Source organism: Bacillus rhizoplanae, from assembly GCF_917563915.1.
GTDB lineage: Bacteria > Bacillota > Bacilli > Bacillales > Bacillaceae_G > Bacillus_A > Bacillus_A rhizoplanae.
Map to the genome: position 1 here is coordinate 1 of NZ_CAKJTI010000009.1, position 57,671 is coordinate 57,671.

The window sequence follows — 57,671 nt, forward strand, 5'->3', positions numbered from 1 at the left end:
ATATACCTTCATAAGTCTGGTAATGATGGCAGAGAGGTCACACCCGTTCCCATACCGAACACGGAAGTTAAGCTCTCTAGCGCCGATGGTAGTTGGGACCTTGTCCCTGTGAGAGTAGGACGTTGCCAGGCTTGTATTATTCCGCAGTAGCTCAGTGGTAGAGCTATCGGCTGTTAACCGATCGGTCGTAGGTTCGAGTCCTACCTGCGGAGCCAATTGGAGAGCTGTCCGAGATGGCCGAAGGAGCACGATTGGAAATCGTGTATACGTCATAAGCGTATCAAGGGTTCGAATCCCTTGCTCTCCGCCATAACATTTTGGCCCGTTGGTCAAGTGGTTAAGACACCGCCCTTTCACGGCGGTAACACGGGTTCGAATCCCGTACGGGTCACCACTTTGGAGGATTAGCTCAGCTGGGAGAGCACCTGCCTTACAAGCAGGGGGTCGGCGGTTCGATCCCGTCATCCTCCACCATATAAATTTATAAATATCGTCGCGGGGTGGAGCAGTCTGGTAGCTCGTCGGGCTCATAACCCGAAGGTCGCAGGTTCAAATCCTGTCCCCGCAACCAATGGTCCCGTGGTGTAGTGGTTAACATGCCTGCCTGTCACGCAGGAGATCGCCGGTTCGACCCCGGTCGGGACCGCCATTTATGAAGGCTCGGTAGCTCAGTCGGTAGAGCAGAGGACTGAAAATCCTCGTGTCGGCGGTTCGATTCCGTCCCGAGCCACCATTTTAGATATATTGCCGGCTTAGCTCAATTGGTAGAGCAACTGACTTGTAATCAGTAGGTTGGGGGTTCAAGTCCTCTAGCCGGCACCATGTAAGTCGGAGGGGTAGCGAAGTGGCTAAACGCGGCGGACTGTAAATCCGCTCCTTCGGGTTCGGCAGTTCGAATCTGCCCCCCTCCACCATTTACATTTTATATAGGGGCATAGTTTAACGGTAGAACAGAGGTCTCCAAAACCTCCGGCGTGGGTTCGATTCCTACTGCCCCTGCCAAAACAGCATGGCGGCTGTGGCGAAGTGGTTAACGCATCGGATTGTGGCTCCGACACTCGTGGGTTCGATTCCCATCAGTCGCCCCATTTTTAAATATTACTTTACAAATTAAATTAGTTATGATAATATACTAAATGTCGAGTTTGGATATTTAAAGTAATAAAAATGATAATAAATCATATAATGTATTAATAATTCGATGGGCTATAGCCAAGCGGTAAGGCAACGGACTTTGACTCCGTCATGCGCTGGTTCGAATCCAGCTAGCCCAGCCATTTTTGCGGAAGTAGTTCAGTGGTAGAATACAACCTTGCCAAGGTTGGGGTCGCGGGTTCGAATCCCGTCTTCCGCTCCAAATTTAATATGGCGGCATAGCCAAGTGGTAAGGCAGAGGTCTGCAAAACCTTTACCACCGGTTCGAATCCGGTTGCCGCCTCCATATTATGCCGATGTGGCGGAATTGGCAGACGCGCACGACTCAAAATCGTGTTCCGTAAGGAGTGTCGGTTCGACCCCGACCATCGGTACTGTTTAGACGAGGATAACTCGTTTTTTTTGTGTTTCTAGACGTATAATAGGCGTGAATAATTTGATTATATCAAGCGTTTTCTACAGCAGTAGAAAACGTTTTTTTCTTTCATTTAAATTACAACTTTGTAAGGAAGTTGTAAGAGAAATCGATTGGATATTTTTAAAAAGCAAGGTATTCTTAAATTAAGAACAATGAATGTTAGAAGAAATGGGGGTGTCTGTTGTGAAAGAACGAACAGTACATCGTACTGCCTTTGATCATCATATTACTTTAACTCCGATAACAAAAATTTTTTATAGAGCTCTTATATTATTATTATTACTAGGCTGTGCATTATTATTTGCTGGAAATAAAATGATTGAAAACAAAGATATAAGTAAATTGAAAGTACCTGTTCATTTTGAGGTGCCAGAGCAGTTAGGTAATGCATTTATTGCAACTGAAGATAAGCGCTTCTATCATCATAATGGATTAGACTATATTGCAATTGTCAGAGCGACAGTAGAAAATATAAAGGCTGGTCATGTTGTACAAGGTGGTAGTACAATAACTCAGCAACTTGCAAAAAATGTTTTTTTAACAAATGAACGAACATTTTCTCGTAAATGGGATGAAGTTTTCTATACAAAAAAAATAGAACGAACATTTACGAAAGATGATATTTTAAAATTGTACTTAAGTAATATTTATTATGGAGAAGGAGCATGGGGAGTTGAGGAAGCAGCCAAACTTTATTTCGGTAAAGAGGTAGATCAATTAACATTGAGTGAAAGTGCTATGCTTGCAGCTGTTGTGAAAGCTCCAACTTATTATTCACCAATACAACATTATGATAAAGCTGTAGAAAGACGTGATATTGTGTTAAAGCTTATGGAGCAAGAAGGGTATATTACTCATGCAGAATATGTACAAGCTACAAATGAAAAGCTTGTCATTCGTCAGGATATTCCTAAAAATCAGCCAGTACAGCATGTAAAGGCGGTTAGTTAAGAGTAAGTTCAAAATGAACTTACTCTTTTTTATCCCGCTACTTTAGGGCAATAAGGCCCCCATCTCAAGATTTAGAGAGAGCGAAGAAGATAGGTGGGGGATAACTGCCCGTAAGAGCCTGATTGGTTCAACTAACCATCAGTGGGGGATGAAGAAAATCCCCACTGATGGAAGTTTCACTTTACGTGAATGAATTTAAGCGAAGTGAGACACAATATTGTCACATTTGTTTAATTTTGCTTATTTTGTGAGCAACTTCAATGGACTGTTTATATGAGAATTGATATCATGAATAATGTATATAAGCATCATACAAAGAATAAAAACATTAAAGAGGAATGTGTATGAAATCAAAAAATATTATAATTCTCGGTGTTATTTTTTCTATCGCGGTACTTATTGTAATTGGGACAATTGCATATAGCATTGTGAATGATAAGAAGGAAAAAGGAAAAGATACGTTTTTATATGGTACACAACAATCGTTAGGAGAGAAAGATGCTCCAATTCATGTTGTTGAGTTTGGAGACTTTAAATGTCCAGCTTGTCGTACATGGGATGCAACAGTATTACCACGTTTAAAAGAAGATTATATTAACAAAGGGAAAGTTCAGCTGCATTTTATTAACTTTCCATTCATTGGGAAAGATTCTGATTTAGGAGCAGCTGCCGGGGAAGCAATTTATAAGCAAGATCCAAAAGCTTTTTGGACATTTTATGATGAAATATATCAAAAGCAACAGAATGAACAAGAAGAGTGGATTACAGAGGATTTATTAGTAGATATAGTAAAGCAAAAGCTTCCTAGTATTGATATAACGGAGTTTAAAAAGGATTTAAATAGTAAGGAAGTAAAAGATAAAGTACAGAAGGATCTTGACCTTGCTCAGAAATTAAAAGTACAAGGTGCACCATCCATATACGTAAATGGTAAGCTTGTTAATCCAGACTACGATAGTATTAAAGCTGCAATTGATAAAGAGTCGAAAAAGTGATGAGTAATTCATCACTTTTTCGACTTTTTTCGATAAAATTCTTGCAACACCTCATATTCCATGCTATACTTCTTAACATAAGTTAACAAAAAATTAATATTTTCTTTATATTTGCGGGTGTAGTTTAGTGGTAAAACAAGAGCCTTCCAAGCTCTGGTCGAGAGTTCGATTCTCTTCACCCGCTCCAGATATCATTCCAAATTTCTATAATAATTGTGATCAACGCAGTGTTTCGTTTCTCAGATAAACGAGGTATTGCGTTTTTTTATGTTTGGAATGCATGAATATACGTGAAAATAGTAATGTGGAATTTCCTATGATATATATTGTTATAACAAAATGAAATGTTTATCAATTAATATATTGAGAAATAGCGAATTATTTGTAAATGTAAATGAAGTATAATTAATGAGGACATTGAAGTGTGAACAGCAACCTCTATATGGATTTTCCCATATTAACGGGCAGTAAGACCCCCACCTCAAGATTTAGAGAGCAGCGAGGAAGATAGGTGGGGGATAACTACCCGTAAAAGCCCGATTGGTTCAACTAACCATCAGTGGGGGATGAAAAAAAACCCCACTGATGGAAGTTTCACTTTATAAAAAGAAAGGTGGTAAAACTGTTACTGAAAAGAGGCGGAACCTCAATAAGCAGCATATGTTGTATGAATTTAATCAACCAACATATATATACCGATGGCTAGGCAAAAAATTAAGCCTATGGGGAACGACACAAACCAAAGTGACGAGATTGGGTTTGTAGAAGCAAGAAAAGTCTAAGTGGGTATGTTTGTACACATTTTCAGTAGCAGAGTAAGTGTGAACTTCGAACAATTAAAGCAAGATGTGATAGCTTATAGTAAAACAATTGGAATTGATAAAATAGGCTTTACAAGCGCTTCACCATTTGAAGAGTTAAAGCAACGACTTATGCAGCAGCAACAATTAGGATATCAATCTGGATTTGAAGAATCGGATATAGAGAAAAGAACGAATCCGCAATTATTATTGCCGGGTGCAAAATCAATTATTGCTATTGCATTGGCTTATCCCTCAAAGCTGAAAAATGCACCACTAAGCAAACCAGGGGAGCGACGAGGCATTTTTTGCCGTGCTTCTTGGGGGAAAGATTATCATCTTATTTTGCGTGATCGTTTAGAGAAGCTGGAAGCATATTTAATTGAACGTTTACCGGAGATAGAAGTAAAATCGATGGTAGATACGGGAGAATTAAGTGATCGAGCTGTTTCAGAGCGAGCGGGCATTGGATGGAGTGCAAAGAATTGCTCCATTATTACACCAGAGTTTGGTTCATATGTCTATTTAGGTGAGATGATTACAAATATTCCTTTTCCTCCAGATACTCCAATTGAAGATCAATGCGGGAGTTGTACAAAGTGCATTGATGTGTGTCCAACAGGAGCGCTTGTACAAGGGGGACAATTAAATTCCCAAAAATGTATTGCATTTTTAACGCAAACGAAAGGTTTTCTTCCGGAAGAATATCGAGATAAGATTGGAAACCGCATTTACGGGTGTGATACGTGTCAAACTGTTTGTCCAAAAAACAAAGGAAAAGATTTTCATAATCATCCGGAAATGGAGCCAGATCCAGAGCTCGTAAAGCCATTATTAAAACCTCTTCTTACGATTAGCAATCGTGATTTTAAAGAAAAGTATGGCATTATGTCTGGGTCATGGCGGGGGAAAAAGCCGTTACAGAGAAATGCGATTTTGGCGCTTGCACATTTTAAAGATACGACTGCTATTCCTGATTTAGTTGCCTTAATGAAAGAAGATCCTCGTCCTGTTATTCGTGGAACGGCAGCGTGGGCACTAGGGAAAATTGGCGGAGAAGGGGTGCAAGAGGCTATTGAAAAAGCAAAAGAACGAGAGAAAGATGAAGAGGTACTTTATGAAATGAATCGTGGTCTTGAACTATTAGCTGAGAAAAAATAGCAGATTATCTTTCCTTCCCTCATATTGTAATAAGGGGGAGGGAAACATTATGTTTGTAAAACAGCACCTTCAAGAATGTCTTCAAAGGCAATTGGATTATATAGCAAATAAACGTATTGATGAACAAGAAATTTCAGATGATATTGTTGATATGTTACAACGTAAACGGGAGCTCTTTAAGCAGCGAAATGCTGAAATTGTAAAGAGTAATGCTAATGTATCTTTTATTAGACAGTTAAAAGGCGTTAACTATGATGAGGTAGATTATCAAATTCATTTTCAGTATTTCATTCGTCATCATCATTTATTTTATGTAGAAGAGGAACAAATGGAGAGGCGTTTACGATTAGAAGCTGGATGTATCACGCAAGATATAATGCTTGGAACATCAATGGATGAACAGAAAATTGGAACGCTAGAACGTGAAATAACAAAGGGAAAAGGACAATATGTCCCATACAGTTATAATCGATTAGAGGCAGTGAAATATGCAGAGCGTTGGTGGGATGACCGCAATCCAGCTTATCAAAACTTCCCTGATAATTGCACAAATTTTATTTCACAATGTCTTCATGCTGGGGAAACACCGATGACTGGATATCCGAATATTCGCAGTGGATGGTGGCAGCAAAACAGCCAATGGAGCTGGAGCTGGGCGGTAGCTCATTCTTTTCATTGGTACCTGTCAAGTGCTTCTATAGGACTTCGAGCAAAGCAAATGGAGAAACCAGAAGATCTTATGCTTGGAGATGTGATTGTGTATGATTTTGAAAATGATGGAAGATGGAATCATACGACGATTGTCGTAGCAAAAGATGCGAATGGTATGCCTCTTGTAAATGCGCATTCTGCCAATAGCCGCAGGCGTTATTGGAATTATGAAGATTCAAGTAAGTATACACCGCAAATGAAATATAAGTTTTTTCATATTCTCGATAACGACTAGAGATTTTTTGTCCAAGTGGTATAATACGTAGTAGAAAAAGATTGAGGTGAACATTGTGGGAATACATGTTGTTTTATATCAACCAGAAATTCCAGCGAATACAGGTAATATTGCGCGTACTTGTGCAGCAACGGGTACGGAATTACATTTAATTAGACCGCTTGGATTTTCTACTGACGATAAAGCGTTAAAGCGTGCTGGATTAGATTATTGGGAGCACGTAAAAATTACGTATTATGATTCTATTGAGGAATTTTATGAAAAAAATGCAAATGGTGAGTTTTTCTACTTAACAAAGTATGGTGAGAAAGCACACACAACATTTGATTATGGCAATGTAGAACAAGATTACTATTTCGTATTTGGAAGAGAAACAAACGGTCTTCCAGCAAATGTGATTGAACATAATTTTGATCATTGCTTACGCATCCCAATGACTGATAAAGTCCGTTCTTTAAACCTATCTAACACTGCAGCAATTTTAATTTATGAGGCATTGCGCCAGCAAAATTATCCGGGGTTAGATGTAGAAATTGTTTATTAAAAACCGTCATATGACGGTTTTTTTTTGAAAAAAACTAATATTTTTTAATAAAGGTTTGCATGTGTTTGAAAAAACGACAAATTTTATTAGGGTTGAATATCATTGCCGAAGGAGTAGAGGAGGCAGAACAAATTCAATTTTTGAAAGAAAAAAATGCGATCTTAGCCCAAGGTTATTATTTTAATAAGCCTCTTTCTATAAGCGATATTGAGAGATTTTATTTTATGACAGATAAAAAGTGATGAGCGTCAAGCTCATCACTTTTTTTATTTTGTTCCTGGCTTATCATTGTATCCTGATGTGAAAATAGCAGTGAGAAATGTGAGCATAACACCTAAAATTAATAAAAGTTTCATGAGAATTTAGCCCCCCATTCATATTTATCTCCTATTACTTGTATTATATCGAATTTTCTTTCAATTTTGGTAATAAAATTTATAAAGTTTGTGTGCGATTTCATTTTGATTCGTACGAATGTTTAAGGACATCCTCGCATACTTTTATAATAATCCGCTTGAACAAGGAGATGGGGGAGGAGCTATAATGGATATTTTAAAGAAAATCGAACAGCACCGGGAAACAGAAGAACGTTTAAAGTGGGAAGGGACATTTGCTGATTATTTAGAACTTCTTAAAGAAAGACCATGGGTGGCACAAACAGCACATTCTCGTATTTATAATATGATTAAGGATGCTGGAATTGAGGAAGTAGACGGCCTGAGAAAATATAATTTCTTCAGTAATCAATTATTTGGATTAGAAGAAGCATTAGAGCGTCTTGTAGAAGAGTATTTTCATCCATCTGCAAAACGTTTAGATGTAAGAAAACGGATTTTATTATTAATGGGACCAGTTAGTGGTGGGAAATCTACATTGGTTACGATGTTAAAGCGTGGATTAGAGGCATATTCACATACAGATCGCGGTTCGGTTTTTGCAATAAAAGGATGCCCAATGCATGAAGATCCGCTTCATCTTATTCCTCATCATTTACGTGATGATTTTTATGTAGAGTATGGCGTACGAATTGAAGGGAACTTGTCACCATTAAACTTAATGCGCCTGGAAAAAGAGTATGGAGGCAGAATTGAAGATGTAATTGTGGAGCGTATTTTCTTCTCAGAAGATCGCAGAACAGGGATTGGAACATTTAGTCCATCTGATCCAAAATCACAAGATATTGCTGATTTAACAGGTAGTATTGATTTTTCTACTATTGCTGAATATGGTTCAGAATCAGATCCACGCGCTTACCGCTTTGACGGAGAATTAAATAAAGCGAACCGTGGGATGATGGAATTTCAAGAGATGTTAAAATGTGACGAAAAGTTTTTATGGCATTTATTATCGTTAACGCAAGAAGGGAATTTTAAAGCAGGCCGATTTGCACTGATCTCAGCAGATGAATTAATTGTTGCACATACGAACGAAACAGAATATCGTTCTTTTATTTCTAATAAGAAAAATGAAGCACTTCATTCGCGGATTATTGTAATGCCAGTTCCATATAACTTACGGGTAAGTGAGGAAGAGCATATTTATGAGAAAATGATTCATGAAAGTGATGTTTCTGATGTTCATATTGCACCGCATACACTTCGCGTTGCAGCAATGTTTACAATCTTAACACGCTTAAAAGATCCGAAGCGGCCAGACATCGATTTAATTAAGAAAATGCGTTTATATGATGGTGAAATGGTAGAAGGATACAATTCTATTGATGTAGAGGAACTGCAGCGCGAATATCAAGATGAAGGTATGAGTGGAATTGATCCGCGTTATGTTATCAATCGTATTTCTTCTACAATTATTCGTAAAGAAATAGCATCAATTAATGCTTTAGATGTATTACGTTCTTTAAAGGATGGATTAGATCAACATCCATCTATTAGCAATGAAGATCGTGAGCGCTATATGAATTTCATTTCATTAGCACGTAAAGAGTATGATGAAATTGCGAAGAAAGAAGTACAAAAAGCATTTGTATATTCATATGAAGAATCTGCGAAGACACTTATGGATAATTATTTAGATAACGTAGAAGCATACTGCAATAAATCAAAACTACGCGATCCATTAACTGGAGAAGAAATGAGTGCGGATGAAAAACTTATGCGCTCTATTGAAGAACAAATTGGCATTTCTGAAAATGCGAAGAAAGCGTTCCGTGAAGAGATTTTAATTCGTATCTCTGCATATGCTCGCAAAGGGAAGCGATTTGATTATAATTCACATGAGCGTCTTCGTGAAGCAATCCAGAAGAAATTATTTGCCGATTTGAAGGATGTTGTGAAGATTACGACTTCAACGAAAACGCCGGATGAAAATCAGCTGAAGAAAATTAATAATGTTGTAGCACGATTAATTGATGAACATGGCTACAATTCCACATCTGCCAATGAATTATTGCGTTATGTAGGTAGTTTGTTAAATCGATAATAATCATAGTTGTAGAAAAAGAAAAGCTGTCTCTTGGAAAGGGGCAGTTTTTTTTTTATATTTTATTTTCGACTATAAGAGGTGCTTGTCTACTATGAGTAAATTTAAATGCAATCTTATGAATTTATTTGTCAATTATTTTCACCACGAGCATATGATAGAGTAACCAACCATTCATACAGAAAAAAGTCAACACAATACAATATGTTGTGCAGCTGTAAAGTGTGCAACAATGCATTGTGTTTCTTTCTTAATTGTGAAAGTGTATCAGTTTTTTTATTAATGTAAAAGTAAATTTCTCTTAGTAGGATTTTCGTGTTTTAATCTGTGTTTAAGTGAAAGTATAAAAAATTATGTAAGGAGGGAAAGGAATGGCAGAAGAAAATCAATATAATTATACGGTTTCACAGGAAAATTGGTCCCTCCATCGTAAAGGGCATGATGATCAACAACGTCATCAAGAAAAAGTGCAAGAGGCAATAAAAAATAATTTACCAGACCTTGTTACAGAAGAAAGTATTATCATGTCCAATGGTAGGGATGTTGTAAAAATACCAATTCGTTCACTAGATGAATATAAAATTCGTTATAACTATGATAAAAATAAACATGTTGGTCAAGGAACAGGGGATAGTAAAGTCGGTGATGTCGTAGCGAGAGATGGATCGAGCGGCCAAAAGCAAAAAGGACCAGGAAAAGGGCAAGGAGCAGGAGACTCTGCAGGAGAAGATTATTACGAGGCGGAAGTATCGATTTTAGAGCTTGAGCAAGCATTTTTTAAAGAATTAGAGCTTCCTAATTTACAGCGTAAAGAACTGGATGAAAATCGTATTGAACACATTGAATTTAACGACATTCGTAAAACAGGACTTTGGGGAAACATTGATAAAAAACGGACAATGATATCTGCTTATAAACGAAATGCAATGAATGGCAATCCAGCTTTTCATCCAATAAAACGAGAAGATTTAAAATTCCGTACGTGGAACGAAGTCTTGAAGCCAGAATCAAAAGCTGTTGTGTTAGCAATGATGGATACGAGCGGTTCGATGGGACTTTGGGAAAAATATATGGCTCGTAGCTTTTTCTTCTGGATGGCCCGTTTTTTACGTACGAAATATGAAACAGTAGATATTGAATTTATCGCACACCATACAGAAGCAAAAGTTGTTACAGAAGAAGAATTTTTCTCAAAAGGTGAAAGCGGCGGAACAATTTGTTCATCGGCATACAGAAAAGCATTAGAACTGATTGAAACAAAATATTCTCCGGAACGCTATAACATATACCCGTTCCACTTCTCGGATGGAGATAATTTAACATCTGATAATGCCCGCTGTGTGAAACTTGTGCAAGAATTAATGAAAGTATCTAATATGTTTGGGTATGGAGAAGTGAATCAGTATAATCGTCATAGTACACTCATGTCAGCCTATAAAAATGTGAAAGATGAGAAGTTTCGCTATTATATTTTAAAACAAAAAGCTGACGTGTTTCATGCGATGAAGAGCTTTTTCCGAGAAGAATCGAAGGAAAAGATGGCTTAAACCCCTAAGTGAAGGGGTTTTTTTGTTGATTAAATTATTTGTATATAGGTTTATGTATGGGAGTGTTAAAGTTATTTAATATGGGGTTGGATGGAGTATTTATTTCAACTTCCAAAAGTTGAGGAGTAGTTTTCAATAGATCATTACACTAGTTTAAAATATTATGTAGTAGAAAAGATTGAGTAGGAAAAACTACTCAATCTTTTTTATACGATCAAATAATAAACCATCTGTCGTACTATTTTCTCCTATTACAAAATCTTTCATATAATAAGAAAGATAATCACCATACTTCGAATTTGTATTTAAAAGAAGTTCATCTACAAAATAACAACCAAGCGGTAAATTATCGAGTAAGAGGCTAGTGAGGGCACCGTAAACACCGCAAGCCACTTGAAAATAAGTTGCATTTGTTCCGTATTGTGTGTACACATCCTGGGTAGCAGTGGTGTTGTACATATATACCTCTTTGTCTTTATACACAAGTAAGACACCAATTAAATCTTCACCGATGAGTTGTCCGTTTTCTGGATTTAATACGTGATGATTCCAGCTCCATAGTTCATCAATATTATGTTGATTGTCATGAATTAATTGTGTCATATAATCATTGATACGATATAAAAAACCGACCTCCATGTCGTATAATTTTCCGAGATTAATTACTTCTTCATGCCCCATTAAACAACCGAAAAACTGTTTCTCTCCTAACGTTACTTTAAATTCTTGTTCATAAGCAGTGTTACATAAGAGGATGGGAGTTTGATGTTTCATAAAAAGAGGATAGTTTAAAATGCCTTCTTCTAAAAAACCTGCTGGAGACCATGTCGAGTATACTGTTTTTTCTTTAATAAGAGTTGGATCATGATAGAAAGTTGTATCGTGTTCGACGATGAAACAAGCAAGGGGGATTTCCGTAGGACTTTGCTTCATTAATTTAATTGCCATCCATTGGACGACGCCGGGATTCATACCGGAACAAATAATACCTGTCATTTGTGTGAAGGTAGGTTTATGCTCTTCAAAGAAATTTTGTCTTTCTAGTAAACTGAAGCGTTTTATATGCTCATTCGCATCGATTTTTGGTGATTGCAGTGCTGTATTAATATAATGCACACCAAATTCATTGCAGCATGTTAACATTTCTACTGCATCTGCTAAGGAAGCATCAATGACTAGGTTTGTCCCCGTTTTTTGTAGATGATTTCGAAATAATGCGTTATCGCTTAGATCGAACACATGGAATGTAAAACTCTCGTATAATGCAGGATACATATCTTTAAAATAGGATTGTGGTTTTTGTTTTATGTCAATTAAATGAATCGAACAGTTTTGCAATTGAGAGTATAAAGGATTATCAATATCTTTCACGGCATGATTTAATAAAGATAAAAATGCGCGAGCAGCGCCGCCGCTGCTTCCAAGTATAGTAAGAATGAGTTGTTCTTCTTTCATGCTTTCCCTCCTATGTGATTAAGATATTCTCTTCACATAAGAAAGGATTATTTGTTTGTCCATAAATGCATAAAAATCCGCTGTTTATCCCGTAAAAGCCTGATTGGTTCAACTAACTATCAGTGGGGGATGAAGGAAAACCCACTGATAGAAGTTTCACTTAATCTATGAATATGGAAAAAAACCGCAGTCTACTTGTAAGACTGCGGATGGAATAGTGAAAAGGATGATTATCCAGTTTTTTGCACACTTTGCGATTTTGGTGTTCGTTGTATTGTAAAAGCTTCTTTTCGTAATTCTTTAAATAGCGATGTCACCATTAATATAATAACAATTGAAAATGGAAATGCTGCGAGGATTGCTGCAATTTGCAGCGCATTTAAACCACCTGTTTGTAATAAGATTGCTGCAATTGCCGAAATGGTAAGTCCCCAAATGAGTTTTAAGCGATTGCTAGGAGATAAATTTCCATTACTTGTTTGCATGGCTACAACAAACGTCGCGGAGTCCGCAGATGTAACAAAGAATGTGGCGATTAAAATTAACGCAACAATTGTTAGAAATGATGAAAATGGTAAATGAGAAATGACAGCAAAAAGACCGGTTTCTATACCGTTTTTTGTAATTTCGTCTGCGATTCCTAACGATTGGAACATCTCCATGTGAATGGCTGTTCCGCCGAATACTGAAAACCAAAATGTGCAGATTAATGTTGGGACTAATACAACGCCGAAAATAAATTCACGAATTGTGCGTCCGCGTGAAATTCGTGCAATAAATGTACCGACGAATGGCGACCAAGAAATCCACCATCCCCAATAGAAGAGCGTCCATTTTTCAATCCATGCAGAATCGTGCTCACTAAAAGCACCTAAGTTTAAGCTCATACTTGGCAAGGACCCTATATAAGATCCTAATGTCGATATGAAATATTTTATAATAAAAACAGTTGGCCCGAAAATTAAAAAGGAAACGAGTAAAATTCCTGCAAGGGAAATGTTCAAGTTACTCAAATATTTAATCCCACGATCTAATCCTGTTTGTGCACTCGTTAAATAGAGGACTGTAAAGATTAAAATGAGTACGAGCTGTGTGCTAACTGTATTGTTAATAGAAGGGAATAAGTAATGTAATCCACTAGCAATTTGCTGTGCACCAATTCCTACGGATGGAACGATTCCGAATACTGTGGCTAAAACGGCTAAAATATCAACCGTTTTTCCGATAGGTGATGTTTTCGATCGATTAAATAAAGGAGTAACTGCAGCGCTAATTGTACTACCTTTTTGTTTGCGAAAGGTAAAGTATGCAAGAACTAAAGCGACGATTGCATATAATGACCAAGGGAATAATCCCCAATGGAAGAATGAATATTGCATTGCGAGTTCAGCACTTTGTTGGCTGCCAGGTTCACCTGTAAGAGGAGCATTTAAATGTGATAGCGGTTCGGAAATGCCATAAAAGACGAGGCCGATTCCCATACCAGCTCCAAATAACATTGCAATCCATGAAAGGTAACTATATTTTGGTTTTTCATCATCTTTACCAAGACGAATGGAACCGTATTTTGAAAATGCTAAGTACGCGGCTAAAAGAATCATTGCGGTCATTAATAGAGAGTAAAACCATCCAAAATTACTGAGGATAAAAGAGTTCAAAGACGAGGTAACACTTTGTAAATCATAGCCTTGTATCCATTTTGCTGGAAGTACACCCCATATAATAAACAAGGTTGTTAGCAAAATAGAGATATAAAATACACTGTTTTCTTTTTTGATCATCCAATCCCACCTTTAGTTAATAATATTAATAATTATATTAACCATAACAATTTTTAAGAGAGGTGTCAAAATACGATCTTAGAAGTCGATGATAGATAGTAGAAAATGTAATAGAGGTAATATAAAGTGAAACTTCCGTCAGTGGGGGGCTTACTGCCCGTTAATGCGGGATAAACTGAAACGTTTACGAATAGAGTTTTGTATATCGTTTTTTCACCATTTTCTGCCATTTAAGTGCGTTATATTTCCAACAAGTATTGTCAATCATTTTATATAAATAAAGCATTTTTTCTTGAGACGGTCTTTAATTTTTGTTTTAAACATTGCTGTTAGCTTTGAGCGATTTTCATCAAATTGTAAATGACAACAAGCTATGCAGGAGGTGTGTATATTTTGTATTTGTTTGTTAAATAATTCGCATCAATTATTAATGTGTCAACTACGATCAATAGCGATAAACTATAATTTTACATCATTTACCTTTTATTATACCATAATTTTTAGATGAATAAAAATGGATCAAAAGCTATTATCTCTGATTTTGTAGGAGTTATAAGTCTTTGTATTGCAACAGCAATTATTAATATTATTTGGTTTTTCATAGTTTTTCGTTCGCCGTCAGTATCAAGTGGAATTAATTTTCAGAAAATTCTAACGCGCGTACATCTTTACTTTTTATGTAAAATAATATATTATATGGATATATAACATACCGGTTATTTTTGAGGAGGAGCCTGTCACTACAGGCTCCTCTTGTGCCTTTTTAAGGGGTCTGTGATGCAGGCCCCTTTTTCTACAGATAAAATGACCGAAAATTTTAAAAAAGATAAAATTTGAAAGGGGAGCATACATATAAGAAGATGGACGCATTGATGAAAGGAGGGGGAAGCGCTGTTATTTAGCCATGGACTTGAAATAATTTACTTATACGGGTTTATTATAACGACATTCATTACTGTTATATATTTATTTTTTAGTGATGTGTTTGAATCATTATTTCACATAGTAGGCGGACCGACTTCACCTGTAACAATACTATTTAGCTTTCTTGCTATGTTTTGTGGTTTTGGATATATCTTTGAATATATGCTTTCTTGGGGAAGTATTGTTATTTTTTTCGTTGCCTTTTTTCTTGCGCTTATTGGGGTAATTATGATGAAAATGCTTGTGTTATCTCCGATTGCGAAAGCGGAACAAAATACAGTGCAGCGCATGGATGAATTTATTGGCTGCAAGGGTGAAGTGCTGATTACGATTCCGAAAGAAGGTTTTGGTGAGGTGCTGGTGTCTTCTCAATTTGGCAGTAATGCGATGCCAGCTAAAACGATAGGAAAGAAAGATATTTTACAAGGATCTTATGTCATTGTTGAAGCTGTGCAAGATGGTGTTTTACTTGTGCAAAATTTAGCTGTTTCTTTAAAGAAACCAAAATGATAAGGAGGATTTAATATGGTTCCATTAATTATCGGCGGTGTTTTATTAGCGATATTAGCTATCCTTATTTTAGTCTTTATTACAAAATATCGTACTGTTGGTCCAGATGAAGCGTTGATTGTAACGGGAAGCGGACTAGGCAGTGGAAAAAATGTTGTTACAACAGATGATGGTAAGAAGATTAAGATTATTCGCGGGGGCGGTACATTTGTTGTGCCAATTATGCAACAAGCAGAACCTCTTAGCTTATTAAACTATAAGTTAGAAGTAGGAACGCGTGATACATATACAAAACAAGGTGTTCCTGTAACAGTAAATGGTGTTTCTATTATTAAAGTGGGTTCTACAATTGAAGAAGTATCAACAGCGGCAGAGCAATATTTAGGGAAAGAAACAGAAGAGCTAAAGGTAGAGGCAAAAGAAGTGTTAGAAGGACATTTGCGAGCAATTCTTTCTTCGATGACAGTAGAAGATGCGTATAGTAACAGAGAACAGTTTGCACAGAAAGTACACGAGGTTGCTTCTACTGATTTGAAGAAGATGGGGTTGCGCATTGTATCATTTACTATTAAAGAAATTAGTGATAAAAACGGATATTTAGATGCACTTGGCCAACCGCAAATTGCGACAGTAAAACGTGATGCACAAATTGCAAACGCAGAACGAGAAAAAGAAGCACGGATTGAAAAAGCACGTGCCGAAAAAGAAGCAAAAGCAGCAGAGTATCAACGCGATGCACAAATCGCTGAAGCAGAGAAATATAAAGAATTAAAGGTGCAAGCATATAAAAGAGAGCAAGAACAAGCACGTGCTGATGCAGACCTTTCATATGAATTACAGCAGGCGAAAGCACAACAAGGTGTAACAGAAGAGCAAATGCGTGTAAAAATTATTGAGCGTGAAAAACAAATTGAATTAGAAGAAAAAGAAATTGCTCGCCGTGAAAAGCAATATGACGCAGAAGTAAAGAAAAAAGCAGATGCAGATCGTTATGCAGTTGAGCAAGCTGCTGAAGCAGAAAAAGTGAAACAAATTAAAAAAGCAGATGCAGACCAGTATAAAATTGAAGCGGAGGCAAGAGCACGTGCAGAAGAAGTACGTTTTGAAGGTTTAGCAAAAGCAGAAGTACAGAAAGCCCAAGGTACAGCAGAAGCGGATGTTATTAAACTGAAAGGTCTTGCTGAAGCAGAAGCAAAACAAAAAATTGCTGAAGCATTTGAACTATACGGTCAAGCAGCGATTATGGATATGGTACTGAAAATGTTACCAAGTTATGCGAAAGAAATTGCAAGCCCGCTTAGTAATATCGACAAAATTACAGTTGTGGATACAGGCGGCGGTGGAAAAAACAGCGGTGCTGGTAAAGTAGCAGGCTATGCAACAGATTTAATGGCAACGATGCAAGAAACATTAAAAGCTTCTTCTGGCATTGATCTAAAAGAATTGCTGGAAAGTTTTGCAGGGAAAGGTGCAGTGCAGCAACCTGTTAGTGAGAAGCCTGTTGTAGAAGTAGTGGAAGAAAGTAAGAAGGAAAATAGTGGGCAGTAAAAATAATAACCCCTCTAGCGTGTGTCTAGAGGGGTTGTTATTTTAGTATAGCTAACTAGAAAATGTAATACAATTCAAATCTTTTAAAATATAAAAGATCTGGAATAACAGTGATAGAATGGGTGAGGAAAATGAGATTTTGAATAGGAAAGTAAGGAGTAGAGCTTGTATGAAAGCAGTTATTGAAAGTGTCTATAGTCCATGTAATGGAGTAGTAGAAGAAGTGTTAGTCAATGAAACGTCTCATGTATATGAATGGGAAAAGCTACTTATTATTAGAAATAATAAAGGGGTATTAGAAGAAGCAGCGGTTGGGATTAGTGGAAATGTATTATCTGTAGATGTAGTAGTTGGACAGGAAGTAGATACGAATACGCTATTGTGTAAAGTAGAAGATGATTTTTTAATAACGGGATGCGAATAAATTTCATTTTATTAAAATATAAAAAAACAAAAACGAGTATGTGTGTAAGTAATACATGTACTCGTTTTTGTTGTAATGAAAAATGATATGCCGAAGGGTTCTATTCATTGGTATCCATCAATATTTTTAATATGAATAAAGATTATCCCGCTATTCGTGGGCATTAATCCCCCCACCTGAAGATTGAGAGAAACGAAGAAGATAGGTGGGGAATAACTGCCCGTAAAAGCCCGATTGGTGAGAGCTTTCCATCAGTGGGGATGAAGAAAACCCCCACTGATGGAAGTTTCACTTTATTTTGTATTTATTTTTGTTATCACTTTTGATAATATAATCATAAGATATAGTAAAGGAAGTAGGTTTTTATATATGAAAGAAAAAAAGATGGATATATTATTTCATCCAATTCGCTTTCAACTTATTCAAGAGTTTATTGGAGGAGAAAAATTAACAGCAAAGCAGCTTGCTAAAAAATTACCTCATATTCCACAAGCGACGTTATATCGTCATTTAGAAAAATTAACAACAGCACATATTTTACAAGTTGCTCAGGAAACACAAATACGAGGAACTGTTGAAAAATTATATGTGTTAAATATCAGTATGGCCAGCATTTCACAAAAGGATTTGCAAGATGTAACGAAAGAAGAACATATGCAATATTTCATGATGTTTGTCACACAACTTACAGCAAATTTTAAAGATTACTTGCAGCAAGATCAGATTGATTTTGAGAAAGATGGAGTGGGGTATCGTCAAGCGAGTTTTTACATGAGTGATGAGGAGTTTCAAGAATTTATACAAGAAATGAGTGGCGTATTTTTAAAAGCAATGAAGCGTAAGCCATCTCCAGAGCGAAAGCGAAGAACGCTTTCAACAATTATAATTCCTGAAAGAAATGGGAAGGGAGAATAAAAAAGATGGGAAAAGAATTGTTCGTTACAATTGAAAGTACGGTTTCACTTCAAGGAACGTTAACAATTCCAGCATATGACGCACCAACATACCCAGCTATTTTACTTATTGGTGGAACTGGAAAAGGAGATCGGGATGGAAATGTTCGCGGTTTAAAACTACATTTATATAAAGATTTAGCGGATTATTTCACTTCATTAGGATTTGCAACGCTACGTTACGATAAGCGTGGTACGCACAAAAGTGAAGGCGATTATTATAAAACAGGTGTTACAGATTTAATTGATGATGGAGTTGCTTGCGTACGTTTTTTAAAGGAGCATCCGCAAATTGATCCAAAGCGAATAGTAATTGTAGGTCATAGTGAAGGGGCTTTACTTGCGCCAGCTATTTATGTTAGAGAATCAGTTGCTAACTTAATTTTACTTAGCGGCGGAGCTGAGCCTTCGAAAACATTACTTCCAAGACAAATTGAAACGGTAGTGAAAGAATTGGAAGCAGCATCTGGATTTCGAGGGTGGCTATACCGCTTTTTAAAACTTCCACAACGTATTAAGAAACAGAATGAAGCGGTGATGGAAAAAATACAACAATCATCAAATCCTGTTATGCGAATAAAAGGGGCAAAGGTAAATGCAAAGTGGATACGTGAACAATTTCAATACAATGTCGTAGAGTATTTAGAGAGAGTGACATGTCCTGTTTTAGCGATTACTGGAGATCGAGATATACAAGTGCCGCCAGAACAGGCAAAGGATATTGCGGAATATGTAGCAGGTGAGGCAGAGTGGCATATCATCCCGAATATGAATCATATTTTACGAGAAATTGAGAAAAATCATACAATGCTAGGTATAATGAAGGAATATAAAGGGCTTGCGGCTAAAAATATTCAAGAGGAGTTATTGTATGTTATGAAGGAATGGTTAGCAAAATACAATCTTCCATAGGGGATGAGATTGTGCAAAGAAGAAACATTTCATTTCTTGTATTACTTGGAGTATTGGTGGTAATGACGGCTTGTGAAAAACAGAATCAAACTGAGTTTATGATAGTGAAACAGGAAGACGTAGATACAAAGGAAGAGAACTGGATGGATAAGCAGTTATTACTTTCAGCACAGCTCGGAGATACAGAAACAGTTGTAAAATTGATAAAAAGCGGTGCAGATCTGAATGTAAGAGGTACACAAGGGGAAACACCGGTTATGGCAGCAACATATCATAACCATATTGATACTGTGAAAACATTACTGGCAGCAAGAGCAGATGTAAATATCCAAGATAATCACAAAGATAATCCATTTTTATATGCTGCAGCAGAGGGGACTTTAGAAATTTTAAAGCTAACAATTGAAGCGGGCGCGGATCCAAAGATAATGAATCAATTTGGCGGTACGGCATTAATTCCAGCAGCAGAACGCGGCCATGTTGAAGTTGTAAAGGAACTTCTCACTCATACAGATATCGATGTCAATCATATTAACACTCTTGGCTGGACTGCATTAATGGAAGCTGTTCTTTTAGGAAATGGAGGTAAAGAATATCAGCAAATTGTACAGATGTTAATAGAGCACAATGCTGATGTAAACATTCCCGATAAAGAAGGTATTACCCCTCTCCAACATGCCAAAGAAAGAGGATTTACAAGAATCCAGTCCATACTAGAAAAAGCAGGTGCTTATTGATGAAAACACCTCACACGTTTCATTGTGTGAGGTGTTTCTTTTAATTATTAAAAGCATTATTTTTGGGTTTGTATCCAAATACCATCTTGGTTTAGAAAATACCACTTACTATTATCTTGAATCCATCCTGTTATGTGTAGTTATTTTGGTTTTGTGATTCACAAGATAGTTGTGCAGCTTGTAAGATTTTTTTATCCCACATTAATGGGCAGTAAGTGTGGATTTAAAATAAAGTCGCGATGTTTATAAAAAAGATGCGATGTTTAAAATAAAGTCGCGGCGTTTATAAAAATGTTGCGATGCTCTACCCCTTTAGATGGTTATCTAAAGGGGTGTTTTTATAGTGAAAAGGAAAAGAACATCTGAATTGAAAGATAGATTAAGGAACTGTTGAGTGACAATAAGTTATTCCGTTAAAGGGCCATTTAATGGAATAAGGCTCATAAATATTTGTACTAAGTATTAATAGGTTATGATTGTGAAGAAATTTAGTTAGGGTATCAGTCCAGTTTATTAAAAAACAGGAAATAAAAATCCCGTATTCAATAAAAAATACGGGATTTTTATAAATCAGTTTATCTTGTTTCAAGTAACACCTAGTCGAAAGAAGTTCATTAGTTAAATATTACTTATCTAATTAAGAAAAATTCAGATTCCAGCCCAAACATCTTTTCCGTATCGTCCTTCACGTTGTAAATGATCCAACCAATTTCTTGCCTCTTGTTCACTGACTCCATGAATTTCTTGATATGCGTGACAAAGATTATCTTCTACATCCGGAGCCATTCGACTTCCATCACCACATATATAAAGGTGGGCACCGTTATCTAATAACGAAATTAAATTAGCTCCATCTTGTTTCATTAAATGCTGTACATATGTTTTTGGATGTCCTTCCAAGCGAGAAAAAGCTGTGTGTAAAGATATTAAGCCATCTTTTTCATCTTTTTCTAGTTCTGTACAATAGAGATAATCTTTTTCAGGATGACGACAACCGAAATACAGATGCGCTTCCCCTAAGTTAACACCTTTGTTCTTTTGGACACGACGCGTTTGTAAGAACCCACGGAATGGTGCAACTCCAGTGCCTGGTCCAACCATGATAATTGGTGTTTTTGGATCTTCAGGTAACTGAAACCTTGATTCTGGAGTTCGAATAAAACAAGTAATCTCATCTTCATTGTGACACTGAGCTAAATAATTAGAAGCGACACCTTTATATTCTCCTTGTCCACTCCATGCAGGTCCACTAACAACACCGACCGTAATACTTAGACGATCCTGTGCAACAAGTGGAGAGCTTGAAATAGAATAGTAACGCGGTTTGAGCGCAGGGAGAAGTTCTAAAAAGCGTTCAAACGGGATTTCACACGCTTCATACTTTTCAAGAAGATCTAACATTGAAATGCGTTTCTTTAGTATTTGGTCTTGATAAACTCCATCTTCCAATAATGCTTCCAATTCGTATTTATGAGGAGGACAAACTGTAAATGTTGCCAATTCCCGTATTTGTGCTCGAGTTGCCGATTCCTGAACCTCAACACTATAGCTAAGAAGGTCAAATAAACTAACAGGACGGTCCAAAGGAAGATGAACTGTACTACGTCCACTTGTACTCAGTATGACTTGATCCTTCCCGTTTAATCCAAATCGTTTTAAAATTCGGTTGACATTTTTTCGGCTGTTACTTGGCAGCACTCCAAGATGGTCGCCTTCCTGATAAGTAACTCCTTCCGGCAAGGCTATCTCAATATGTCGAGTGCCCCGTTCACTTTCAGCTGACTGAAGCTCCTGGCTAGCAATCACCGTTGCATAAACAGCTTTGTTATTTTGAGCGATCGGATTAGCAGGAGGACCTGAAATCAACTGAACGGAAAGCGATGATTGATGAGACAATGTTTCGGTTCCCTCTTTCACCTTTAGGCCAAAAGCATTCGAGACATCCTTCCACATGTTCTCTTGCCATTGAGCAAAATCATTCTCGAAATCTCCTCCAGCGTCAGCCTCTCCTCTTACGGTAAACCTTATGGCACCTTTCTGTTCAAGCTCTTTGTCAATAAATTTCGGAACACTCTGGTAAGTATTCGCCCAATTTCGATCTCCGCAACCAAAAACTGCATACCTGATCCCTGTACATCCCTCTGTGTCTGATTGCTCCAGCCATTTTACGAACTGAGCGGCATTCTCAGGAGGTTGACCATTATATGAAGAAGTTACAATGAGTACCGCACCTTCTTTAGGTAACTTTCCGATATAATCGTTCAATGTTCCCACATCGCTCTGGAAACCCAGTAACCTTGCATGGTCTGCGAGCTTCCTAGCAAACTCTTCCGCTCTGCCTAAGTTTGAACCATACAATATAAGCAGAGGTAAGTTTTCAGCACCTTCAATTACTTCTTGTTTTAAATATTGCGAAGCCAGTTTCTTCTTTTCTTCATTTTCCTTCTCCTTCTCATCTGCCAACGGAGGATTCAGTAAAGATGCGACTTGCTTCCCTTCCCTTAATTTAATTCTAATTCTTAAATTTTCTGGTTTTATGGTCAACGTTTGCTTAATCTTCAACTGATAGTTTTCATAATCAATTAATTCAAACTTTTGAAGAATCATTCCAAGTACCAGCGTAGCTTCATAAAGTGCGAACTGCATACCAATACAAGCACGTTGACCATTCCCAAATGGCTTATATGCATGATTTGGTACTTTGGAAGGGTCTGCGAAACGTTCCGGACGGAATTCTTCTGCATCTTCTCCCCACACTTCTTTATCCCGATGAAGGGCGGGAAGAAGCACGGTCAAACCTTCACCTTTTTTCACATGATACTGTCCGCCGATTATAGTATCCTCCTTTGGATACACATCAAAAGATGGAGCGGTCGGCCATAACCGTATGGCCTCGTTTAGAATCATGCGAATGTATTTGAGGTTTAGCACTTGTTTATAAGATGGAGTGGAATCACCGAGGACCTGATCCACTTCTTCGTATGCTTTCTTCAGAACTTCCGGATGTTTCAGTAAAAAATAAGTCGTAAAGGATAATAAACCACTTGTTGTTTCATGCCCAGCAATTAAGAAGGTAATAATTTGGTATCGGATATTTTCATCATCCAACACTTCCCCGGTCTCGGGGTCTTTACTGTTTAACATGCGGGCCAGCAGATCTATCTCTCCATTATTTCCATTAACCTTCCGCGCTTTAATAATTTTATCTACCAACGAAAACATGCTTTGTATATCATCTTGGAATTGTCTGTTTTTTCTAATCATCAGAGTATCCATGCCCTTCGAGCGGGCAATTTTATGCATAGCTTCGTCAAGTGCACGTACCATGCTGTCGATAAATGGATCATGTTTTTCTTTATAAAAACTATTAAATCGGTAGTTAAAACCACAAAGACCGATCGTATCCAAAGTAAGGCGGGTCATGTCTCCCGGTACATCGATATGATCACTATCGTGATTCAACCGAGCCCATTTCTGAATCAGCTGCGAAGCGATGTCTAACATCATGGTATGATATCCCTTCATGGCTTGTTGGCTGAATGTTGGCAGCAATATATTATGGGCTTTTCGCCAGTTTGGCTCCGATGTTTTACTCGTAAACAGACCGTCCCCCGTAAATTCGCGTACATGCACCATATCATTTGCAACATGTTTATCAAAACGATTGATATCACAGACTTCAGTTACCAGTTTGTGTTCAGAGATACATATTGTTTTAAAACCTGGAGCAGTCAACCGAAATATTGGTCCATATTCTTTCGCTATCTCACAAAAAGAAATAGTAGGTTGACTCATGTCGAATAAAGGGTAGTTGCCGAGTGGTCCATATGTTTTGGGTTGTGGAATCCCGCCTGTCTGTTCTTCTCTCATTTTTATCCTCCTTCGAAGTTTGAGATATAAAGGAAATTATTTAATATTCAACTTTAATTTTTCACTCATATTCTTTAGTCCAACTTATTAATTGTTTAATTACTTTTTGTTTTAAGCCTTCATCAATCTTCCCTATCTTAAAAATTTCCGAATAGCATAATCCATCGATGGCTAATCTAATAATTGCAGCCTTTATTGGCTCGATCTCATCCTTTTCCATTTCTTCATATAATTCTTGACAATCATTTTGGAACTTGGAAAGAAGAAGTGGGTTAGTAAACAAAGTTGCGACATATGCAGAAACAAGCCCGTTTGATAAACCAGTATCGTTTATTGCTGATTCCAAGTAAGCACGATGCCATTTTCCTATGGATTCCGAAGAATTGCTTACTTTATCCCGAACATCCATTAAAAATGCTGACGAATATTCATCAATCATACCTTTTATAATTGCGTCCTTATTAGGAAAATGATAGAGTAATCCTCCTTTACTGATACCAGCCTGTTTCGCGACAGCCTCTAATGTCAATTTTTCCATACCATAATTCTCAATAATAAAAGAAGCAGCAGCTAATATTTCTTTACGTCTTGAATTGCTCATCAAAATGACCTCCTTTCTCAGTCAGAAATGAATTATTCACTCACTTTAAATTAACTATACCGTCTGGACGGTAACTATGCAAAGTGATAATTGTTATATATATATATAACATCGATTATTTTCATCCTAAATTATTCCTCCTAGCATTTATCTAACAAAAAGATAGATAACGAACAATGTGTAGTTTATAATGAAAACATGTTGTTTATATTAAAATTATATCGTTTTTGCTACATAATTCAATTTACATTTAAGACATAAATGTACGATAAGGAACAAAAGGATAAAATCTGTTGTTTAAAATGACAATAACGAACAAGGAGATATAAGATGTTGAAAAAAACGGATCTGCGGATTATTCGGACAAAGAAATTTATATATGATGCTTTTATCAAACTGATAGCGGAAAAGGGATACGATGCTATTACCATTCAAGATATCACAGATGAGGCACTCATTAATCGGGCAACATTTTACTCGCATTACAAGGATAAACAAGATTTGTTAACAAAGCTTAGTGAGGATGCACTAGGAGAGTTGACAAGTAAGATGGTCCTATATGCCCATGTGCAGGGACATCAAATAGATCTTTCGAAATTCGAGGAAATTTTACAATCCATATTTGAGTGTATGGTAAAACATGCAGACTTTTATAAAACCATGCTTGGGCCTAATGGCATTCATGATTTTAACCTACAAATGCAGCAGACTATTATGGATAACCTTGAACAAAATTTCATTGAGCTTAAAATTGAAGACCATGACTTAGATATTCCAAAGGATATGGTATTGCATTTCATCACTTCCTGTGTTGTTGGGATAGCAATTTGGTGGCTTCAAAATGACATGAAATATTCACCGAAATATACTGCACAACAATTAGTGAAGCTTATTACGAAAGGACCCTTGTGTGCAGTGGGTTTTACTTTATTTAATGAGGGCTAGAGTTTCGTTTCATCATTTTTCTCCTTATTTTATTTGTCTGTTTATATTTAGTGTAAGGAAAAAATAATCAAACTTTTTTATAAAAACCAATCTTAAATCTACTAGAAAAGCATCTATTTTGATCAATCTTTTTTCAAAATGGATGCTTTTTATTTATTGTAAAATGCTGGCTTGTGGGGTATTTTTGATCAAACTTTATTTCAAAGCTACAGTAAGACCCCTTACCTCAAGATTTAGAGTGAATCGAGGAAGATATAGGTGGGGGATGAAAAAACCCCCACTAATGGAAGTTTCACTTTATTACAATCATAGCGGAAAATGCAGAAGAACTGTTCTGATTTTTGTTGTTTTATCTTAAAAAACATAGTGTTAGCAAGGACTTTCAACTTTAGCTATCCTTTGTAAAAAATACGTGCAAGAAGTAGAAAAGTTAATTATACTAGTGCTACATTTCATTTTTATTAAAAGAGGGATTCAGATGAATATGAGTAAGAAAATTTTCACACTAATGTTAGCTTTCACTTTGTTTGCCTTACCAACATTTGCACAAGCAAAAACCTATAGTGGCAGTAAATCATCAGTTTCATCTCATTCTAGTACCGGAGGGATTAGTACTAAAGGCTCGACTTCTGGCAGCAATCGTTCTTCTGATGGGACATATCATTCAGGTTATAAATCTTCGTCATCAAATGTGCAATCGAAGAAACCAGCTTCTGTAGATCGTACACCACAGTCACAGCCAGCTCCTAAGAAATCTAGCTTTTGGGGTCATGCAGCATCATTTGGGGCAGGAGCTTTACTAGGTAGTATGCTACATCCATTTGGAAATCATGGAGTTGGTGGAGTAGGCGGAAGCTTTTTTTCTAGTGGTTTATTAATAGATATTCTCATCATTTTAGGAATTGTTTGGATTATACGCCGTATTTTCGCAAGACGTTAAGAAGGAGAGACAACGATGAAGATTTATTTTACTGAACAGGATATAGTTGATGCGGTTTGTGTACACGCGGCCTCTATACATGCGTATCGTCCGGAGCAAATTGATGTTGATTTACAGTTTCATCCGAATAGAGGGTTTGGCGCCAGTGCTCGTTTACCGTACCGAACTGTAGAGCTTGGTGAGCAGGAGTTAATCGATGCAATTGCATTTTATCTAAGGGAATATCACAACTTTATTCCGGAGAGTTTGCGTATTGATTTACAATTTCATGAGCAAACAGGATTTGCAGCGGATATCGAGGTGGCGTAAATAAGAAAACCTTCCGTAAGTTAAGTTACTTTAGAAATATTGTATGAAAAATGCTATTTTACGGAATGAATAGATAGAAATGAAAAAGTAAATTGATTATAGTACATGAAACATGTTTAAAAGACTAGCGTCTAAATAGACGCTAGTCTTTTATTTTAGTAACATCTTTTTAGTTTGAAAATTGAGATATTAATAGAGTCTCTCTATAATATGAATTAACTTTTATAATTAGAAAGAAGGAAATACATATGAGAAGGACGCTTGTGATAAGTGATGTTCATGGCGAATTAGAGAGATTTGAAAAGTTATTAGAAAAAGTAGAATACAATCCAAAAGAGGATCGACTCATTTTGCTGGGAGATTATGTAGATCGTGGTCTTAATGCTAAAAAGGTAATTGAAAAAGTAATGCGATTAAAAGAAGCTGGTGCACTAGTCTTAAAAGGTAATCATGAAGATATGATGATAAAAGCTTTAACGACAGAGGAAGAAAAATTTTGGAATCATTGGGTAAAGAGAAATGGAGGGGATCAAACGTTACATAGCTACGGTTTTTCTGAAAGTGATATTGCTGTAAATGAAGAGAAGTTCATAAGACCACAGTTACATTCTGAAGTGTTAGAACAACATTTAGAATTTATAAAAAGGTTAGACCACTATATTGAAACAGATGAGTATATTTTTGTTCATGCGGGTGTGCAACCAATGACACCTGTTTCTGAAACAGATGCGCATACATTGATGTGGATTAGAAATGAGTTTCATAATGGATATAATGGTGAAAAAACTGTTGTCTTTGGGCATACAGAAACGAAAATTCTTCACGGGGATAACGAGAATTTTGGCGTGTATTTTGGTGAAAATCGTATCATTGGTATTGATGGAGGGGCTGTATACGGCGGCCAGCTGAACTGTTTAGAATTGCCAAGTCAAAAAGTATATTCTGTGAAATAAGAAAGATTTCCTATACAAACGAGCTAATGTAGGGGAAAAGAGGAGATAAGGGATCAAAACAATGATGAAATCTTATCTCTTTTTTAGTTGATTGTATTATTCATAATGAATACTCCTCGCTTCATTATTTGTTTAATTCCATTACTCCATTTTTTCCGTTTATAAGAACCCGGATTATTGCAGCCACAATTTCTACCATTTTTTCATCTCTTATCTTTCCTTGTTTTTCGTTTCATTTCTTACTTTTAGTATAGTGAAAAGCTCATTTCGTAACTATTGAATTAAGTAGCGTAAGGATTACGTTGTTGTAAAGAATGAGGTTTAAAGGAATGAAACTAGCAAATTAAAAAATTTATTTTTATTAAGGGAATTTTAAGGAATGGATTCGATAATAAGTCTTACTTAATGAAGCATAGGAAAGGAGAAACAATTTTGAAAAAGTGGATTAGTATTTTAGGGATTCTTACCATTGTACTTGGTGCAGGGGCTTGGTATGTATTTAAGGATAAATCGCAACCAGTGATGAATCAAGCAGTAAGTGTGGCAGTTCAAAAAGGGAAACTAGATGTGAAAGTAAAGGGTTCTGGTTCTACTCAATCTATGACAAATGAAGATATTACAGCAGACTCAAATAAAGTAGTTGAGTCAGTATTAGTCTCAGCAAATGATGTAGTGAAAAAAGGACAGGAGTTAATTACATTTACAGATGGGAGTGATTCAATTGTAGCACCAGCTGATGGAACGATTACATCTATACCAGTGCAAGCTGGAGATCGTGTAACGAGTGGGAAGGCTGTTGCTCATATTACAAACTACGGTGATTTAGAAACAGTTATTCAAGTTGATGAATTAGATATTCCAAAAGTACAGGTTGGACAAAGTGTAACATTAAAAGTGAATTCATTTCCAGATACAACCTATACAGGAAAGGTAACAGATGTAGCGAAGGAAGGAACAGTTTCTAATGGTGTATCCTCCTTTAATGTAACGATTCATATTGATAATCCAAAAGATGTGAAAATTGGAATGACAACAGAAGCTAGCATTTTGACTGATAGTAAAGACAATGTTCTATATGTTCCAGTAGAAGCAGTTCATACAAGAGGAGATCAAAAATTTGTTTTTGTTCAATCCTCAGCATCTTCTTCTAATGGAAAGACAAATATGCAGCAAAAAGTTGTTAAAGCAGGTATTCATAATGAAGATTCCGTAGAAATTACGGAAGGGTTGCAAGAGGGAGAACATATTCAATTGCCTATGGCTGCACAAGGAAATGGAGCGAATAACTACAATAATAAACAAAGAGGCTTCATGATGTCTTCAGGTGGAGGCATGGGAGGAGGCTTCGGCGGCGGAGGTATGAATAGAAATAGAGCTGGAGGGAGAGGGTGAGAATGAAACCGATTATTGAGATTCAGAATATGACCAAATCATATGAGATGGGCGGCGAAATTGTACGTGCACTCGATAATGTTTCTCTTACAATCTATGAAGGTGATTTTCTCTCCATTATTGGCCCTTCTGGATCAGGAAAATCTACGTTTATGAATATGATTGGTTGCTTAGACCGTCCAGATGATGGACAGTATCTATTGGATGGAGATGCAGTAGATAAACTGAATGATAATCAACTAGCCACAATTCGAAACGAAAAAATTGGTTTTATCTTTCAAAACTTTAATTTGCTAACGAAATTAACAGCAATTGAAAACGTTGAACTTCCGCTTTTATATCGGGGAATAAGTACAAAAGAAAGAACAAATACCGCGTATAGCTGTTTAGAAAAAGTTGGGTTGCAAGGGAGAGCTCATCATTTGCCTAGTCAATTGTCAGGTGGACAGCAGCAGCGCGTTGCAATTGCACGCGCTTTAGTTGGAAACCCACCAATCTTATTAGCCGATGAGCCGACAGGAGCATTAGATAGCAAAACAAGTGAAGAAATTATTGGGGTAATGAAAGAGCTGCATGTGCAGGGACATACAATTATTTTAATTACGCACGATTTAGAAGTAGCAAAACAAGCAAACCGAATTGTTCGTATACAAGATGGACAATTGTTTGAAAGTAGAGGTGAGTACATTGGGGCTAATACAATCCATCAAAATGGCAATGCGCAGTATCAAAGGTAATAAACTACGAGCATTTTTAACGATGCTAGGCATTATTATTGGTGTTTCGTCTGTTATTGTACTTGTCTCAATTGGTCAAGGCTCAAGTCAAGCTGTAACAAATCAAATTAATAGTTTAGGTACGAATTTGTTAACGATAAATATGATGGGATCTGACGCGATAAAACTTACTGAACAAGATATTGCAAAGTTTCAAAAGATTGATGGGATAAAAGAAATGTCTCCCGTTGTTTCGGGACGAGTTACTGTAAAAAATGGGACGCTTTCAACACAAGTATCACTTACTGGAACAAATAGTTCTTATCAGCAAGTACGCGATATGAAAATCAACGAAGGTCGTTTCTTATCAGATATGGATGTAGAATATAGACAAAAAGTCATTGTACTTGGTGCGAATACAGCACAAAATTTATTTGGATTTGAAAATCCAGTTGGAAAAGATGTACAAGTAAATGGTAGCTCTTTTAAAATAGTAGGTGTACTTGCCTCAAAAGGTGGTTCTATGGGACAAAGCGGTGATGATGTTATTATTATGCCGCTGAGTACAGCGCAGCGAATTGTAAAGAATACCAGTATACAGACAGTGTATGTACAAGTAAGCAGTGAGGAAAAACTAAATACTGTCATGGCACAAATTGAAAATAAATTAGCTGGAATGTTCCCGAATAAGCAAGATAACTACAGCGTATTTAATCAAAAAGATTTAGTAGATACGATGAGTTCGGTAACAGGTACAATGACGATGATGCTTGGAGGAATTGCTTGCATTTCTTTATTAGTTGGCGGGATCGGAATTATGAATATTATGCTTGTATCTGTTTCAGAACGAACGAAAGAAATTGGCATTCGTAAAGCAATTGGGGCGAAAAGAAAAGATATTTTACTACAATTTCTGATTGAAGCAGTAGTACTAAGTTCACTTGGAGGATTAATCGGAATGGGAATAGGGCTCTTGGTTGCAAAGATTCTTTCCGTGGCAACAGGTATGACGATTGCTTATTCTGTTCCTGTTATATTGCTTGCATTTTTATTTTCCTTATTAGTAGGAGTTGGATTTGGGGTATTTCCAGCCAATAAAGCATCGAAACTGCATCCTATTCAAGCACTTCGATATGAATAGAACATGTTATCGGCAGTATTCTTGCCTAGAAATTGAAGCGATCGCATAATGCGGCCGCTTTCTTTTGCTAGTATAAAGTGAAATTTCCAATAGCGATTTTTTCCCCTTACTGATTAGCATCATCAATTGGACTTTTACGGACAGTTATCGTCCACCTATCTTCCTTGTTTTTTAGAATTACGAGGTGAAAGTCTTATTGTTCGTGAATAACGGAAGAAAAAATAAGAGGTGAAGAAGTGAGATGCGTTTATTAGTTGTGGAAGATCATCCTCCATTATTGGAGTCAATTACACAAATTTTACGAAATGAATTTGAAGTAGATACGGCAAAAAATGGTGAGGAAGGATTATTTCTAGCATTGCAAAATATTTATGATGCAATTCTTCTAGATGTGATGCTTCCAGAGATGGATGGATTTGAAGTAATTCAGCGGATTCGAAGTAAAAACATTCAAACGCCTGTTTTATTCCTTACTGCAAAAGACTCTTTGGAAGATCGGGTAAAAGGGTTGGACTTTGGCGGAGATGATTATTTAGTGAAACCGTTTCAGGCGCCAGAACTTCAAGCGAGAATTCGTGCTTTATTAAGAAGGAGCGGGAGCTTAACAACCAATCAAACGATTCAGTACCGTGGTATTGAGTTGTTTGGAAAAGAGAAAGATATTCAAGTGGATGAGGTACCTATAAAATTAACGTTAAAGCAATATGAACTATTAGAATATCTGATTCAAAATAGTGGGAAGATTTTAATGCGTGAACAAATTTTTGATAGAGTATGGGGATTTAATTCTGATACAACAGTAGCCATTGTAGAGGTATATGTGCATCATTTGCGAAAGAAGCTGGAGCCATTTGGCTATCATAAAGATATTCAAACTATACGTGGTATTGGATATATCTTAAAAGAACAATGAGACAACATAGCATGTTTCAAAAGACACGCATTCAACTTACGATTTTGAATTCATTAGTATTTATTGTGTTAATTGGTATGTTAGGAAGTGTTATTTATTCATATACACATAAACGGCTATACGAAGGAATAGATGATTCAATAGATAGATTTATTAAGAAACAAGAAAAAGAAGACAAGTCTATTCCAAGTCATTTTGATTTTAACAAAGACCTGCATATTGGCGATTCTCGGATTATCGTTTTAAAATGGGATGAAAAGAATCAACTGGTAGGGATGGAACCACGATTTCTAGATCCAAGCTTTTTTGAGAGAAATCAATCTAAATTATTTCCTAAAACATTTGGAGAACGGCAGGATATAGAGGTAGAAGGTGTAAACTTTCGGATGATTGCAGCTCAAGGAAATACGGATTTAGGGAAAGTCACGTTTCAAGTATTGAGGGAAATAAACCCTGAAAAGGAAATGCTGCATACACTTCTACTTATTCTTGTAATTGGATGCAGTATAGGAAGTATATGTGCGGTGGGAATTGGCTTTTTTTTAGCTGGTAGGGCGCTTGTACCAATTAAGAATGCTTGGCATAAACAGCAGCAGTTTGTTTCAGATGCTTCACATGAATTACGAACTCCTTTAGCAGTGATTCAATCTAAAGCGGATGTATTGTTTCAATCTCCTACTGCAACAATAGAAGATAAGGCGATGGATATTTCAACTATATCAAAGGAATGCCGACGCTTATCCAAACTAGTTGCAAACTTACTAACATTAGCACGTTCTGATTCAGATCAAATTGAAATGGACAAGAAAACTTTTGCATTAGATAAATTGCTAAGTGAAATTGTAAATCCTTATTCAGAAATTGCTTTGTATGAAGAAAAAACAATTACGTTAGATGTCGTTCCTTCTATTTTGTTTATGGGAGATAAAGAGCGTATTCATCAATTAATTGTAATTTTATTAGATAATGCGATGAAGTATACAAATGCAGGTGGAAGTATTAATGTATCTTGCTCTGAAACAACAAATGGGATTGTAATCCAAGTAAAAGATGATGGTGTTGGCATCGTTGAAGAAGATATCCCAAAAATTTTCGATCGTTTTTATCAAGGTGATAAAGCAAGGGCGGCATCAAATGGAGCTGGATTAGGTCTGTCTATTGCAACCTGGATTGTTGAGAAGCATTACGGGAAAATAAAAGTGTATAGCAAAATTGGAGAAGGTACTTGTTTTGAAATTGTATTTCCAAAGAATCAAAAAGTACGAAATATTTATCCCGCATTAACGGGCAGTAAGACCCCACCCTCAAGATTGAGAGAGAAGCGAAGAAGATAGGTGGGGGATAACTGCCCGTAAAAGCCCGATTGGTGAGAGCTTTCCATCAGTGGGGGATGAAAAAAACCCCACTGATGGAAGTTTCACTTTATATGAAAGAAAAATAGGCGATTAAAAAGACGATCTTGTTTTATACAGGGTCGTCTTTTTTTAAGGGAAAGTTAAGAAATTTTTTTCATAATCAATATATACCTCATGATGAATTACAAATGATAAATGGTGAAAAAAGAAGGGAGAACAAAATGAAAAGAATGAGAAAAATTCATTTTTGGATTGGGTTAATTGCTTCATTATTTATTTTTATTGAATCTGCAACAGGAATATATATGTATTTTAGTGGAAAAGGTCCCGGTGAAAGAATAGAAGGGGCTGCTAATTTTCAAGAACGAGGCTTTGGCAGAAATGGTGATACAGGAAATGTACAAAATGGACAAGACATACAAGCGGGGAATTCTGATTTTAATCAGGGAAGTGCAGCGTCAAATAGACAATTTTTTCAAGATAGAAGTAACGGGGGATTCAATTCTTTATCAAGATTAGTTAGGGAGTTGCATACAGGAGTGATTGGATTAATCGGTTCTATTGCAATGCTTATTTTAACAGGGACTGGATTATGTATATCTTTTGTAATGTTGCGAGCAAAATGGAGAACAAAGCGTCAAAAAGAAATAACAGTTTAAGTGATAGTTATGAGGAAGGGAGGAAGTGAAAGATGGTTAGAAAAAATACGTTTGGTCTACTAATTGTTGGAGTATTAAGTCTCGGTGTAATGGGAGGGGCTTCTGCTTGTACAAATAAGGATGCAAATGAATGGCAATTATCTCAACCTAGTAGTTCACAAGTAAATGGTGGGACTGTACATGCTGCATATACAGAAGATAAAGCGCAGAATTTAGGAATTGAAACAGAAGGAAAAGAGCTACTTACACTTGAGAAGGAAATTCATGAAACGGAAGTAGAGAAAGAGGCAAATCAGCTGGGGGTTTCCACAGAAGGAAAAGATGTTGGAACACTTTCTGAAGAAATATATGAAGCAAAGGTTAAAAAAGAGGCGGAAAAACTTGGAATACCAGTAGAGGGAAAAGAAATTGTAGATTTAATAGCAGAAATTAATAAGATAAAAATAAAAAGTGAAGCAGAAAAATTAGGAGTTTCCACAGAAGGGAAAGAGATTGCCACGATAGCTGAAGAGCTTTATGGAACAAAAGTAAAAAACGAAGCAAAGCAACTTGGTATTTCAGAAAAGGGAAAAAATATGGAAGCGTTAGCGAAAGAAGTATATGAAATGAAAATTCAAACAGAAGCGCAAAACCTTCATATTGATCTGTATGGAAAAGATATTTATCAAGTGCTACAAGAAATTAATGAGCAAAAAGTTTTGCAAGTTGCAAAAGAACTTGGGATAGATGTAACGGATAAGGATACACAGAAGCTTACAGAGGAAATTGAAAAACAACAACCAGATCGAGTGCAGGACCTTCATTTTTCACCTTGGATACAAACAGATGCAGATGCATTTTATTATTATTTAACAAGTGGCTGATGTTCTGAAAAGGGAAAAGAAATGAGAAGAAAAAGGAGTTTTCATATGATTATATGGGTGATAGTCATTATTCCTTGTCTCATTATTTGCTTAACTCCATTGCAATATTTTTATCATTCACTAAAACTAGGAATACTGCTACTACAACTTCCATTATTTTTTTCATCTCTTATCTCTCCTTGTTTTTGGTTTCATTTCTTACTTTTAGTATAGTAAAAAGCTTATTTTGGAACTATTGAATTAGGTGACGTAAGAATTACAGTTTTGTAAGGGAAATGCTATGGTTTGCCGCCTTCTTCTACATGTATAACAATCTGTCCATATAATCTTTCCCCAATGTATGCATTTAGTAGCCATAAGCCGGAAGAAGGGAGTAACATACTAGAGGGAAAACTTGTGATATCTTTTGTAATCTCTTGTGGTGTTGTCCAAACATTGCCTGTTATCTCATCTTGAAAAAAGACAGGAACTGGTTTCGTTGAGCCTTGTTTTAGTGCAATGACAGTTAGTTTTCCAGAGGGGATATTTGGACCCAGAAAGAACCACATATATTTATTTGGTTGATTAGCAATCCAAGTAGTATCTGCAATTGCAACCTTATCTTCTATACCTTTTACAGATATTTTATCGTGCTCAAATGATGGACTTTCCTCCCAATTGACATCCTTAAGGATGCTAAGGTGAAAGAAAGAAGGAATATTATTTTGTGGTTGTATCGTTTCAATTATTTTTGGGGAAGTAGATTTTTTTACTGTAGTTGTACAGCCAGCGATGAGACAGGAGAGAAGTAGCACAGTTCCAAGTTTTTTCATTCGGCCACGCTCCTAGGCATATTTGTATTTTAATTGTATTGGACAAAATAAAGAACAATTCCTGTAAAAGAAAAAGAGAGGCAATGCAGATAGCATTGCCTCTTTTCTTATTCGTTTTCTTCATGTAAAAACAATACCATGTGTTCTTCGTCCCAATATTGATCGTTATATTTTAACGAACGTTCTTGTACGCCAAATGTTTTAAAGCCTAATGATTCATAGAGTTTTTTAGCGCCTTCATTGCCAACGACAACATCAAGCATAAGTTGTTCTACTTCTAATTCTTTTGCTTTTTCAATTGCTGCCTGCATAAGTGCCTTACCAGCACCAAGGCCACGCGCTTTTGGAGAGACATAAACAGCACCGATCTTTGCTTTATGTTCTTGCTTTAAAAATGATTTCGTTTCCAGAGTTGCAACACCGATTAATTCACTATCTTTAAAAGCACCAAGTGTGTAATTTTCATTTTGAGATAATATTTCTGCTTTATATTCAACAGGGTCTTCCTTGTTAATGATATCTTCGTAAGAGGAACTGAACGCTTCTGGATTTTGCTTTAATCCTTCAACGCGAAGTGCTAAATAAATTTCTGCATCCTTTTTTGTCAATACACGAATTTCCAATCATATCACCTTCTAAATCTTTGGTAGTTGTACATATACATCTTATATTAAAGTAATAATAATTTCAAAAATATAGTATTTATGGTTAATGTTATTGGTTGAAAATTATTTACTAAAATAATAAAAATGTCTATTGAATTGGTAATTCTATCATAAATATAGTTCCAATTCCAACTTCACTTGTTACATGTATAGAACCACCATGTAATTCTATGATTTCTTTTGCAACAGCTAAGCCAATACCTTTTCCACCAGTTGCTCGCGTTCGGGATTTATCGACCCGGTAGAAGCGTTCAAAAATATGTGGTAAGTCTTCACCTGGAATTCCCTCTCCTTCATCTTGCACTTGTATAAGAAAAGTATGCGCCTTTTTTAATACTCGTACTGTAATTTGAGAATCTTCATGAGAATGTTGGTGTGCATTATGTAACAAATTCAGCATGACTTGCTCCATGCGGCGTTCGTCTATGCAGACATATAAATCTTCTGGGCAATATAAAGAGATGCCTATTTTCTTTTTTTGAAGAGATGGCTTTATTTTTTCAACCATACGCTCTACAAATGGTAGCAGTGAAACAGGTTGCTTTTTTATAGCAAATTGATGTTGTTCAAGTTGTGCAAGTTCAAATAAATCTTGTACGAGTTCGGTAATATTTTCTGTTTCTTCTTCAATAATTTGTAAATATTCTTCCCGTTCTTCTTTAGATAAAGACGTTCTTTTTGCAACTTTTGTATATCCTTTTACATATGTGAGCGGGGTTAATAATTCATGTGCAACACTTGCGAGAAACTCATTTCGTTCCTTTTTCATATAGGTTAGCTCACTAGAAAGCTGTTCAATTGTTTTTGCTAAGCTTCCTAATTCGTCCTTACTCTTAATACCTAATGTAATCGGTTCATTTTGCTTCATCATTTTTTCGGTTGCTCGCTTCATTTTGATAAGTGGATTTGTAATAACTCTTGAAAATAAAAACACTAAAATTGTTGTGAGAGCCGCTGTCAATGCACCGACGGTAACGAACTGTTTCGTTAAGCGGAAAATCATTTCTTTTATAGAAGCAGTTTCTAAAAACATATGGACATAGCCAATTACTACCCCATATTTTGTAATAGGACTGACTGTTGAAATATATTTTGATGCTTTCCAGCGATCTTCTGTTACCATTCCGTCTCTAGGAATATACTCAATCTTTTGTTCAAGTTGTTTGTGGATGTCTTCTGTAATGGGATCGGAAGAAGCTAAAATATTACCTGCTGCATTTGTTATGACGAGTTTCGTATGAGAAGGGGCGTTAGATTCCATCGCCGCGACATGTTCAATGGCTCGTTCGCTATAGCGTTTTTCAATAATATCACGATACCAATTTCCTTTTTCCAGTAAGGCTGTAGTTTCTTCGTCTACACGCATTTGTGCCAGTGTTGTATGAAAGGATACAAATAATATGGATTCAATGCAAAGAGATAATAATAAAAAGTATGTACCAAGTTTTATAGAAAGTTTATTCATTATGATTCACAACCTTTTTCCTGTACTAGCAGGCAGTAAGACTCCCGCCATAAATTTCTGAAGAAATAATGAAATTCGGTAGAAGAAAAACTGCTGGCATATGCCTGAGTGGTTCCAATAAAGGTTCTTCACTAGTGGAAGTTTCATTTTATCCCGCATTAACGGGCAGTAAGATCCCCACCTTAAGATTGAGAGAAAAGCGAAGAAGCTAGGTGGGGGATAACTGCCCGTAAAAGCCCAATTGGTGAGAGCTTTCCATCAGTGCGGGATGAAGAACCCCCCACTGATGGAAGTTTCACTTTATTTTTACGATTAGTTACCTTTCCATTTGTAGCCGATTTTATAAACGGTTTCCAGGTAATCTTCGATAGGGAATCCTGCTTTTCGAAGCTTTTCGCGTATATTACGAATGTGAGAATCAACGGTACGATATTCAATATCTGTTTGAAATCCCCATATTTTTTCGATAAGTTCATCACGGCTATAAGCACGGTTTATATTTTGTAAAAAGAGTCCAAGTAATGAAAATTCAATTGGCGTAAGAGAGAGTTTTTCATCGTAGACAGTCACGGTATGTCTCGTTTTATCCCAGTCAATTCCGTTAAAGCTTATGAATCCTTCTTTCTTCGTACGACGCAATACAGCTTCAATACGAGCAATTAATACTTGTTCATCAAACGGTTTTGTAATATAGTCGTCAGCGCCTAAGGTGAGACCTTTTACCATGTCATAATTTTGATTACGTGCTGTTAGCATAATTATGGGTACGCTACTTATTTGCCGAATTTGAAAGCAAGTCTCCCAGCCGTCCATTTTTGGCATCATCACGTCTAATAAGATAAGATCAAACTCCTTTTGTTGAACGAGTTCAAGTGCTTCTTGTCCTGAAGTTGCCTTTATGCAAAAATGTCCGCGCGGACTTAAAAATAAATCTAATAAGCGCAGCATGCGTTCTTCATCATCTACTAATAATAGTTTTGCCATAATGATGTACACCTCGAGTTTCCAGTATTTATGTTTATCCCGCTATTTGCGGGCAGTAAGACCCTACCTTAATATTCAGAGAGAAGTGAAGAAAATAGGTGGGATCACTGCTGGCATGCGCCCGATTGGTTCAACTAACCATCAGTGTGGGATAAAAAACCACTCACTGAAGGAAGTTTCCCTTATATATTTTACATGAACTTTTACAAAAAACACTGTTCATATTATGAAGAAAAGGACAATTGCCATAAAAAATGCACTACTTTTGCAAATCTTTCTTTTATAATGAGAATGTAGCAGCACAAAAATACCCTATGTTGCGACATAACGTCTTGTCATTTTGTTTTTCAAAATGACAAATTCCATTCTATTGTGTAAGTGAGATAGAGAACATTTTTCGTATTCACCTCGCATCGAATAAGGAAAATTTCTATCTCACATTTTTTTTGTTAATAAAGAGGATTTAAATAGTGAATAAAAAGAACAATTCCTTGAAAAGTAGGAACACAATGCAGCTATAGTGTGCATTGCATTAATGATGATGACTATCGTTGTTTATGCTAGGAAGTTTTTTTGATTATTATAAAGCAAAATTTTTATCAATGAAGGGTTTCCTTACTGATAATGAACTGAGCCAATTGGGCTCTTATAGATGATTTCGTATTAAACACCCGCCTGTTAGAGCGGGATAAAAATAAGAAGCCTCGCATGTGTGCGGGGCTTTTTTTAGTGGTCTTTTATCCCGCTATTCGCGGGCAGTAAGACCCCCACCTCAAAATTCAGAGAGAAGCGAGGAAGATAGGTGGGGGAGGAAACCCCCACTGATGGAAGTTTCACTTTATGTGTAAAAGAAGACTAAGCATTTAAAAATAAAACCATATGCTCTTCATCCCAATATTGTCCGTTATATTTTAAACCACGTTCTTGTACGCCATATGTTTGAAAACCAAGTGATTCGTATAGTTTCTTTGCCGGTTCATTTCCGACAACAACATCAAGCATGATTTGTTCTATATCTAACCTTGGTGCATTTTCAATGATTGTTTCAATTAATGCTCTTCCAGCACCAAGACCACGTGCCTTCGGAGAAACATATACAGAGCCAATTTTTGCTTTATGCTCTTGTTTAATAAATGGTTTAATTTCAAGTGTGGCCATGCCAATTAATTCATCGTCTTTAAAAGCGCCTATTGTAAATTTTTCAGGATTATCTAATCGTTTTGCCATCGCAGTAACAGGATTTTCTTGTTTCATAACATCTTCATAAGAGGAACTAAATGCTTCAGGGTTTTGAGTTAACCCTTCTATGCCAAGCTGTAAATATATACTTGCATCTTCTTTTGTTAAGACACGAATGTTCATACAAGTAACCTCCTAATGGTTTTATGTAATGAAATTATATATTAACTTTATTAATTATTCAATAGTTATATATGTTACGTTTTTATAACTAAAAAGGTTTCTCATGTGAGAAACCTTTTGATTACTTTATTTACTCACCGTAAGAACCCGATTGGTTTAACTAACCTTTTGGAGAAGAGCGCTCCAAAAGGAAGTTTCACTTTATAAACCCTTCAATTCGTTCTGGATGTGTGTAAATATTACAAGAATCGCCGCGAATAAAGCCAACAACAGTAATTCCTAAATCATGAGCGAGTTCTAGAGCTAATTTTGTTGGGGCTGATTTTGAGAGGACAATTTCACAGCCGATTTTTGCCACCTTGAGTAAAATTTCCGATGAAATGCGGCCGCTAAAGGCAATTACTTTTCCGGTTATCGGAATGTTGTTTCGTAAGCAATGACCGTAAATTTTATCTAAAGCGTTATGACGTCCAATGTCCATTCGTGAAATGAGAATTTGCTTTGCACTACATAATGCGGTGTTATGTACACCGCCTGTTTCTCTAAAAGTAGTAGAGGATTGCTGTAGATCTTTCATTAAACGAAAGCAATCTTCTGGCTTGAGGGTAATATGAATATCGTGCATCGTTTTTGCTTTTGCAGCATCATTGACAAATACAAAGCCTTGTCTGCTTTTCCCGCAGCAAGATGTAACATACCGTTTGTTATAGCAAGTTTGATATAGCGGATTTGTTTGTGATGTTGTTACATGTGCAAATCCTTTTTCCTTTTGAATCCATAATTGTTCTATATGTTTATAGGAAGGAATAATACCTTCTGATACTAAGAAGCCAACAACCATATCTTCAATATGATCGGGTGTACAGACAATCGTTACATATTCTTCACCGTTTAGTTTAATTGTAAGTGGATATTCTGTTACAATTTCATCATCTTTTTGATGAAATGTACCACCTTGGTAACGGATCATTGTATATGTACTTTGAACAGACTCCATATGATTTTCCCCTTTATCGATTATTCTCCCATGTTCATCATAAAACAACAGAAAAAGAAAAGCATTCGTTTTGTATTTTTGCTACATTTCTTGGTGATTATTTGTGTTCTACGATATAATAGAATGGTAGTAATATACATCAATTTTAAGCTTATTTTATACATCAAGAATCTAACTCTAAGAACTGTTTTCTGTTTTGAAAAAGAGCGTATAGCAACATTGTTTTGAAAACGCATTCAAAATGTATTTAAAACGTGTTGTACGGTTGGTTGTAAGGAGAGGGGAAAGATGTCAGAACACACAATTCGTGTAACTGTTGATGGTACAGAGTATATTTCATCTGGTAAGAAAACGATACTTCAGTTATTAAACGAAAGAGAACTTGAACACCCGCAAATTTGTCACGTACCAGAAGTAGATCCGATTCAGACATGTGATACGTGCATTGTTGAAGTGAACGGGAAATTGATGCGTGCTTGCTCAACAAACCTTGAAGAAGGTATGCGTATTGAAAGAAAATCAAAGCGGGCCGTTGAAGCACAAACAGAAGCAATGGATCGCTTATTGGAGAATCATCTATTGTATTGTACTGTTTGTGATAATAATAATGGGAATTGTAAAGTGCATAATACAGTGCATATGATGGGAATTGAAGAACAGAAATATCCATATGAACCAAAAGTGAGCGCTTCAGAAGTGGATATGTCTCATCCGTTTTATCGTTATGATCCAAATCAATGTATCGCATGCGGGCAATGTGTAGAAGTATGTCAAAACTTACAAGTAAACGAAACATTATCAATTGATTGGAATTTAGATCGGCCACGTGTGATTTGGGATAATGGCGTATCAATCAATGATTCCTCTTGTGTAAGTTGTGGTCAATGTGTAACTGTTTGTCCATGTAATGCCTTAATGGAAAAATCGATGCTTGGGGAAGCAGGTTTTATGACAGGGCTACAACAAGATGTATTAAATCCAATGATTGATTTTGTGAAAGATGTAGAACCAGGTTATAGCAGTATTTTAGCTGTTTCGGAAGTAGAGGCGGCAATGCGTAAAACGAAAATAAATAAAACGAAAACCGTTTGTACGTTTTGCGGTGTAGGATGTTCATTTGAAGTATGGACGAAAGATCGTCAAATTTTAAAAGTACAGCCTGTATCAGATGCACCAGTAAACGGGATTTCAACGTGTGTAAAAGGAAAGTTTGGCTGGGATTTTGTAAATAGTGAAGAACGTATTACAAAACCGCTTATCCGTCAAGGGGACATGTTTGTTGAAGCAACTTGGGAAGAAGCGATGGAAGTTGTTGCAGCAAATATGAGTCATATTAAAAATCAATACGGCAGTGATGCTTTTGGTTTTATTTCTTCGTCTAAAGTAACAAATGAAGAGAACTATTTAATGCAAAAGCTTGCGCGCCAAGTATATGGAACAAATAACGTAGATAACTGTTCCCGTTACTGTCAATCACCAGCAACAGACGGTCTATTTAAAACTGTAGGTATGGGCGGTGACGCAGGGACAATTAAAGATATCGCAGAGGCTGGACTTGTTATTATTGTTGGGGCAAACCCAACAGAAGGTCATCCAGTTCTTGCAACGCGTGTGAAACGTGCACATAAACTACATGATCAAAAATTAATCGTGGCTGATTTACGTAAACATGAAATGGCAGAGCGTGCCGATTTATTTGTTCATCCGCGTCAAGGTACAGATTATGTCTGGCTTGCAGGTATAACGAAATATATTATCGATCAAGATTGGCATGATAAAGCATTTTTGGCTGAAAACGTAAAGAATTTTGATGAATATGAAACAATGTTAGAAAAGTATACACTTGATTATACAGAAAGCATAACAGGCATTTCCAAAGATACATTGAAAGAAATGGCAAAAATGATTCGTGATGCAGATGGAACGTGTGTACTTTGGGGGATGGGTGTAACGCAGAATACAGGTGGGAGTACAACATCTGCTGCTATCTCAAACTTGCTGCTTGTAACAGGTAACTACCGTCGTCCTGGTGCAGGAGCATACCCACTGCGTGGACATAATAACGTACAAGGTGCTTGTGATATGGCAACATTACCAAACTGGTTGCCTGGTTATCAAGCGGTATCGGATGATGCACTGCGCGCGAAATTTGAAAGAGCATACGGCGTTTCTATTCCGAAAGATCCAGGGTTAAATAATATTGCGATGCTGATTGCTGCAGAAGCAGGAAAATTACGTGGCATGTATGTCATGGGAGAAGAAATGGCATTAGTTGATTCTAACGCCAATCATGTGCAGCACATTTTAGAGAATCTTGATTTTCTTATTGTACAAGATATGTTCTTAACAAAAACAGCTCGTTTTGCAGATGTTATTTTACCGGCAGCACCGAGTTTAGAAAAAGAAGGAACATTTACGAATACAGAACGCCGCATTCAACGTTTATACGAAGTAATGCCGCCGCTTGGTGATTCGAAACCAGATTGGTGGATCCTTCAAAAGGTAGCTCGTACGCTAGGTGCAAATTGGAATTATGAACATCCAAGCGAAATTATGGATGAAATCGCATCACTTGCTCCATTATATTCACAGGCAACATATGACCGTTTAGAAGGATGGAATAGCTTGTGTTGGGGTAGCCATGATGGCAGTGATACACCATTATTATATGTAGATGGATTTAATTTCCCAGATAAAAAGGCACGTCTATCACTTGGTGAATGGATACCGCCAGTCGAGGCGCCAGAAGAATATGATTTATTATTAAATAATGGCCGAATGTTAGAACATTTCCATGAAGGGAATATGACAAAGAAATCAGCAGGTATTTTATCTAAGCTTTCAGAGGTGTTTGTTGAGATTTCACCAGAACTTGCGGCGCAGCGAAATGTGAAAGATGGAAGTCTCGTAGAACTTGCATCACCGTTTGGAAAAATAAAAGTTCCAGCACTTATCACAGATCGTGTGACTGGAAACGAATTATATTTACCGATGCATGCAACAGTAAATGAAGAAGCAATTAATATTTTAACAGGAACGGCGACCGATCTTTATACATGTACACCAGCGTATAAACAAACGCGTGTGAAAATGCGTGTGCTGCGTGAAAAAGGAAATCGTCCGCTTCCAGCTTCCAACCCGCGAAATAAAAAACGTCATCCACAAAATGGTGTAGAAGTAGAGAAGAAATGGCAACGAAAACAATATGTATCACTTGTGGATGAAAACTAGGGGGGAGCACTGTGGCAAAAGAAATTACGATGATTCAAAAAACAGTTTTAACAGAGGAACAAAAGAAACAACACGTCTCTGAAGAGTTATTACAACAAGTAGGAGAGAATCAAGAGGCAATTGAAGAAACAATTCATTTGTTAGCGCAGCTTCAAAAAGCTGGTTTGCTAGATGCTGCAGTGAGCTTGCTGGCAGCGAAAGAAGATGTTTCGAAAATTGCAATTGAACAACTAAACCGTGAACCAGTGAAAAATGCATTAAATAATATGATGGGTGCAGGAGAAGCGCTATCTTCAGTAGACCCAGAAATGACCAAGCAAGTAACATCTAGTTTAGTTACAGGTTTACAATATGCAACAGATGAATTAAAAAAAGGGCGGAAAACAAATGTGATGGATTTCTTTAAAGTATTACGAGATCCAGATATAAATCGAGCAATTACATTTGGATTTAATTTTTTGAAAGCATTTGGTCAAGGGCTAGAAAAGAAGAAATAATAAGAAAAAGAGCGGTGGATTTAGAATCTATCGCTCTTTTATATGTTTATCCCGCTATTTGCGGGCAGTAAAAACCCCACTGATGGAAGTTTCACTTTATAAGAGTGTTCACCGTAAGTAGAATATATTATGATGAAAAAGATGGATTTTAAATATAGTTTTAGAATATGGAGGGATTTATGCTACACCGTAAAAAACTATCTATACCAGGGGTCATGAAACATTCCTTTCAGACGGTAAGATTCGCCTTTGGAAATGTACTATCGTTTCAACTCATGTATAAACTTCTAGCAGCAATTGTCTTTATCCCACTATTCGGTATGATTTTTAATAAGCTATTATACTGGGGTGGATATGCAAATGCGACAAATGATGAATTGCTTGCATTTTTAAAAACACCGTATGGAATTGCGGCTATTTTAATTTTATCTATGCTAGCACTTTTTCTCATTTTTATCGAATTTGCAGTGCTTATTATTATTTCGTATTTTGCACATAAACGACAAAAGGTGAGACTGCGTCCAATTTTATATAAAACAGTAACGTATTTACCTTATTTCTTCACATATTGCTTACCAGGATTTATTTTGTATGTTGTGGTTTTATTACCTCTTTTAAGCATCGGTTATCAATCTGCACTTCTTCCTGAAATTCAGATTCCTAATTTTATTACAGGCGAATTGCTTAAAACAACAATGGGACAAGTTGGATATTATGTCTTTTTCGCCGTAGTTGCCTATTTAAATCTTCGTTGGATTTTTGTGTTACCTATCATTGTTTTAGAAGAAAAGCCGTTTCGCGTAGCTGCTCGTCAAAGTGCAATGTTAGTAAAAGAAAACTTTTTTAAAGTCCTGTTCTTTTTAGTGGGATTTTTTATTTCTATAGGCATTGTCTTTTTACTTTTTACAGGTATGTATTTATTGTTACTGCTCGGGGTATATGAATTCACAAATCCAGAAGGGACATTTGCTTTATTAGCAGAATCTACTCTATCTGTATTTTTAACGAGTACATTTTATTTATTTAGCTTTATTGTTACCCCGTTTTATATTATGGCGTTGACAAGGTTATATTTACAAAAGGTTCCGGTTGAAGCTGTTTTATTAGAAGAGGGTCTTGATTATTCTAAAACAAAAGCAGAGAAATGCTTCTTTAAAAAGCATCGATTGAAATTTATTGGTGTATATATTTGTGGGATTGTCGTAATTGGAATGATTGTGGCTTTTATTGTAACGTTTATTACGAATTCGTATAAAGAGCCTATTATTATGGCGCACCGTGGTTATATATCGAAAGGAGTAGAGAACACAAAAGAGGCAGTACAAGGAGCTATTGATGCTAAAGCAGATTATGCGGAAATTGATGTATTGCAAACGAAAGATGGAGAATTGGCCGTTATACACGATTTAAAATTAAAACGTCTTGCGAATGCAAATGTACATGTATCAGATTTAACGATGGATGAACTTCGAAAGCTTACTTTAAGTCAAGATGAATTCTCAGGGAAAATTAGTACGCTTGATGAGATTATTAAACTCGCAAAAGGGAAAATTAAGCTTAATATAGAAGTGAAGCTCCATGGAAATGAAAATGAAAAGGATTTTGTAAAGAAAGTTTTAAAAACTATTGAGAGAAATGAATTTGAAAAGCAGTGTGTGATTCAAACATTGCATTACCCGCTTATTAAAGAATTTAAACGTGAAAATCCAGATATAAAAGTAGGATATGTACTATATGCAAGCGCAGCAAATTTGAAATATGTTCCAGCAGATTTTTATGTAGCAGAAGAATACATGTTAAATGAGCGCTTAGTACAATCAGCTCGTAAATTAAATAAACCGATTTACGTATGGACTGTAAATGATATGGAAAACTTAAGGAAGTATTATAAATTGAATGTGGATGGAATCATTACAGACTATCCAGAAGATGCAAGAAGCACGATTAAATTGCTCAAAGAGCAAGAAGAAAATGAAACGGATATGTTTGATAAAATTACCGAAACAACGGAAGACTTATTTTCAAAGCTATTTATCCCGCATTAACGGGCAGTAAGACTCCCACCTCAAGATTGAAAAAGAAGCGAAGAAGATAGGTGGGAGATAACTGCCCGTAAAAGCCCGATTGGTTCAACTAACCATCGGTGGGGGATGAAGAAAATCCCCACCGATGGAAGTTTCACTTTATGGAAAAATAGGCTGCTAGCTAAATACTAGTAGCCTATTTTTTTGTATAGAGAGATCTGTACTAAATTGTTAGTAGTATAAATAGGATGGTAGAAGAGTACAACAAAGGAGGCCGGGAATGGAACGGTATCGTATCATTGGGAAAAGTGTTAAGCGAAAAGAAAGTGCTGATAAGGTAACGGGAAGAGCGAAGTATATTAATGATGAAATAGAGGTTGGCACGCTATATGCGAAACTTCTTACGAGTACATATGCGCATGCTTATATTAAGAGTATAGATATTCGTGAAGCGAAGAAAGTACAAGGCGTACATGCTGTGATTACGGGAGCGGATTATCCTATTCTTGTCGGTTCAAGCATCGTTGATCGTCCTCCGTTAGCTTTCGAGAAAGTACGATATTTTGGTGAACCTGTTGCGCTTGTTGTAGCGGATAATGAAGCGATTGCAAGAGAGGCAGCAACACGAATCCGTGTGATATATGAAGAGCTTCCGGTTATTCGTTCGCCTTTGCAAGCCTATAATGAATCAAACATATTAGTCCATGAACATGTGGAACAGTATAAATTAGAAGAAAAAGTATACCCGAAACCGCATACGAATATCGCAAATTGGACAAAAATTCGTAAGGGTGATATTCAAAAAGGATTTGCTAGCAGTGATGCTGTTGTCGAGGAAACATTTTCTTTTCGGCAATCCGATCATGCAGCGATGGAAACACGGTGTGCTAGGGTAGAAATTAAGCCTAATGGAGACGTTATTGTCCATTCTACCTCACAAGCCCCTTTTGAAATAAAGAGGCAGTTAAGTAAATCATTTCAAATTGATGAAGGGAAAGTCATTGTATATGTACCGTTAGTCGGGGGAGCATACGGCGGGAAAACAGCGGTACAACTTGAATTTTTAGCTTATCTTGCCTCAAAAGCAGTAGGGGGAAGACGAGTTACTCTTCGAAATAGTAGAGAGGAAGATTTTATAACATCTCCTGTTCATATCGGTTTACAAGCAAAAGTAAAGCTTGGATGCACAAAAGATGGAAAGCTGCAAGCAGCAGAAATGTTGTATTTATTTGACGGCGGTGCTTATGCTGATCGGGCAGTAACGATGAGTAAGGCAGCTGGACTGGACTGCACAGGTCCATATGCTATCGAGAACATTTGGTGTGATTCGCTTGGTATGTATACAAACCATACATATGCAACGTCGTTTAGAGGTTTTGGACATTCGGAATATACGTTTGTAATGGAACGAACGATTGATATACTTGCTCAGAAATTAGGAATGTGTCCGCTAATGTTTCGTCTGAAAAATGCCATTAGACCAGGAGATACAACACCGACACAAGTGCCTGTAACGCCAAGTAATACGGGAGATGTGACAGCGTGCCTACAAAAATTAAAATCGCTTATAAATTGGGAAGAGGGAAATAAAGTTACTCTATCTAATGGCATGGTACGTGCAAAAGGGATTAGCTGCTTATGGAAAAATTCGACTACACCAAGTAATGCCGGAGCAGGTGCTGTGTTAACCTTTAACGGTGATGGGAGTGTAAATATCAATTGCGGTGCTGTTGAAATTGGGCAAGAAACAAAAACAGTGCTAACACAAATGGTTGCAGAGAAAATGAATATGAATACTGATGATGTACATGTCATGATGGAGGTCAATACACAAGTTTCTCCAAAACATTGGAAAACAGCAGCGAGTCGAACGACACTCCTTGTTGGAAATGCGGTTGTAATGGCTGCAGAAGACGCAATGAGACAGTTGCGACAAACGACTTCAAGTTTACTTGGGTACCCTGAGGAAGAATTAGAGATTGCAGGAAAAGAAGTCTATGTGAAAACGAATCCGGATATGTATGTACCTTTTTCGAAAATTGTGTTTGGGTATGTAGATTCAAATGGAAATGTAAAAGGAACAGAAGTGGTAGGGAAAGGGAGTTACGTACTTGAGGGAATTACAGAAATTGATCATGAGACAGGGAAAGGCAGGCAAGGACCTGAATGGGGAGTAGGAGCGCAAGCGGTAGAAGTGGAGTTTAACCCTAAAGACTATACATATCGATTGTTGAATGCTGTAACAGTTGCGGATGCAGGAACAGTTTTAAATAAAAAGGGAGCAGAGACGCAAATTATGGGAGCCATGAGTATGGGGTTAAGTTTTGCGACGCGAGAAACATTTCACTATGATGCAAAAGAAAGGAATTTGAATTACCAGTTTCGTTCTTATAAAGTAATCCATTACGGACAACAGCCAAAATATGTAGTGGATTTTGTAGAAGTACCGCATGAGCAAGCTGCATTTGGTTCTAGAGGACTTGGGGAACATGGAATTATTGGAATGCCGGCAGCTTTAGCGAATAGTCTATCAATTGCGGCCGATATTTCACTGCGAAATTTACCGCTTACCCCGGAATTAATTTGGAAAGAAAAGAAAGAAAAGGAGAAGGGGTCGTATGATACCATTTGATTTTGAGTATTATCGTCCGAATTCTATTCAAGAAGCAATTCAGCTATTTCATCAGCTAGATAAAGAGGGGAAAACACCGCTCTATTATGGAGGCGGTACAGAAATTATTACGATGGGGCGTTTGCAGCGAATTAGAACAAAAGCTGTTATTGATATAAAAGATATTCCAGAATGTAATGTTTGTGAATGGAAGGACGACAAACTTTTACTTGGTGCAACATTAACGATAACGAATGTTCAAGAAGCGAAAGTATTTCCGCTCCTTGGTGAAACTGCTGGCCGAGCTGCAGATCGTACAGCAAGAAATAAAATTACAATTGGCGGAAATGTTGCGGGAAGGATTAGATATAGGGAGGCTGTGCTGCCGTTTTTATTAGCTGATAGTACATTTGTAATTGCAGGAACAGAGGGTCTTAAATATGTACCTGCTCATCAAGCTTTTATAAAAACACTACAATTACAAAAGGGTGAGTTTCTTGTACAAATCATTACAGAGCAGCGGTATGTGACAGCACCGTATTATAGTGTGAAAAAACGCCAACTAGAAAAAATTGATTATCCACTTGTGACAGTTGCAGCGATGAAATATGGCGACGAAATTCGGATGGCGTGCAGCGGTTTATGTGCTTTTCCGTTTCGTTCACTTATGATAGAAGCGGCTTTAAATAATAAACATATTCCATTAGAGAAAAGGATTGAACGTGCCCTAACTCATATTCCTGATCCTGTGTTAGATGATATAAGAGGCTCGCGTGCTTATCGGACATTTGTATTTCAATATGTACTTCACGATATGCTGATAAAGCTTGAAGGGGCGGGAGAATCATGAGAAATGTGCAAATTATTCTTCATGTAAATGGCGAAAGACGAGAAGTAGTTGCTAGAATGGCTGATACGCTATTACATATATTACGTCACGAACTTGATTTAACAGGAGCGAAGCCTGGCTGTGAAAATGGTGATTGTGGTGCTTGTACAGTTCTTGTTGAGGGGGTACCAATCAAGTCTTGTATTATGTTAGCTGTTGAAGCAGTTGGAAAGCAAATTACAACGATTGAGGGATTACAAGGGGCACCCATACAACAAGCCTTTGAAGAGAAATGGGCGTTCCAATGCGGGTACTGTACACCGGGATTTATTATGAATTGCCACGGACTTGTTACACAAAGGCCTGATGCAGATGACCGAACCATTGAAGAATGGTTAAGTTCTAATATTTGCCGATGCACGAGTTATCAAGAAATTGAGGAAGCTGTAAAGTCTGTCTTACACAAGCAGCGAGGAGATTCATAATGGCTTCTACATATGATGTATTAGAAGCGTTGTTATGTTGTGAAAAACGCTGTGCGTTAGCGACGATTATTCATGTTGAAGGATCGGCATATAGAAAAGAAGGAACGATGATGCTTTTCCGAGAGGATGGTACAAAAGTAGGAATGCTAAGTGCAGGCTGCATTGAAGAAGAGCTTTTCTACTATGCTGCAGATGTTATGGAGCATAACACTTGGGCTATTCATACATTTAATACGAAAGCAGAAGATGATTTGTCTTGGGGAGTAGGATGTAATGGTGTCATTCATGTATTAGTGGAACATATAGATGATACCTATAAAGCGATTTTACAAGAGCTGTATATTCATCTTGCAAATGGCTCCTCCGCTTGGATGGTGAAAAATCTTCCTTTAGAGCAAACTGCATTTATATATAATAGTGGCGATACGCTTGGTAATTGGGAAGGATCTATCCCATCGACGACTTGCTTGCAAAATGGTTTACAAGATGAATATTATAGCCAACATTTTATACCAAAGCCCCGCCTTTTTGTTTTTGGAGCAGGAGAAGATGCAAAGCCACTCGTTCGTTTTGCGAAAGAAACGAGCTTCTTTGTAACAGTTTGCGATTGGCGGGAGGCCTTATGTAATACCGATCACTTTCCAAATGCTGATGCATGTGTAGTTGGTTTTCCAGTAGAAATGATACAAAAACTTTCATTACATCCAAGTGATTTTCTTGTAATTATGACGCATCACTTTGAAAAAGATCGACAATTATTGTCTCTCTTGTTAGAACAAAACGTTCGTTATATAGGTATTTTAGGACCACGTCATCGTACAGAGCGCTTATTAGAAGGTAAACCAATCTCTCATCAACTCCATTTTCCTGTTGGAATTTCAATTGGTGCACAAGGTCCAAGTGAAATTTCCATTAGTATCATGGCTGAAATCATCGGGCAGTTGCGGGGGAAGTGATATGAAAATCATTGGTGTATACTTGGCGGCTGGAAATAGTAGACGAATGGGACCGGGAATACATAAACTTTCTCTTCCTTTACATAATGAACCATTAGGTAATGCAGCCCTCAAAACCGCTTTGTCCTCAAATCTCTCCGACATTATTATTGTCACAAATGACGTGAATTGGGTTTCACAATCATTACGATATGAGAACGTGCACATTTTTTCTTGTTCTCATTCTAGTCAAGGACAATCACATTCACTTCGCTGCGGTGTTAAGAAGGCAATGCATATGAAAGCGGATGGGATTGTTGTCTTACTTGCTGATCAACCCTTTATTAAAAAAGAGTTAATTAATGAATTAATAGATTGTTATAAACAAAATGAAACGGTCTATTATGTAGCAGCAAGGTATCGTGGAATTGCAAGACCGCCTGTTTTGTTTGCAAAGAAAGTATTTCCTTATTTGCAAACATTAAAAGGTGATCAAGGAGCTCGCACTATTTTTCAAGAGTCATTTGTAAAGGGCATAACGATATCATATGAAGAAGCGTCCTTTTTTTATGATGTGAATAGTTGGAGTGATTATACGAAAATAATAAAGTGATAAAGTGAAACTTCCATCAGGGGTTTTTTTTTTTATCCCCCACCTATCTTCTTCGCTTTTCTCTTAATCTTGAGGTGGGGGTCTTACTGTCCGTTAATGCGGGATAAATATTTTTCGAAGATAGTTATTATATATTGAAGAAACTGATATGCTGTTAGCTTCTTAAACATCTCTATCGACATTCATAATCGAGAAGAATCTAGAAAAAGGTTTTTCATCTCGTACTTCTAGTAGTTCAATTATTGTAGCATTTGTGTTATCCTTGTCCGTGTGAGTCTTACTGTTAATGCGGGATAAATAGACAGTATATTCATACAACGCTACTGTACTTAATAGATAGTGTCATTCTAAAGGTATCATTCTAGTCTTTATAAGCATTTTTAAAAATATGTATATTTTGTGTAATACAAAGAGGTGTTAATCGGATGAAATCTTATACACAATTTGAGCGAAGAAAATACATACTTGGTGAGTTAGAAAAATACAATCGAGTGATGGTAAATGATTTAGCCAAAGTGTTAAATGTTACCACAGAAACAATTCGAAGAGATTTAGATATGATGCATAAGGAAGGTAAACTTACAAAAATACATGGTGGTGCAGTTAAGAAAAAAGATCATACCATTGAATTTTATTTTGACAAACGTCGATCTGAGAATATTGAAGAAAAACGAAAAATTGCTATGGAAGCAAGTAAATTGGTAGAAGACAATGATATTATTGCAATTGAAATTGGAACGACTACGATGCAAATTTTGGATTTCATACATGATAAAAAGAATTTGACAATCCTAACAAACTCGATACCAGCTGTCAATAAAATTATTGAGCTTAAAGAACAGTACGATTCATTTGATTGTAAATTAATAGTCTTTGGTGGAATATTAAACTCAAATTCATTAGCATTGTCTGGAGAAATGACGTTAAACTATCTTAATCAATTTACTGTTAATAAATTATTTGCTTCATGTGATGGAATTTCTTTGGAACAGGAACTGACGTGTTCGTATATTGAGGATGCGCAGATTTTTCAGCAATTAAAGAGAAATGCAAAACAAGTTGTGATGATGATAGATGAGTCAAAGTTTAATTTAACAAAGTTTTATAAAAGCGGAAATTTTGAGGATATCGATGCGCTGTATACAAATGCTAAACTCGATGAAAGATGGCAAAATGCGCTATTAAGTAAAGGTATTGAAGTAATAATGGTATAGAAAGAACATCTTAAAGTAGACTATTTCTTAATGAGAAATAGTCTTTTTTGTTATGTTTTTTTGTAAATGTATTGTTTTGTTTTGTTATTATGTTGATTTTACAATTCGTTAACAAAATAACAACATTGTATTAATAATGTGCCCGTACAATATGAATTAGGAGGTGCAAGAATGCAAATAAAATTATCAAAAGCTGTGTTCTTTTTATTACCGGTTGGAATACCTCTAATATTGTTTTGGATCATTCCGAATTTATTTAGTTTAGGTATTAGTTTTACAGACTGGGATTTCATGACTAGTGACTTTAATTTTGTTGGTTTAGATAACTATATTAATTTGTTTACACAGGATTCTTTTATACAGGCATTGTTAAATACTCTTTATTTTGGAATTGGGACAGTCGTTCCAACGATTGTATTAGGTTTAGGTTTCGCATTGTTCTTCCGAAAGAAGTTCAGAGGCTCTGCAATTTATCAATTAATGATTTTTTCGCCTTGGGTAACACCAACGGTAGCTGTATCCATTGTATGGTCACTTCTATATGAACCTCAATATGGAGCTATCAATAAGGCGCTAGAATTTTTCGGGATACCGGGTTTGGACTGGCTGAAGAGTAGTGATACAGCGATGCTAGCGGTCATTATTGTAACGGTATGGAAACTAGTTGGATGGACGATGCTTTTCTATATCGGTGCACTAGAGAAAGTACCAGATAGCTTGTATGAAGCTGCTAGTATTGATGGAGCAAATTCTTGGCAGAAATTCCGATATGTAACACTACCGATGGTTTCACCAACAACTTTCTTCTTAGTTGTTGTCAATATCATTACTTCGGTGCAGGCTTATGATCAAATTAAAATTTTAACACAAGGTGGACCGAGTGGTTCGACACGAACGTTACTTTATTTATTCTTCCAACAAGCGTTTGAACAGTTCGATATGGGGTCTGCAACGGCAATCGCATTTATTATATTAATCATTACAATTCTACTATCCGTTATTAACAAGATAATAGGTGACAAGTGGGTGAATTATTAAGATGAATGATAAGAAAAAGACACCATTAATTTTTAAGCATATCTTTTTGACTTTATCAAGTATCTTGTTTGTTTTTCCATTCATATGGATGGTACTTGGTTCGTTTAAAACATCCAGTGAAGTATTACAAGGAGGTTTTTGGCCTAAGGAATTTCACTGGGAGAATTATCGTCAAGTATTAGACATTCTTCCATTTAACACGTATATATTTAATAGTTTTTATACTTCTTTCCTTATTACTATATATGTACTCGTTTCGTCTGCACTCTTTGCTTATATGTTGGCATTTTATAAGTTCAAAGGGAAGAACTTGACATTTAGTGTTGTCATGGCAACGTATATGATTCCTGGAGCTGTATCGTATGTTCCAGTATATGTGATGTTAGGAAAAACGGGCTTACTTAATTCTCACTTTGGATACATTATTACTATGGCTGTTAGTGTATTCGGTATTTTCTATTTAAAACAATCATTCCATAAGATTGGTTTTGAAACAGTAGAAGCAGCCAAAATTGATGGAGCAAGTGATTGGCGTATTCTTTGGAAGATTATTTTTCCAATGACGAAATCATCATTTGTAACACTAGGTTTGGTTACATTTATTGGAAATTATAACAATTATATTTGGCCAGCTCTTATATTGAATGATGGCAACAAAAAATTAATTACTAACGGAATTGCTGATTATTTCATTAATAGTTCCTTAGGCCGAGATTGGTCGCACATTATGGTTGCAAGTACAATCGCTACAGTGCCACTCTTAATCGTATTTTTAGTTTTACAAAAATGGTTCCTCTCAGGTGTTACTGATTCAGGAATAAAAGGCTAACTAAACATTAAAGGAGACATTCGGGATGAGAAAATTATTAATGCTTTTAACGATTTTGTCAGTATTTGTCGGTGCGCTTGCAGGCTGTTCAGGGGGAAAAGGAAATACTGTCAAAGTAAGTAAAGAAGGGGATAAGATTGTTGTTCCGTTTATAAACGGCGTAGGTGGTTCACTTGCAGACCAAGTAGATAAGATTGTCGAGGAATACAATAAAAGTCAAGACAAATATGTAGTGAAAACAACAAAAGCAGGTAACTACGATGAGTCTTATCAAAAGCTTCAAAGTGGATTTGCAGCGAATAACCAAGAGGCAATTGCATTGTTAGGTTCAGACGTCGTTCAAGAATATGCTAAGAAAAAGTTAATTGTACCTTTAGATCAATATGTTAAAGATGATAAGCAATTTAACAAAGAAGATTATGGAAAAGGTTTTATGAATCAAGCAACAATTGATGGGAAATTATATGGAGTTCCTTTTTACGGTACAACTCAAATTTTTTATTACAATAAAAAAGTGTTAGCGGAAAATGGCTTTACACCTGACGATTTAAAGACGTGGGAAGGTGTAGAAAAAGTAGCTAAAAAAGTAGCAAAACGTGACGCAAGTGGAAATGTCACATACGCAGGTTGGATGCCAATGTGGGGTACGTCAAACTTAATTGACGCGGTTCGCAGTGCTGGCGGAAATGTTTTAAGTGAAGATGGAACAAAAGTATTAATCAACGATGACACTTGGGTTACAGTATGGGAAAAATTCCGTACATGGCTTCATGAAGATAAAATTATGAATATTCATTCAGGTGGAACTGGATGGGAATATTGGGATAAAACAATCATTGATTTAGTTGAAGGTAGAACGTTAGGATATACAGGCTCATCTGGTGACCAAGGATTTGTTTTTAAATCGTTAGGTAAAGGAATGACTGAGCAAGAACGCCTTGACACATTTGGAGCATTACCACAACCAGCTTGGGGTAATAATAAACCAGCGCCAAAATTAGAAAGTTATTTATTCACATTAACGAGAAATATTGATCCAGAAGTAGCAAAAGGTGCATATGACTTTATGAAATTTGCTACAAGCACTGAGAAAACGGCTGAATGGTCAATGGCAACAGGCTATATCCCTGTTCGTAACCATGTAACAGATTATGCTCCTTATGCTGAATTTGTTAAAAAGCAACCACAAGCATTAGTTCCATTAGAGCAAGCTAATAAATATGGAGTTGCGCCATTTGTGGATCCAACAGGTGGTAAAATCAATGACGCATTAAATGTAGCTAAGGATAAAGTAGAAATTGAAGGAATCCCTGCAAAACAAGCATTAGATGAAGCGGCTAAAGTTGCACAGGAAGAATTAGATAAAGCTCTGAAAAAACAGAAATAAAGTTTTCATGTATTACTTTGTAAAGGAACGAGAGGTGCTTTTGAACCAAAGAGGTACCTCTCCTCTATATTTTGTTAAGTAAAAATAGAAAAAAGGTGTGGAAATTATGATTGAAATGAAAGGTGCCATGACTCTTTCTCCATTCGTAAAAAATAAACATTGTTTTCTAATGGATTCAACCGATATTGTCAACTTTACATTAACTATCGATCAAGGGATCGGCCGAAAAATTCCGCTTTTACTAATCTTGAGAGACCCTAATGGGTATGTACGTATACAGTATCAAACGCCAATTGTTGACGAAAAATTGGTTGTTGCAAAAGATCCAAAGTTTTGTTCAGCTGGTTGCGTTGGAGGGGAAATACCGTCTGGTAATTGGGAATTAGAAGTAGTATATACCCCTCATTGTGCAGATAAAGCACTAAAGTTTACCGGAAGAAAAATGGACTATAAGGTAAATATATTAGTGAATGACGAGTTAGAACGAGAATATAATCGAGAGCATTTTTGCAAGGAAAATGTCTTTATTGATGAATACAATTTTGAAAAGGTAATGAATGAAGAGCATCGTTGGTACAAAGGAGATTTTCATGTCCACACAGATTTAACAGATGGCGAGATGGATGACGAGCTGGCAATGAGCGTATGTGAAAAACAAGAGTTAGATTTTTTATATGCGACGGAACACAATATTGTTATGCCGTCTTATCAAAAAGGAAGCACATTGATAATACCATCGATGGAACTTACAACTCCTTACGGTCATTACAATGTGTTCGGGATGAAAGAATACGTTAACTTCACAGAGTATTTAGATGAATCGCTTAACGCTAAAA

The 57,671-nt window shown here is 36.5% G+C and carries 48 protein-coding genes, 16 tRNA genes, 1 rRNA gene and 1 pseudogene (1 of these 66 running past the window's edge); 55 read left to right on the forward strand and 11 right to left on the reverse strand.

Going from position 1 to position 57,671, the window contains the following annotated elements; all coding sequences use genetic code 11:
* The first annotated feature begins 15 nt into the window (after positions 1-15).
* The 25 genes from rrf (at position 16) to yhbH (ending at position 10,956) form a co-directional block, all read left to right on the forward strand.
* Positions 16-131: ribosomal RNA gene (rrf, locus tag LRP84_RS10770) — 5S ribosomal RNA — on the forward strand.
* 9 nt (positions 132-140) lie between these two features.
* Positions 141-215, forward strand: a tRNA-Asn gene (locus tag LRP84_RS10775).
* A gap of 3 nt (positions 216-218) precedes the next feature.
* Positions 219-310: transfer RNA gene (locus LRP84_RS10780), tRNA-Ser, on the forward strand.
* A 9-nt stretch (positions 311-319) separates the two neighbouring features.
* Positions 320-394 (forward strand) — tRNA-Glu (locus LRP84_RS10785).
* Positions 395-398: 4 nt separating this feature from the next.
* Positions 399-474 (forward strand) — tRNA-Val (locus LRP84_RS10790).
* A gap of 20 nt (positions 475-494) precedes the next feature.
* Positions 495-571 (forward strand) — tRNA-Met (locus LRP84_RS10795).
* Positions 572-573: 2 nt separating this feature from the next.
* A tRNA-Asp gene (locus LRP84_RS10800) sits at positions 574-649 on the forward strand.
* A gap of 8 nt (positions 650-657) precedes the next feature.
* A tRNA-Phe gene (locus LRP84_RS10805) sits at positions 658-733 on the forward strand.
* Positions 734-746: 13 nt separating this feature from the next.
* Positions 747-822 (forward strand) — tRNA-Thr (locus LRP84_RS10810).
* An 8-nt stretch (positions 823-830) separates the two neighbouring features.
* Positions 831-914, forward strand: a tRNA-Tyr gene (locus LRP84_RS10815).
* 14 nt (positions 915-928) lie between these two features.
* Positions 929-1,002, forward strand: a tRNA-Trp gene (locus LRP84_RS10820).
* 10 nt (positions 1,003-1,012) lie between these two features.
* A tRNA-His gene (locus LRP84_RS10825) sits at positions 1,013-1,088 on the forward strand.
* Between the two features lie 114 nt (positions 1,089-1,202).
* Positions 1,203-1,277, forward strand: a tRNA-Gln gene (locus LRP84_RS10830).
* A 5-nt stretch (positions 1,278-1,282) separates the two neighbouring features.
* A tRNA-Gly gene (locus LRP84_RS10835) sits at positions 1,283-1,357 on the forward strand.
* 10 nt (positions 1,358-1,367) lie between these two features.
* A tRNA-Cys gene (locus LRP84_RS10840) sits at positions 1,368-1,441 on the forward strand.
* A 6-nt stretch (positions 1,442-1,447) separates the two neighbouring features.
* Positions 1,448-1,529: transfer RNA gene (locus tag LRP84_RS10845), tRNA-Leu, on the forward strand.
* Between the two features lie 227 nt (positions 1,530-1,756).
* Complete coding sequence (locus LRP84_RS10850) at positions 1,757-2,524, forward strand: transglycosylase domain-containing protein (RefSeq protein WP_230575082.1); 768 nt, start codon at positions 1,757-1,759, stop codon at positions 2,522-2,524.
* Between the two features lie 344 nt (positions 2,525-2,868).
* Positions 2,869-3,519 (forward strand): thioredoxin domain-containing protein, encoded by a 651-nt coding sequence (locus tag LRP84_RS10855; RefSeq protein WP_230575083.1) that lies wholly within the window; start codon positions 2,869-2,871, stop codon positions 3,517-3,519.
* Positions 3,520-3,632: 113 nt separating this feature from the next.
* Positions 3,633-3,706 (forward strand) — tRNA-Gly (locus tag LRP84_RS10860).
* Between the two features lie 634 nt (positions 3,707-4,340).
* Complete coding sequence (queG, locus tag LRP84_RS10865; protein ID WP_230575084.1) at positions 4,341-5,480, forward strand: tRNA epoxyqueuosine(34) reductase QueG; 1,140 nt, start codon at positions 4,341-4,343, stop codon at positions 5,478-5,480.
* Positions 5,481-5,529: 49 nt separating this feature from the next.
* Positions 5,530-6,426 carry an amidase domain-containing protein gene (locus LRP84_RS10870; RefSeq protein WP_230575085.1) on the forward strand — a complete coding sequence of 299 codons (897 nt, stop codon included), beginning with the start codon at positions 5,530-5,532 and terminating at the stop codon, positions 6,424-6,426.
* A gap of 55 nt (positions 6,427-6,481) precedes the next feature.
* Positions 6,482-6,970, forward strand: a complete 489-nt coding sequence (gene trmL / locus LRP84_RS10875; RefSeq protein WP_230575086.1) for a tRNA (uridine(34)/cytosine(34)/5-carboxymethylaminomethyluridine(34)-2'-O)-methyltransferase TrmL — start codon at positions 6,482-6,484, stop codon at positions 6,968-6,970.
* A 65-nt stretch (positions 6,971-7,035) separates the two neighbouring features.
* Positions 7,036-7,212: a hypothetical protein gene (locus LRP84_RS10880; protein WP_437438778.1), complete on the forward strand. Its 177-nt coding sequence runs from the start codon at positions 7,036-7,038 to the stop codon at positions 7,210-7,212.
* A 301-nt stretch (positions 7,213-7,513) separates the two neighbouring features.
* A complete protein-coding gene (locus tag LRP84_RS10885; protein WP_230575087.1) occupies positions 7,514-9,409 on the forward strand; it encodes a PrkA family serine protein kinase in 1,896 nt (631 codons plus the stop codon).
* A gap of 371 nt (positions 9,410-9,780) precedes the next feature.
* A complete protein-coding gene (gene yhbH / locus LRP84_RS10890) occupies positions 9,781-10,956 on the forward strand; it encodes a sporulation protein YhbH (RefSeq protein WP_230575088.1) in 1,176 nt (391 codons plus the stop codon).
* A gap of 192 nt (positions 10,957-11,148) precedes the next feature.
* On the opposite strand, the gene LRP84_RS10895 is transcribed toward yhbH, so the two are convergent.
* Both LRP84_RS10895 and opuD read right to left on the reverse strand, forming a co-directional pair.
* Positions 11,149-12,411 (reverse strand): Rossmann-fold NAD(P)-binding domain-containing protein, encoded by a 1,263-nt coding sequence (locus LRP84_RS10895; RefSeq protein WP_230575089.1) that lies wholly within the window; start codon positions 12,409-12,411, stop codon positions 11,149-11,151.
* A 230-nt stretch (positions 12,412-12,641) separates the two neighbouring features.
* The gene (gene opuD / locus LRP84_RS10900) at positions 12,642-14,192 is read right to left on the reverse strand and encodes a glycine betaine transporter OpuD (RefSeq protein ID WP_230575090.1); all 1,551 of its coding nucleotides are present in this window, start codon (positions 14,190-14,192) and stop codon (positions 12,642-12,644) included.
* Positions 14,193-15,083: 891 nt separating this feature from the next.
* On the opposite strand from opuD, the gene LRP84_RS10905 reads away from it, so the two are divergent.
* From LRP84_RS10905 to LRP84_RS10930, 6 genes are all read left to right on the forward strand, one after another.
* The gene (locus LRP84_RS10905) at positions 15,084-15,626 is read left to right on the forward strand and encodes an NfeD family membrane protein (protein ID WP_230575216.1); all 543 of its coding nucleotides are present in this window, start codon (positions 15,084-15,086) and stop codon (positions 15,624-15,626) included.
* Between the two features lie 15 nt (positions 15,627-15,641).
* Positions 15,642-17,174: a flotillin lipid rafts scaffold protein FloT gene (floT, locus tag LRP84_RS10910; protein WP_230575091.1), complete on the forward strand. Its 1,533-nt coding sequence runs from the start codon at positions 15,642-15,644 to the stop codon at positions 17,172-17,174.
* A 169-nt stretch (positions 17,175-17,343) separates the two neighbouring features.
* Positions 17,344-17,598: a hypothetical protein gene (locus tag LRP84_RS10915; RefSeq protein WP_230575092.1), complete on the forward strand. Its 255-nt coding sequence runs from the start codon at positions 17,344-17,346 to the stop codon at positions 17,596-17,598.
* A gap of 369 nt (positions 17,599-17,967) precedes the next feature.
* Positions 17,968-18,513, forward strand: coding sequence for a helix-turn-helix domain-containing protein (locus LRP84_RS10920; RefSeq protein ID WP_230575093.1), 546 nt, complete (start codon positions 17,968-17,970; stop codon positions 18,511-18,513).
* A gap of 5 nt (positions 18,514-18,518) precedes the next feature.
* The gene (locus tag LRP84_RS10925) at positions 18,519-19,463 is read left to right on the forward strand and encodes an alpha/beta hydrolase family protein (protein ID WP_230575094.1); all 945 of its coding nucleotides are present in this window, start codon (positions 18,519-18,521) and stop codon (positions 19,461-19,463) included.
* Positions 19,436-20,200 (forward strand): ankyrin repeat domain-containing protein, encoded by a 765-nt coding sequence (locus tag LRP84_RS10930; protein WP_230575095.1) that lies wholly within the window; start codon positions 19,436-19,438, stop codon positions 20,198-20,200. Before LRP84_RS10925 ends, LRP84_RS10930 begins: the two co-directional genes overlap by 28 nt.
* Positions 20,201-20,256: 56 nt before the next feature.
* Here the strand turns inward: LRP84_RS10930 and LRP84_RS22560 are convergent, their stop codons facing one another.
* From LRP84_RS22560 to LRP84_RS10940, 3 genes are all read right to left on the reverse strand, one after another.
* Positions 20,257-20,334 carry a hypothetical protein gene (locus LRP84_RS22560; RefSeq protein WP_367890490.1) on the reverse strand — a complete coding sequence of 26 codons (78 nt, stop codon included), beginning with the start codon at positions 20,332-20,334 and terminating at the stop codon, positions 20,257-20,259.
* A 514-nt stretch (positions 20,335-20,848) separates the two neighbouring features.
* A complete protein-coding gene (locus tag LRP84_RS10935; RefSeq protein WP_230575096.1) occupies positions 20,849-24,070 on the reverse strand; it encodes a bifunctional cytochrome P450/NADPH--P450 reductase in 3,222 nt (1,073 codons plus the stop codon).
* A 61-nt stretch (positions 24,071-24,131) separates the two neighbouring features.
* On the reverse strand, positions 24,132-24,671 hold the full coding sequence (locus LRP84_RS10940) for a TetR/AcrR family transcriptional regulator (protein WP_230575097.1): 540 nt from the start codon (positions 24,669-24,671) through the stop codon (positions 24,132-24,134).
* A gap of 330 nt (positions 24,672-25,001) precedes the next feature.
* On the opposite strand from LRP84_RS10940, the gene LRP84_RS10945 reads away from it, so the two are divergent.
* The 11 genes and pseudogenes from LRP84_RS10945 to LRP84_RS10995 all read left to right on the forward strand — a co-directional run bounded on the left by LRP84_RS10945 (position 25,002) and on the right by LRP84_RS10995 (position 34,857).
* Positions 25,002-25,616, forward strand: a complete 615-nt coding sequence (locus LRP84_RS10945) for a TetR/AcrR family transcriptional regulator (RefSeq protein ID WP_230575098.1) — start codon at positions 25,002-25,004, stop codon at positions 25,614-25,616.
* 478 nt (positions 25,617-26,094) lie between these two features.
* Complete coding sequence (locus tag LRP84_RS10950; protein WP_230575099.1) at positions 26,095-26,556, forward strand: hypothetical protein; 462 nt, start codon at positions 26,095-26,097, stop codon at positions 26,554-26,556.
* A gap of 15 nt (positions 26,557-26,571) precedes the next feature.
* On the forward strand, positions 26,572-26,865 hold the full coding sequence (locus tag LRP84_RS10955) for a DUF2653 family protein (RefSeq protein ID WP_230575100.1): 294 nt from the start codon (positions 26,572-26,574) through the stop codon (positions 26,863-26,865).
* Positions 26,866-27,113: 248 nt separating this feature from the next.
* Positions 27,114-27,818, forward strand: coding sequence for a metallophosphoesterase family protein (locus LRP84_RS10960; RefSeq protein WP_230575101.1), 705 nt, complete (start codon positions 27,114-27,116; stop codon positions 27,816-27,818).
* Between the two features lie 432 nt (positions 27,819-28,250).
* Positions 28,251-29,210 carry an efflux RND transporter periplasmic adaptor subunit gene (locus LRP84_RS10965; protein WP_230575102.1) on the forward strand — a complete coding sequence of 320 codons (960 nt, stop codon included), beginning with the start codon at positions 28,251-28,253 and terminating at the stop codon, positions 29,208-29,210.
* A gap of 2 nt (positions 29,211-29,212) precedes the next feature.
* Positions 29,213-29,947 carry an ABC transporter ATP-binding protein gene (locus tag LRP84_RS10970; RefSeq protein ID WP_302850588.1) on the forward strand — a complete coding sequence of 245 codons (735 nt, stop codon included), beginning with the start codon at positions 29,213-29,215 and terminating at the stop codon, positions 29,945-29,947.
* Positions 29,898-31,067 carry an ABC transporter permease gene (locus LRP84_RS10975; protein WP_230575103.1) on the forward strand — a complete coding sequence of 390 codons (1,170 nt, stop codon included), beginning with the start codon at positions 29,898-29,900 and terminating at the stop codon, positions 31,065-31,067. The genes LRP84_RS10970 and LRP84_RS10975 overlap by 50 nt, the downstream gene beginning before the upstream one ends.
* A 241-nt stretch (positions 31,068-31,308) precedes the next feature.
* The gene (locus LRP84_RS10980; protein WP_230575104.1) at positions 31,309-31,980 is read left to right on the forward strand and encodes a response regulator transcription factor; all 672 of its coding nucleotides are present in this window, start codon (positions 31,309-31,311) and stop codon (positions 31,978-31,980) included.
* A pseudogene (locus LRP84_RS10985) lies at positions 31,977-33,242 on the forward strand (sensor histidine kinase); the annotation flags it as partial. The gene LRP84_RS10980 and the pseudogene LRP84_RS10985, both read left to right, overlap by 4 nt.
* A 314-nt stretch (positions 33,243-33,556) precedes the next feature.
* A complete protein-coding gene (locus tag LRP84_RS10990) occupies positions 33,557-33,994 on the forward strand; it encodes a PepSY domain-containing protein (RefSeq protein WP_230575106.1) in 438 nt (145 codons plus the stop codon).
* A gap of 32 nt (positions 33,995-34,026) precedes the next feature.
* On the forward strand, positions 34,027-34,857 hold the full coding sequence (locus LRP84_RS10995) for a transporter (RefSeq protein WP_230575107.1): 831 nt from the start codon (positions 34,027-34,029) through the stop codon (positions 34,855-34,857).
* 278 nt (positions 34,858-35,135) lie between these two features.
* Here LRP84_RS10995 and LRP84_RS11000 read toward each other — a convergent pair whose 3' ends face one another.
* The 6 genes from LRP84_RS11000 to fdhD all read right to left on the reverse strand — a co-directional run bounded on the left by LRP84_RS11000 (position 35,136) and on the right by fdhD (position 41,142).
* On the reverse strand, positions 35,136-35,669 hold the full coding sequence (locus LRP84_RS11000) for a DUF4871 domain-containing protein (protein ID WP_230575108.1): 534 nt from the start codon (positions 35,667-35,669) through the stop codon (positions 35,136-35,138).
* Positions 35,670-35,776: 107 nt separating this feature from the next.
* Positions 35,777-36,292: a GNAT family N-acetyltransferase gene (locus tag LRP84_RS11005; RefSeq protein WP_230575109.1), complete on the reverse strand. Its 516-nt coding sequence runs from the start codon at positions 36,290-36,292 to the stop codon at positions 35,777-35,779.
* Between the two features lie 130 nt (positions 36,293-36,422).
* Positions 36,423-37,799, reverse strand: coding sequence for a HAMP domain-containing sensor histidine kinase (locus tag LRP84_RS11010; protein ID WP_230575110.1), 1,377 nt, complete (start codon positions 37,797-37,799; stop codon positions 36,423-36,425).
* A gap of 312 nt (positions 37,800-38,111) precedes the next feature.
* A complete protein-coding gene (locus tag LRP84_RS11015; RefSeq protein ID WP_230575111.1) occupies positions 38,112-38,783 on the reverse strand; it encodes a response regulator transcription factor in 672 nt (223 codons plus the stop codon).
* Positions 38,784-39,638: 855 nt separating this feature from the next.
* Positions 39,639-40,145: a GNAT family N-acetyltransferase gene (locus LRP84_RS11020; RefSeq protein ID WP_230575112.1), complete on the reverse strand. Its 507-nt coding sequence runs from the start codon at positions 40,143-40,145 to the stop codon at positions 39,639-39,641.
* Positions 40,146-40,341: 196 nt separating this feature from the next.
* Complete coding sequence (gene fdhD, locus LRP84_RS11025; protein ID WP_230575113.1) at positions 40,342-41,142, reverse strand: formate dehydrogenase accessory sulfurtransferase FdhD; 801 nt, start codon at positions 41,140-41,142, stop codon at positions 40,342-40,344.
* A 288-nt stretch (positions 41,143-41,430) separates the two neighbouring features.
* On the opposite strand from fdhD, the gene fdhF reads away from it, so the two are divergent.
* From fdhF to LRP84_RS11090, 13 genes are all read left to right on the forward strand, one after another.
* A complete protein-coding gene (gene fdhF / locus LRP84_RS11030; RefSeq protein ID WP_230575114.1) occupies positions 41,431-44,373 on the forward strand; it encodes a formate dehydrogenase subunit alpha in 2,943 nt (980 codons plus the stop codon).
* An 11-nt stretch (positions 44,374-44,384) separates the two neighbouring features.
* A complete protein-coding gene (locus LRP84_RS11035) occupies positions 44,385-44,870 on the forward strand; it encodes a helical membrane plugin domain-containing protein (protein WP_230575115.1) in 486 nt (161 codons plus the stop codon).
* A 179-nt stretch (positions 44,871-45,049) separates the two neighbouring features.
* Positions 45,050-46,915: a glycerophosphoryl diester phosphodiesterase membrane domain-containing protein gene (locus LRP84_RS11040; protein WP_230575116.1), complete on the forward strand. Its 1,866-nt coding sequence runs from the start codon at positions 45,050-45,052 to the stop codon at positions 46,913-46,915.
* 259 nt (positions 46,916-47,174) lie between these two features.
* Positions 47,175-49,526, forward strand: coding sequence for a xanthine dehydrogenase family protein molybdopterin-binding subunit (locus tag LRP84_RS11045; RefSeq protein WP_230575117.1), 2,352 nt, complete (start codon positions 47,175-47,177; stop codon positions 49,524-49,526).
* Positions 49,513-50,355, forward strand: a complete 843-nt coding sequence (locus tag LRP84_RS11050; protein WP_230575118.1) for an FAD binding domain-containing protein — start codon at positions 49,513-49,515, stop codon at positions 50,353-50,355. The genes LRP84_RS11045 and LRP84_RS11050 overlap by 14 nt, the downstream gene beginning before the upstream one ends.
* On the forward strand, positions 50,352-50,819 hold the full coding sequence (locus tag LRP84_RS11055; RefSeq protein ID WP_230575119.1) for a (2Fe-2S)-binding protein: 468 nt from the start codon (positions 50,352-50,354) through the stop codon (positions 50,817-50,819). Before LRP84_RS11050 ends, LRP84_RS11055 begins: the two co-directional genes overlap by 4 nt.
* Positions 50,819-51,775, forward strand: coding sequence for an XdhC family protein (locus LRP84_RS11060; protein ID WP_230575120.1), 957 nt, complete (start codon positions 50,819-50,821; stop codon positions 51,773-51,775). Before LRP84_RS11055 ends, LRP84_RS11060 begins: the two co-directional genes overlap by 1 nt.
* 1 nt (position 51,776) lies before the next feature.
* Entirely contained in the window at positions 51,777-52,367 is a 591-nt protein-coding gene (locus LRP84_RS11065) for an NTP transferase domain-containing protein (RefSeq protein WP_230575121.1), read from the forward strand.
* 425 nt (positions 52,368-52,792) lie between these two features.
* Positions 52,793-53,581, forward strand: a complete 789-nt coding sequence (locus LRP84_RS11070) for a DeoR/GlpR family DNA-binding transcription regulator (RefSeq protein WP_230575122.1) — start codon at positions 52,793-52,795, stop codon at positions 53,579-53,581.
* Positions 53,582-53,752: 171 nt separating this feature from the next.
* A complete protein-coding gene (locus LRP84_RS11075; RefSeq protein ID WP_230575123.1) occupies positions 53,753-54,619 on the forward strand; it encodes a carbohydrate ABC transporter permease in 867 nt (288 codons plus the stop codon).
* Position 54,620: 1 nt separating this feature from the next.
* Entirely contained in the window at positions 54,621-55,448 is an 828-nt protein-coding gene (locus tag LRP84_RS11080; protein ID WP_230575124.1) for a carbohydrate ABC transporter permease, read from the forward strand.
* Between the two features lie 25 nt (positions 55,449-55,473).
* Positions 55,474-56,835, forward strand: coding sequence for an ABC transporter substrate-binding protein (locus LRP84_RS11085; protein WP_230575125.1), 1,362 nt, complete (start codon positions 55,474-55,476; stop codon positions 56,833-56,835).
* A 115-nt stretch (positions 56,836-56,950) separates the two neighbouring features.
* Positions 56,951-57,671, forward strand: the 5' portion of a protein-coding gene (locus tag LRP84_RS11090) for a CehA/McbA family metallohydrolase (RefSeq protein ID WP_437438777.1). 698 nt of this gene lie beyond the right edge of the window; 721 of the gene's 1,419 nt are visible here — the first part of the coding sequence; the start codon lies at positions 56,951-56,953; its stop codon lies off the right edge, out of view.

Excerpts from the sequence above, each read along its gene's own strand:
- LRP84_RS11020 (WP_230575112.1), bottom strand. The coding sequence starts at position 40,145 with ATGAACATTCGTGTCTTAACAAAAGAAGATGCAAGTATATATTTACAG.
- LRP84_RS10945 (WP_230575098.1), top strand. The coding sequence starts at position 25,002 with ATGTTGAAAAAAACGGATCTGCGGATTATTCGGACAAAGAAATTTATA.
- LRP84_RS11050 (WP_230575118.1), top strand. The coding sequence starts at position 49,513 with ATGATACCATTTGATTTTGAGTATTATCGTCCGAATTCTATTCAAGAA.
- yhbH (WP_230575088.1), top strand. The coding sequence starts at position 9,781 with ATGGCAGAAGAAAATCAATATAATTATACGGTTTCACAGGAAAATTGG.
- LRP84_RS10920 (WP_230575093.1), top strand. The coding sequence starts at position 17,968 with ATGAAAGAAAAAAAGATGGATATATTATTTCATCCAATTCGCTTTCAA.
- LRP84_RS10870 (WP_230575085.1), top strand. The coding sequence starts at position 5,530 with ATGTTTGTAAAACAGCACCTTCAAGAATGTCTTCAAAGGCAATTGGAT.
- LRP84_RS11080 (WP_230575124.1), top strand. The coding sequence starts at position 54,621 with ATGAATGATAAGAAAAAGACACCATTAATTTTTAAGCATATCTTTTTG.
- LRP84_RS11040 (WP_230575116.1), top strand. The coding sequence starts at position 45,050 with ATGCTACACCGTAAAAAACTATCTATACCAGGGGTCATGAAACATTCC.
- opuD (WP_230575090.1), bottom strand. The coding sequence starts at position 14,192 with ATGATCAAAAAAGAAAACAGTGTATTTTATATCTCTATTTTGCTAACA.
- LRP84_RS10940 (WP_230575097.1), bottom strand. The coding sequence starts at position 24,671 with ATGAGCAATTCAAGACGTAAAGAAATATTAGCTGCTGCTTCTTTTATT.
- fdhF (WP_230575114.1), top strand. The coding sequence starts at position 41,431 with ATGTCAGAACACACAATTCGTGTAACTGTTGATGGTACAGAGTATATT.
- LRP84_RS11010 (WP_230575110.1), bottom strand. The coding sequence starts at position 37,799 with ATGAATAAACTTTCTATAAAACTTGGTACATACTTTTTATTATTATCT.
- fdhD (WP_230575113.1), bottom strand. The coding sequence starts at position 41,142 with ATGGAGTCTGTTCAAAGTACATATACAATGATCCGTTACCAAGGTGGT.
- LRP84_RS11015 (WP_230575111.1), bottom strand. The coding sequence starts at position 38,783 with ATGGCAAAACTATTATTAGTAGATGATGAAGAACGCATGCTGCGCTTA.
- LRP84_RS10930 (WP_230575095.1), top strand. The coding sequence starts at position 19,436 with ATGGTTAGCAAAATACAATCTTCCATAGGGGATGAGATTGTGCAAAGA.
- LRP84_RS10970 (WP_302850588.1), top strand. The coding sequence starts at position 29,213 with ATGAAACCGATTATTGAGATTCAGAATATGACCAAATCATATGAGATG.
- LRP84_RS10895 (WP_230575089.1), bottom strand. The coding sequence starts at position 12,411 with ATGAAAGAAGAACAACTCATTCTTACTATACTTGGAAGCAGCGGCGGC.
- LRP84_RS11045 (WP_230575117.1), top strand. The coding sequence starts at position 47,175 with ATGGAACGGTATCGTATCATTGGGAAAAGTGTTAAGCGAAAAGAAAGT.
- LRP84_RS10980 (WP_230575104.1), top strand. The coding sequence starts at position 31,309 with ATGCGTTTATTAGTTGTGGAAGATCATCCTCCATTATTGGAGTCAATT.
- LRP84_RS11075 (WP_230575123.1), top strand. The coding sequence starts at position 53,753 with ATGCAAATAAAATTATCAAAAGCTGTGTTCTTTTTATTACCGGTTGGA.
- LRP84_RS10950 (WP_230575099.1), top strand. The coding sequence starts at position 26,095 with ATGAATATGAGTAAGAAAATTTTCACACTAATGTTAGCTTTCACTTTG.
- LRP84_RS10935 (WP_230575096.1), bottom strand. The coding sequence starts at position 24,070 with ATGAGAGAAGAACAGACAGGCGGGATTCCACAACCCAAAACATATGGA.
- LRP84_RS10990 (WP_230575106.1), top strand. The coding sequence starts at position 33,557 with ATGAAAAGAATGAGAAAAATTCATTTTTGGATTGGGTTAATTGCTTCA.
- LRP84_RS11085 (WP_230575125.1), top strand. The coding sequence starts at position 55,474 with ATGAGAAAATTATTAATGCTTTTAACGATTTTGTCAGTATTTGTCGGT.
- LRP84_RS11070 (WP_230575122.1), top strand. The coding sequence starts at position 52,793 with ATGAAATCTTATACACAATTTGAGCGAAGAAAATACATACTTGGTGAG.
- LRP84_RS10885 (WP_230575087.1), top strand. The coding sequence starts at position 7,514 with ATGGATATTTTAAAGAAAATCGAACAGCACCGGGAAACAGAAGAACGT.
- LRP84_RS10855 (WP_230575083.1), top strand. The coding sequence starts at position 2,869 with ATGAAATCAAAAAATATTATAATTCTCGGTGTTATTTTTTCTATCGCG.
- LRP84_RS11000 (WP_230575108.1), bottom strand. The coding sequence starts at position 35,669 with ATGAAAAAACTTGGAACTGTGCTACTTCTCTCCTGTCTCATCGCTGGC.
- LRP84_RS10915 (WP_230575092.1), top strand. The coding sequence starts at position 17,344 with ATGAAAGCAGTTATTGAAAGTGTCTATAGTCCATGTAATGGAGTAGTA.
- LRP84_RS10955 (WP_230575100.1), top strand. The coding sequence starts at position 26,572 with ATGAAGATTTATTTTACTGAACAGGATATAGTTGATGCGGTTTGTGTA.
- LRP84_RS10925 (WP_230575094.1), top strand. The coding sequence starts at position 18,519 with ATGGGAAAAGAATTGTTCGTTACAATTGAAAGTACGGTTTCACTTCAA.
- LRP84_RS10960 (WP_230575101.1), top strand. The coding sequence starts at position 27,114 with ATGAGAAGGACGCTTGTGATAAGTGATGTTCATGGCGAATTAGAGAGA.
- LRP84_RS11055 (WP_230575119.1), top strand. The coding sequence starts at position 50,352 with ATGAGAAATGTGCAAATTATTCTTCATGTAAATGGCGAAAGACGAGAA.
- LRP84_RS11060 (WP_230575120.1), top strand. The coding sequence starts at position 50,819 with ATGGCTTCTACATATGATGTATTAGAAGCGTTGTTATGTTGTGAAAAA.
- LRP84_RS10995 (WP_230575107.1), top strand. The coding sequence starts at position 34,027 with ATGGTTAGAAAAAATACGTTTGGTCTACTAATTGTTGGAGTATTAAGT.
- floT (WP_230575091.1), top strand. The coding sequence starts at position 15,642 with ATGGTTCCATTAATTATCGGCGGTGTTTTATTAGCGATATTAGCTATC.
- LRP84_RS11065 (WP_230575121.1), top strand. The coding sequence starts at position 51,777 with ATGAAAATCATTGGTGTATACTTGGCGGCTGGAAATAGTAGACGAATG.